Annotated in this window: 54 protein-coding genes and 2 pseudogenes (2 of these 56 cut by a window edge); 35 read left to right on the plus strand and 21 right to left on the minus strand. The window is 69.9% G+C overall.

Annotation, left to right across the window (positions count from 1 at the left end; all coding sequences use genetic code 11):
- Window positions 1-1,228, plus strand: partial view of a SpoIIE family protein phosphatase gene (locus tag TR46_RS10430; RefSeq protein WP_161790110.1) — the 3' portion only. 1,337 nt of this gene lie to the left of the window's left edge; the window shows 1,228 of its 2,565 coding nt (coding positions 1,338-2,565); its start codon lies beyond the left edge, outside the window; the stop codon is at window positions 1,226-1,228.
- Window positions 1,229-1,615: 387 nt separating this feature from the next.
- Here the strand turns inward: TR46_RS10430 and TR46_RS10435 are convergent, their stop codons facing one another.
- A complete protein-coding gene (locus tag TR46_RS10435) occupies window positions 1,616-2,020 on the minus strand; it encodes a winged helix-turn-helix transcriptional regulator (protein WP_042397345.1) in 405 nt (134 codons plus the stop codon).
- A 92-nt stretch (window positions 2,021-2,112) separates the two neighbouring features.
- On the opposite strand from TR46_RS10435, the gene TR46_RS10440 reads away from it, so the two are divergent.
- The gene (locus TR46_RS10440) at window positions 2,113-2,967 is read left to right on the plus strand and encodes an SDR family oxidoreductase (RefSeq protein WP_042397348.1); all 855 of its coding nucleotides are present in this window, start codon (window positions 2,113-2,115) and stop codon (window positions 2,965-2,967) included.
- Between the two features lie 191 nt (window positions 2,968-3,158).
- Here TR46_RS10440 and TR46_RS10445 read toward each other — a convergent pair whose 3' ends face one another.
- From TR46_RS10445 to TR46_RS10460, 4 genes and pseudogenes are all read right to left on the minus strand, one after another.
- Window positions 3,159-4,316: an epoxide hydrolase family protein gene (locus tag TR46_RS10445; protein WP_042397352.1), complete on the minus strand. Its 1,158-nt coding sequence runs from the start codon at window positions 4,314-4,316 to the stop codon at window positions 3,159-3,161.
- A 46-nt stretch (window positions 4,317-4,362) separates the two neighbouring features.
- Window positions 4,363-4,680, minus strand: coding sequence for a hypothetical protein (locus TR46_RS40895; RefSeq protein ID WP_152626399.1), 318 nt, complete (start codon window positions 4,678-4,680; stop codon window positions 4,363-4,365).
- Between the two features lie 150 nt (window positions 4,681-4,830).
- Window positions 4,831-5,628, minus strand: coding sequence for a hypothetical protein (locus TR46_RS10455; protein ID WP_152626400.1), 798 nt, complete (start codon window positions 5,626-5,628; stop codon window positions 4,831-4,833).
- Between the two features lie 321 nt (window positions 5,629-5,949).
- Window positions 5,950-6,123: pseudogene (locus TR46_RS10460) on the minus strand (dienelactone hydrolase family protein); the annotation flags it as partial.
- A 267-nt stretch (window positions 6,124-6,390) separates the two neighbouring features.
- On the opposite strand from TR46_RS10460, the gene TR46_RS10465 reads away from it, so the two are divergent.
- Complete coding sequence (locus tag TR46_RS10465) at window positions 6,391-9,714, plus strand: lectin (RefSeq protein ID WP_052432695.1); 3,324 nt, start codon at window positions 6,391-6,393, stop codon at window positions 9,712-9,714.
- 186 nt (window positions 9,715-9,900) lie between these two features.
- Here the strand turns inward: TR46_RS10465 and TR46_RS10470 are convergent, their stop codons facing one another.
- Together TR46_RS10470 and TR46_RS10475 are read right to left on the minus strand one after the other, a co-directional pair.
- Window positions 9,901-10,815 carry a serine hydrolase domain-containing protein gene (locus tag TR46_RS10470; protein ID WP_042397365.1) on the minus strand — a complete coding sequence of 305 codons (915 nt, stop codon included), beginning with the start codon at window positions 10,813-10,815 and terminating at the stop codon, window positions 9,901-9,903.
- A gap of 105 nt (window positions 10,816-10,920) precedes the next feature.
- Window positions 10,921-11,814: a LysR family transcriptional regulator gene (locus TR46_RS10475; protein WP_042397368.1), complete on the minus strand. Its 894-nt coding sequence runs from the start codon at window positions 11,812-11,814 to the stop codon at window positions 10,921-10,923.
- A gap of 101 nt (window positions 11,815-11,915) precedes the next feature.
- On the opposite strand from TR46_RS10475, the gene TR46_RS10480 reads away from it, so the two are divergent.
- The gene (locus tag TR46_RS10480; protein WP_084718239.1) at window positions 11,916-13,007 is read left to right on the plus strand and encodes an alcohol dehydrogenase catalytic domain-containing protein; all 1,092 of its coding nucleotides are present in this window, start codon (window positions 11,916-11,918) and stop codon (window positions 13,005-13,007) included.
- A gap of 293 nt (window positions 13,008-13,300) precedes the next feature.
- On the opposite strand, the gene TR46_RS10485 is transcribed toward TR46_RS10480, so the two are convergent.
- The 4 genes from TR46_RS10485 to TR46_RS10500 form a co-directional block, all read right to left on the minus strand.
- Window positions 13,301-14,728 (minus strand): HAMP domain-containing sensor histidine kinase, encoded by a 1,428-nt coding sequence (locus TR46_RS10485; protein ID WP_042397371.1) that lies wholly within the window; start codon window positions 14,726-14,728, stop codon window positions 13,301-13,303.
- Window positions 14,725-15,453 (minus strand): response regulator transcription factor, encoded by a 729-nt coding sequence (locus TR46_RS10490; protein WP_042397373.1) that lies wholly within the window; start codon window positions 15,451-15,453, stop codon window positions 14,725-14,727. Before TR46_RS10490 ends, TR46_RS10485 begins: the two co-directional genes overlap by 4 nt.
- Window positions 15,450-17,666, minus strand: coding sequence for an MMPL family transporter (locus TR46_RS10495; RefSeq protein ID WP_042397377.1), 2,217 nt, complete (start codon window positions 17,664-17,666; stop codon window positions 15,450-15,452). The genes TR46_RS10490 and TR46_RS10495 overlap by 4 nt, the downstream gene beginning before the upstream one ends.
- A gap of 319 nt (window positions 17,667-17,985) precedes the next feature.
- Window positions 17,986-18,888: a LysR family transcriptional regulator gene (locus TR46_RS10500; RefSeq protein WP_042397380.1), complete on the minus strand. Its 903-nt coding sequence runs from the start codon at window positions 18,886-18,888 to the stop codon at window positions 17,986-17,988.
- 188 nt (window positions 18,889-19,076) lie between these two features.
- On the opposite strand from TR46_RS10500, the gene TR46_RS10505 reads away from it, so the two are divergent.
- From TR46_RS10505 to TR46_RS10530, 5 genes and pseudogenes are all read left to right on the plus strand, one after another.
- A complete protein-coding gene (locus TR46_RS10505) occupies window positions 19,077-19,370 on the plus strand; it encodes a DUF1330 domain-containing protein (RefSeq protein ID WP_042397383.1) in 294 nt (97 codons plus the stop codon).
- A gap of 656 nt (window positions 19,371-20,026) precedes the next feature.
- Window positions 20,027-20,620 carry a phosphoribosylglycinamide formyltransferase gene (gene purN, locus TR46_RS10515; protein ID WP_042397543.1) on the plus strand — a complete coding sequence of 198 codons (594 nt, stop codon included), beginning with the start codon at window positions 20,027-20,029 and terminating at the stop codon, window positions 20,618-20,620.
- A 553-nt stretch (window positions 20,621-21,173) separates the two neighbouring features.
- A pseudogene (locus TR46_RS44130) lies at window positions 21,174-21,857 on the plus strand (2,3-bisphosphoglycerate-dependent phosphoglycerate mutase).
- Window positions 21,858-22,060: 203 nt separating this feature from the next.
- Window positions 22,061-22,651, plus strand: coding sequence for a carboxymuconolactone decarboxylase family protein (locus tag TR46_RS10525; protein ID WP_042397386.1), 591 nt, complete (start codon window positions 22,061-22,063; stop codon window positions 22,649-22,651).
- A gap of 113 nt (window positions 22,652-22,764) precedes the next feature.
- Window positions 22,765-23,808, plus strand: a complete 1,044-nt coding sequence (locus TR46_RS10530) for a S66 family peptidase (protein ID WP_042397389.1) — start codon at window positions 22,765-22,767, stop codon at window positions 23,806-23,808.
- Between the two features lie 73 nt (window positions 23,809-23,881).
- On the opposite strand, the gene TR46_RS10535 is transcribed toward TR46_RS10530, so the two are convergent.
- Window positions 23,882-25,288: an MFS transporter gene (locus TR46_RS10535; RefSeq protein WP_042397546.1), complete on the minus strand. Its 1,407-nt coding sequence runs from the start codon at window positions 25,286-25,288 to the stop codon at window positions 23,882-23,884.
- A gap of 193 nt (window positions 25,289-25,481) precedes the next feature.
- Window positions 25,482-26,468: an alpha/beta fold hydrolase gene (locus tag TR46_RS10540; protein ID WP_042397392.1), complete on the minus strand. Its 987-nt coding sequence runs from the start codon at window positions 26,466-26,468 to the stop codon at window positions 25,482-25,484.
- Window positions 26,469-26,605: 137 nt separating this feature from the next.
- On the opposite strand from TR46_RS10540, the gene TR46_RS10545 reads away from it, so the two are divergent.
- The 10 genes from TR46_RS10545 to TR46_RS10585 all read left to right on the plus strand — a co-directional run bounded on the left by TR46_RS10545 (window position 26,606) and on the right by TR46_RS10585 (window position 33,192).
- Window positions 26,606-27,253 carry a helix-turn-helix domain-containing protein gene (locus tag TR46_RS10545; RefSeq protein WP_042397395.1) on the plus strand — a complete coding sequence of 216 codons (648 nt, stop codon included), beginning with the start codon at window positions 26,606-26,608 and terminating at the stop codon, window positions 27,251-27,253.
- Window positions 27,254-27,351: 98 nt separating this feature from the next.
- Window positions 27,352-27,513, plus strand: a complete 162-nt coding sequence (locus tag TR46_RS42200) for a hypothetical protein (protein WP_161790111.1) — start codon at window positions 27,352-27,354, stop codon at window positions 27,511-27,513.
- A 42-nt stretch (window positions 27,514-27,555) separates the two neighbouring features.
- Complete coding sequence (locus TR46_RS10550) at window positions 27,556-27,780, plus strand: DUF1918 domain-containing protein (RefSeq protein ID WP_042397397.1); 225 nt, start codon at window positions 27,556-27,558, stop codon at window positions 27,778-27,780.
- Window positions 27,781-28,268: 488 nt separating this feature from the next.
- Window positions 28,269-28,610: an ArsR/SmtB family transcription factor gene (locus TR46_RS10555; protein ID WP_042397400.1), complete on the plus strand. Its 342-nt coding sequence runs from the start codon at window positions 28,269-28,271 to the stop codon at window positions 28,608-28,610.
- Window positions 28,611-28,613: 3 nt separating this feature from the next.
- Window positions 28,614-29,138, plus strand: coding sequence for an SRPBCC family protein (locus tag TR46_RS10560; RefSeq protein ID WP_042397403.1), 525 nt, complete (start codon window positions 28,614-28,616; stop codon window positions 29,136-29,138).
- Entirely contained in the window at window positions 29,138-29,803 is a 666-nt protein-coding gene (locus tag TR46_RS10565) for a dihydrofolate reductase family protein (RefSeq protein ID WP_042397405.1), read from the plus strand. The genes TR46_RS10560 and TR46_RS10565 overlap by 1 nt, the downstream gene beginning before the upstream one ends.
- A 333-nt stretch (window positions 29,804-30,136) precedes the next feature.
- Window positions 30,137-30,532: a hypothetical protein gene (locus tag TR46_RS42205; RefSeq protein WP_161790112.1), complete on the plus strand. Its 396-nt coding sequence runs from the start codon at window positions 30,137-30,139 to the stop codon at window positions 30,530-30,532.
- Window positions 30,533-30,869: 337 nt separating this feature from the next.
- Window positions 30,870-31,880: an RNA polymerase subunit sigma-70 gene (locus tag TR46_RS10575; RefSeq protein WP_042397410.1), complete on the plus strand. Its 1,011-nt coding sequence runs from the start codon at window positions 30,870-30,872 to the stop codon at window positions 31,878-31,880.
- Window positions 31,877-32,329: a hypothetical protein gene (locus TR46_RS10580; RefSeq protein ID WP_042397413.1), complete on the plus strand. Its 453-nt coding sequence runs from the start codon at window positions 31,877-31,879 to the stop codon at window positions 32,327-32,329. Before TR46_RS10575 ends, TR46_RS10580 begins: the two co-directional genes overlap by 4 nt.
- On the plus strand, window positions 32,326-33,192 hold the full coding sequence (locus TR46_RS10585; protein WP_042397415.1) for an N-acyl homoserine lactonase family protein: 867 nt from the start codon (window positions 32,326-32,328) through the stop codon (window positions 33,190-33,192). Before TR46_RS10580 ends, TR46_RS10585 begins: the two co-directional genes overlap by 4 nt.
- A 198-nt stretch (window positions 33,193-33,390) precedes the next feature.
- On the opposite strand, the gene TR46_RS10590 is transcribed toward TR46_RS10585, so the two are convergent.
- Window positions 33,391-34,296, minus strand: a complete 906-nt coding sequence (locus TR46_RS10590) for a LysR family transcriptional regulator (protein WP_042397417.1) — start codon at window positions 34,294-34,296, stop codon at window positions 33,391-33,393.
- Between the two features lie 153 nt (window positions 34,297-34,449).
- On the opposite strand from TR46_RS10590, the gene TR46_RS10595 reads away from it, so the two are divergent.
- From TR46_RS10595 to TR46_RS10650, 13 genes are all read left to right on the plus strand, one after another.
- Entirely contained in the window at window positions 34,450-35,484 is a 1,035-nt protein-coding gene (locus tag TR46_RS10595) for an alcohol dehydrogenase catalytic domain-containing protein (RefSeq protein ID WP_042397419.1), read from the plus strand.
- A 159-nt stretch (window positions 35,485-35,643) separates the two neighbouring features.
- Complete coding sequence (locus tag TR46_RS10600; protein ID WP_042397420.1) at window positions 35,644-36,732, plus strand: flavin monoamine oxidase family protein; 1,089 nt, start codon at window positions 35,644-35,646, stop codon at window positions 36,730-36,732.
- Between the two features lie 163 nt (window positions 36,733-36,895).
- Window positions 36,896-37,108, plus strand: a complete 213-nt coding sequence (locus TR46_RS40900; protein ID WP_152626402.1) for a hypothetical protein — start codon at window positions 36,896-36,898, stop codon at window positions 37,106-37,108.
- Window positions 37,109-37,541: 433 nt separating this feature from the next.
- Window positions 37,542-39,068: an ATP-binding protein gene (locus TR46_RS10605; protein ID WP_042397422.1), complete on the plus strand. Its 1,527-nt coding sequence runs from the start codon at window positions 37,542-37,544 to the stop codon at window positions 39,066-39,068.
- Complete coding sequence (locus tag TR46_RS10610) at window positions 39,068-39,472, plus strand: roadblock/LC7 domain-containing protein (protein ID WP_174505109.1); 405 nt, start codon at window positions 39,068-39,070, stop codon at window positions 39,470-39,472. The genes TR46_RS10605 and TR46_RS10610 overlap by 1 nt, the downstream gene beginning before the upstream one ends.
- Complete coding sequence (locus TR46_RS10615; RefSeq protein WP_042397429.1) at window positions 39,469-39,855, plus strand: DUF742 domain-containing protein; 387 nt, start codon at window positions 39,469-39,471, stop codon at window positions 39,853-39,855. The genes TR46_RS10610 and TR46_RS10615 overlap by 4 nt, the downstream gene beginning before the upstream one ends.
- Window positions 39,836-40,450, plus strand: coding sequence for a GTP-binding protein (locus tag TR46_RS10620; RefSeq protein ID WP_042397433.1), 615 nt, complete (start codon window positions 39,836-39,838; stop codon window positions 40,448-40,450). Before TR46_RS10615 ends, TR46_RS10620 begins: the two co-directional genes overlap by 20 nt.
- 2 nt (window positions 40,451-40,452) lie before the next feature.
- On the plus strand, window positions 40,453-41,862 hold the full coding sequence (locus TR46_RS10625) for a cytochrome P450 (protein ID WP_042397435.1): 1,410 nt from the start codon (window positions 40,453-40,455) through the stop codon (window positions 41,860-41,862).
- A 195-nt stretch (window positions 41,863-42,057) separates the two neighbouring features.
- Entirely contained in the window at window positions 42,058-43,146 is a 1,089-nt protein-coding gene (locus tag TR46_RS10630; RefSeq protein ID WP_042397553.1) for a selina-4(15),7(11)-diene synthase, read from the plus strand.
- Window positions 43,139-44,485 carry a cytochrome P450 gene (locus tag TR46_RS10635; RefSeq protein WP_084718243.1) on the plus strand — a complete coding sequence of 449 codons (1,347 nt, stop codon included), beginning with the start codon at window positions 43,139-43,141 and terminating at the stop codon, window positions 44,483-44,485. The genes TR46_RS10630 and TR46_RS10635 overlap by 8 nt, the downstream gene beginning before the upstream one ends.
- An 82-nt stretch (window positions 44,486-44,567) precedes the next feature.
- Window positions 44,568-45,221: a response regulator transcription factor gene (locus TR46_RS10640; protein ID WP_042397440.1), complete on the plus strand. Its 654-nt coding sequence runs from the start codon at window positions 44,568-44,570 to the stop codon at window positions 45,219-45,221.
- A 32-nt stretch (window positions 45,222-45,253) separates the two neighbouring features.
- A complete protein-coding gene (locus TR46_RS10645; RefSeq protein WP_236655290.1) occupies window positions 45,254-46,480 on the plus strand; it encodes a sensor histidine kinase in 1,227 nt (408 codons plus the stop codon).
- 38 nt (window positions 46,481-46,518) lie between these two features.
- Window positions 46,519-47,793, plus strand: coding sequence for a COG4705 family protein (locus tag TR46_RS10650; protein WP_042397445.1), 1,275 nt, complete (start codon window positions 46,519-46,521; stop codon window positions 47,791-47,793).
- 45 nt (window positions 47,794-47,838) lie between these two features.
- Here the strand turns inward: TR46_RS10650 and TR46_RS10655 are convergent, their stop codons facing one another.
- The 5 genes from TR46_RS10655 to TR46_RS10670 form a co-directional block, all read right to left on the minus strand.
- Window positions 47,839-49,185: a HAMP domain-containing sensor histidine kinase gene (locus tag TR46_RS10655; RefSeq protein WP_042397449.1), complete on the minus strand. Its 1,347-nt coding sequence runs from the start codon at window positions 49,183-49,185 to the stop codon at window positions 47,839-47,841.
- A complete protein-coding gene (locus tag TR46_RS10660; RefSeq protein ID WP_042397452.1) occupies window positions 49,182-49,853 on the minus strand; it encodes a response regulator transcription factor in 672 nt (223 codons plus the stop codon). Before TR46_RS10660 ends, TR46_RS10655 begins: the two co-directional genes overlap by 4 nt.
- 49 nt (window positions 49,854-49,902) lie before the next feature.
- Complete coding sequence (locus TR46_RS10665; protein WP_042397455.1) at window positions 49,903-50,532, minus strand: hypothetical protein; 630 nt, start codon at window positions 50,530-50,532, stop codon at window positions 49,903-49,905.
- 102 nt (window positions 50,533-50,634) lie between these two features.
- Window positions 50,635-50,868 carry a DUF1918 domain-containing protein gene (locus TR46_RS39295; protein WP_084718245.1) on the minus strand — a complete coding sequence of 78 codons (234 nt, stop codon included), beginning with the start codon at window positions 50,866-50,868 and terminating at the stop codon, window positions 50,635-50,637.
- Window positions 50,869-50,894: 26 nt separating this feature from the next.
- A complete protein-coding gene (locus TR46_RS10670) occupies window positions 50,895-51,152 on the minus strand; it encodes a DUF1876 domain-containing protein (RefSeq protein WP_042397459.1) in 258 nt (85 codons plus the stop codon).
- A 292-nt stretch (window positions 51,153-51,444) separates the two neighbouring features.
- Here TR46_RS10670 and TR46_RS10675 point away from each other — a divergent pair, with 292 nt between their 5' ends.
- Both TR46_RS10675 and TR46_RS10680 read left to right on the plus strand, forming a co-directional pair.
- A complete protein-coding gene (locus tag TR46_RS10675; RefSeq protein ID WP_152626403.1) occupies window positions 51,445-51,984 on the plus strand; it encodes a hypothetical protein in 540 nt (179 codons plus the stop codon).
- A 519-nt stretch (window positions 51,985-52,503) separates the two neighbouring features.
- The gene (locus tag TR46_RS10680) at window positions 52,504-53,853 is read left to right on the plus strand and encodes an LPXTG cell wall anchor domain-containing protein (RefSeq protein ID WP_042397464.1); all 1,350 of its coding nucleotides are present in this window, start codon (window positions 52,504-52,506) and stop codon (window positions 53,851-53,853) included.
- 234 nt (window positions 53,854-54,087) lie between these two features.
- Here the strand turns inward: TR46_RS10680 and TR46_RS10685 are convergent, their stop codons facing one another.
- Together TR46_RS10685 and TR46_RS10690 are read right to left on the minus strand one after the other, a co-directional pair.
- Window positions 54,088-54,627 (minus strand): hypothetical protein, encoded by a 540-nt coding sequence (locus TR46_RS10685; protein WP_042397468.1) that lies wholly within the window; start codon window positions 54,625-54,627, stop codon window positions 54,088-54,090.
- Between the two features lie 103 nt (window positions 54,628-54,730).
- Window positions 54,731-55,366: an MBL fold metallo-hydrolase gene (locus TR46_RS10690; protein WP_042397471.1), complete on the minus strand. Its 636-nt coding sequence runs from the start codon at window positions 55,364-55,366 to the stop codon at window positions 54,731-54,733.
- Between the two features lie 88 nt (window positions 55,367-55,454).
- Between TR46_RS10690 and TR46_RS10695 the strand changes: the two genes are divergently transcribed.
- On the plus strand, window positions 55,455-55,676 hold the 5' portion of the coding sequence (locus TR46_RS10695) for a MarR family winged helix-turn-helix transcriptional regulator (RefSeq protein WP_042397560.1). 204 nt of this gene lie beyond the right edge of the window; the window shows 222 of its 426 coding nt (coding positions 1-222); its start codon is at window positions 55,455-55,457; its stop codon lies beyond the right edge, outside the window.

Raw genomic sequence — 55,676 nt, forward strand, 5'->3', positions numbered from 1 at the left:
CGAGAAGGAGGACGTTGCCGACGCCGAGGAGCTGGCTTCGAAGGCCGCCGTCGCCATCGACAACGCCCGCCGCTACACCCGTGAGCGCGAGACCGCGCTGACCCTGCAACGCAGCCTGCTGCCACAGCAGTTGCCCGAACAGCCTGCGGTGCAGATCGCCTACCGCTACCTGCCCACGGGCACGCGGGCGGGGGTGGGAGGCGACTGGCTCGACGTGATCCCGCTGTCCGGGACGCGGGTCGCCCTGGTGGTCGGGGACGTCGTGGGTCATGGGATCCATGCGGCCGCCACCATGGGACGGCTGCGCACCGCGGTGCGCACGCTGGCCGACGTCGATCTACAACCCGACGAGCTCCTCACCCAGCTCGACGACCTGGTCATCCATCTGCCCAGGGCCTACGAATCGACGACGGGGGAGCTGGGCGCGACCTGCCTCTACGCGATCTACGACCCGATCTCCCGCCGCTGCTCTCTCGCCAGCGCGGGCCATCCGCAGCCCTTCGTGATCACTCCGGACGGTGCGGTGACGGCGGTCAGCGGACATGCCGGCCCCCCGCTCGGCGTGGGCGGCCTGCCCTTCGAGACCACGGAGGTCGAACTGGCCGAAGGCAGCGTCCTGGCGCTGTACAGCGACGGCCTGGTCCACTCCCGGGAGCTCGACCTCGGTCAGGGCCTCGACCGGCTTCGTCAGGCCCTGGCGTCGTCCGCGGAGTCGCTGGACCCGGCCGGCTCGGTGGGCTCGCTGGACGCCGTCTGCGGCACCGTCATGGACGCCCTGCTCGCAGGTCCCCCGGCCGACGACGTCGCCCTGCTGCTCGCCCGCACGCGTGCGCTCTCGTCCGACCAGGTCGTCACCTGGGACATCCCCGCCGACCCTACGTTCGTCGCACGGGCGCGAGCACTGGCTACCGAGCAGCTCGAGATGTGGCGGCTGGAGGAGCCGTCCTTCGTCACCGAACTGGTCGTGAGCGAGCTCGTCACCAACGCCATCCGCTACGGCAGCTCACCGATCCAGCTGCGGCTCATCCGTGACACGGCACTGATCTGTGAGGTCTCCGACGGAAGCAACACCGCCCCCCACCTGCGGCGGGCCCGCATCTTCGACGAGGGCGGCCGCGGCCTGCTCCTGGTCGCTCAGCTCACCCAGCGATGGGGCACCCGCCACAGCACGACCGGCAAGACCATCTGGTGCGAGCAGGCGCTCCACACGCCCGGACAAGAGCAGTGAGGCGGCGGTCACTCGTTGCGGCTCATCCCCGGTGGCGGAGCTCATCAGCGTCGCTCGCGTTCCGGAGCGCGGCCGGACCGCCGTCCGCTGGTCCCACCTCGCGAACGCGACCGGTGGGCTGCTGGGACCACCCCCCGGGTGGGTGGGAACCGCCGTTCGGGCTCCCATGCCCCGGCGGCTACCGGCGCTGTCCGGACAAGCTCCGTCGCGACGGCTGCTCGGGGAAAGGCGACCTCGAAGTGAAACCGTCGTAGCCGAGCGCACCGCAGCCTCCGCAGCACCGCCTCAGGATCGTCGTAGGGGCCGTTGACGAAGAAGGGCACACCGTCCCGGTCGAAGCTGTGAAACGGCGAAAGTCGAACACTGTGGTCCGCAGCCGAAAATCCGTCACACTCCCCCACCAGCCGCCGCTCGCGCGGCCAGCACCTCGGGCACCCGCCGCTGGGCCCAAACGGCCAACTGCACCACCAACTCGGCCGCCTCCGCGCCGAGCGCCGTCAGGCTGTACTCGACGTGCGGCGGGATCACCGGGAACGCGCGCCGCAGCACGAACCCGTCCCGCTCCAGCATCTGCAGAGTCTGCGCCAGCATCTTCTCGCTGACGCCGTCCACCTTGCGCCGCAGCTCGCTGAACCGGTAGGTGCGCTCGCTGAGCGCCGCCAGCACCAGCACGCCCCAGCGGCTGGTGACATGCTCCAGCACCTCGCGGGACGGGCACATCCGGCTGTAGACGTCGGCGCCCCGCTCGCCGAAGAGGGCCGAGAACGTGGATCCACTGCTACTTACTTGCATGTCAGTACCTTACCTGAAAGTGGGTACTTTCGAATGGTTAGCTTCAAGCCTAGTGTCGGTGACACAGAGATCACCTCACTTTGGGAGCCGTCATGATCGTCGTAACCGGAGCCACCGGGCAGCTCGGCCGCCTTGTCGTCGAAGGGCTGCTGGAGCGGGTCCCGGCCGACCAGGTCGCGGTCGTGGTCCGCTCCGCGGAGAAGGCGGCCGACCTGGCCGCCCGCGGGCTCCAGGTGCGGACCGCCGACTACTCCCGCCCCGAGACGCTGGACGGCGTCTTCGCCGCCGGGGACCGGGTGCTGCTGATCTCCGGCAGCGAGATCGGCCAACGGGTCACGCAGCACCAGGCCGTCATCGACGCCGCCACCAAGGCGGGCGTCGCCCTGCTCGGCTACACCAGCGTGCTCGGCGGCGACCTGGCCACCTTCGGTCTGGCCGACGAGCACCACGCCACCGAGGCCGCGATCCGCGCCTCGGGCCTGCCCTTCGTCCTGCTGCGCAACGGCTGGTACACCGAGAACTACACCGGCACCCTGGGCCAGACGCTGGAGCACGGCGCCGTGTTCGCCAGCGCCGGCGAGGGCCGGGTCGCCTCCGCCACCCGCGCGGACTACGCCGCGGCCGCGGTCGCCGTCCTCACCACCGACGGCCACCAGAACCGGGCCTACGAGCTGAGCGGCGACACCGCCTGGAGCCTGGCCGAGTACGCCGCCGAGGTGGCCGCGCAGTCCGGCCGGCCGGTGGTCTACCGGGAGCTGACGCCGGAGCAGCACGTGGAACTGCTGCTCGGCGCCGGCCTGCCGCAGCCGTTCGCGGAGACCCTGGTCGACGTGGACGCCGGCATCGCCCGCGGCGAGCTGGCGGTGGCCACCGGTGACCTCTCCCGCCTGATCGGCCGCCCGACCACCGCGCTGGCCGACACCGTCAGGGCTGCGCTGCAACAGTGACCCACGCGGTACCGACGGAGTCGCCGGGGGCACCGTGTCAGTACGGGCGGGCTACCCAGCGGCTCCCAGGGGGTCGCAGGGGGTCGCAACTGGCGTTCAAGGGTCGCACGATTGAGGGCTCTGGGCGTGCAGCAGCGTCATGCCGTCCCTCTTGGGAGTTGGGCCTCGGGACCCGCACGGCAGCCGAACGCTCAGCGCAGTGCGCCGAAGAACTTCCGCACGTCGGCGACGAGGAGATCCGGCGCTTCCATTGCCGCGAAGTGGCCACCGCAGTCGAAGTCCGACCAGTGGGTGATGTTGTTGCTGTACTCGGCGTAGCGACGGATCGCGACGTCCTCGGCGAACACGGCGACGCCGGTGGGCGTGGTGGCGGGCTCCGAGTGCCAGGTACCGGAGTGCATGTTCTCGTAGTACATCTGCGCAGCCGAGCCTGCCGTTCCTGTGAGCCAGTACAGCATCACGTTGGTGAGCAGCAGATCGCGGTCGACGGCGGTCTCGGGCAACTCAGCGGCGGGGAAGGTCCACTCCTTGAACTTCTCTACGATCCATGCGAGTTGGCCTACCGGTGAGTCGTTCAGCGCGTAGCTGATGGTCTGTGGGCGGGTGGCCTGGACCTCAAAGTAGCCGCGCCCGTCGTCCTGGAAGTTCTTGCGCCGGTCCAGTCTCGCCCGCTCCGCGTCGGTGAAGGTGGCCCGCTCCTCATCCGTCACGTCCCCGAAAGGTATGAACCCGAAGGTGGCAGCGTTGACGTGCACCCCCACCACCCGGTCGGCGGCGGCCCGGCCCAGCTCCGGGGCAACGAACGCACCCAGGTCACCACCCTGAGCGCCGTACCGCCGATACCCGAGCCGGCTCATCAACTCCGCCCAGGCCGCCGCAACCCGGCCGGTGTTCCAGCCGGTCTCGCGGGTCGGCCCGGAGAAGCCGAAACCGGGTAGCGAAGGGATGACCAGGTGGAAGGCATCCGCGGCGTCACCGCCGTGCGCGGCGGGGTCGGTGAGCGGGCCGATGACTTTGGAGAATTCCACGACCGACCCCGGCCAGCCGTGGGTGAGGATCAGGGGCATGGCGTCCGGCTCGGCCGAACGCACGTGCAGGAAGTGCACGTTCTGCCCGTCGATCTCCGTGGTGAACTGCGGTATCGCGTTCAGCTCGGCCTCATGCGCGCGCCAGTCGTACGACGTGCGCCAGTACTCGGTCAGGTCCTTGAGATAGGCCACTGGCACGCCGCGGCTCCACCCGACGCCGGGCAGTTCGGCCGGCCAGCGGGTGGCCGACAGCCGGGCACGAAGCTCGTCGAGATCGGCCTTGGGGATGTCGATCCGGAAGGGAGTAATCGTCTCGCTCATAAGCAACAAGGTACCGGCGCTACTGAACTTGAATGCGTGATATCGGTCAGCCGTCCATGATCAGGCCGGTGCCGGCCACGCAGCTTCGGCGCCGCCCGATGCAGTTCATGAGCGTCTGCCGCGCAGGACCGATCCGGCTGCCAAGCCGGTGCTCAAGCCGATCAGGATACCCACCGGCGTGGGCCACGCGCGCGATCTCGCCGTAGCGGCCCCGCCAGGCGGGCCGGATGTCACGGTTGAGCGAGTCGGTGGCCCGGCGGCGGCAGCCGCCACCAAGAAGAGCCAGTGTCGCCCGCACCTCGTGGACGGCTGCCCCGCCGGCACCGACCTGATCACCAACGGCTGACCGGCACCACTCGATCAAGTTCAGTAGCGGACACCTTCTGTCCGGTGCTGCTGGAGCAGGCGCTGGTCGCGGTTGACCGCCGGCTGACGCCGGGCGGGCGAACCGATCGCGGCATTGAAGCGGCTCGGGCACGAGCATCGCGCGGGCAGGGTCTGCTCGTCCGGGGTGTCAGGACTCGTCGAGGTCCAGCCAGGAGCGGTGCCACAGCAGGCCGCACTGGCGGTCGCAGCCGCTACCCGCCAGGGGTTGGCCCGAGCAGCGCAGTCGGTCCAGGATGTACCAGTCGCCGGTCGGATGCTGCCACCGTGGCAGGGCACGGTGTTGGACGTGGGTGAGGACCGGATGCCGCGTGCCGGTGTGGGCAGCCATGCCGGGCTGGAAGGGGACGCCGTCCAGGGTGCCGTGGGCGTCCAGGGTGGCCTGGATCTCGGCGAGCGGTCGGACCGTGGCGTAGGCCGCCGACGGGCGCGGCTCCGCAAGTTCTGCGGTGGCGGGTTCGAGCCAGTCGTCGCGGAACAGCAGGGCGCAGGCCAGGCCGCATCCTTGGTCGCCGTGCGGGCCCAGGCAGGTCGCGCCGGCCAGGGTGACGGTGCGTGAGATGCGGCGCATCCGGTAGTGGTCGTCCACCATGCGTCGCACCGAATGCTCGACCTGGTAGGTGCGCCCGCAGAAGGCCCACTGGCCGTCGGTGAACCACAGGCCGTGCAGGCGGTTGCGGTCGTCCAGCGTGGCCTTGACGGCGTCGGTGTCCTTGACCCGCACCCAATCGCCCACCTCGTAGGCGGAGCGCCCACCGGGTTGCGGCAGACTGCGGAACCGCTCGCGCAAGCGCTCCCGCAGCAGCCGTGAGCGCCGCACAGCCCCCAGCGGGGGTGTGGGGCGTAGCGGCAGCCCCTCGAACTGGCAGCGCGGCCTCGCGCTGAGAATCTCGGCGCCGCCGCGCAGACCTGCCTTCGTCCCGGCCACGTTCACCACTCCTGCCCTTCGGTGCCCCTCGGTCCCCTGGAGGTCGAGCCTCGCGCCCGCGCAGGTATCCCGGGGTGTGAATGCCCGATTGCCATCCGAAAGGGATCCGTCTGGGAGCATGCTCCCGGAGATCGAAAGGCCGTCCAGGTGGCCCGGACCGTCGGCGAACGGGGCTATCGGACAGGCAGTGCGGAGGGGCATGGCGGTCAAGCCGATCGGCCGAAGTGGATCACTGGTAAGCCGCGGCCTTCCCCGCCCGCCGTGACCGTGGAGCCCCGGCATCGCGGCGGTCAGCGGGCGCCCGAGCTTGGACTGACCAGATCACTCCGTCACGGGCAGGCACTCGGCGAGCAGGTCGACGACATCGCGCCAGGCTCGCTGTGCGTGCCGCGGGTGGTAGCCGACGCCGGGGACCACGGGATGGCCGACCGGCGGGTGGTGGAAGGCGTGCAAGGCGCCGCCATAGACCACGAGGCGCCAGTCGACGCCCGCGGCGATTGAAATGCGGCGGCGGCTCACAAGAGCCGTCACAACCCCCGTTCCCACGGGAGCACCTGCCCCTGCACCACGCGCGACACAGGTTCCGGAGTCAACCCCTGAAGGATTTGCAGGGCCGACCATTAAGCGCCGCGTCGGCTGTGCAACGCAGCGCCAACACCGACGGCAGCCGGTGTGAACTGTCTTGACAGTAAACGGCATTGGGTTCAACTTATTGTCATGCTCAGAACGTTGACAACGTTGTCAGAGAGGAATGACCCAACCATGCCACGACTACGTGGAAAGAACCGGGCCTTACCCGCCCTCCTCGCCGCAGGAGCTCTGCTCGCCTACGGCGCCGGCTCGCCTACGGCCTTCGCGGCGGCCCCGGCCGCTAAGGCCGCCCTGGTCACCGCACCCGCCTCGCTGGTGAACCCGTTCATCGGCACCTCCAACACGGCGGACGACTTCCCCGGCGCGGACGTGCCGTTCGGCATGGTGCAGTGGAGCCCTGACACCCCCTCCCGTCCGGACGGCGGCGGCTATGAGTACAAGGACTCGTCGATCACCGGCTTCAGCCTCACTCATATCGCCGGCCCTGGCTGCGGGGCCGGCGGCGACATACCGGTGCTGCCGACCGTCGGTGCGGTCAGCACCAGCGCGACGGACGCGTTCTCGCACGCCAACGAGTCGGCAACGCCGGGCTCGTACACCGTCTCACTGAACAACGGGGTGAAGACCGAGCTGACCACCACCACCCGCAGCGGGATGGCTCGGTTCACCTTCCCGTCCACCACCCAGGCCAACCTGGTCTTCAAACTGACGGGCAGCCAGAACGGCGACTCCAACACCCAGTTCAACGTGGTCAGCGACACCGAGGTCAGCGGCCAGGTCACCAGCGGGAAATTCTGCGGTGCGGGCAACGCGTACACCGTGTACTTCGACATGGTCTTCGACCAGCCATTCGCCACCAACGGGACGGCGGCGGTCAAGGACGCCGTCCCGAGCGCCACGGCGAAGACCGGGGTCGCGCCCAGCGCCCCCGAGCCGAAGAACAAGCCCACACTGCACGGGAAGGCCCCGGCCTCCAAGGTCGCACCCAAGACGGTGACTCCGCAGGCCGCAGCGAGCGACGGCTACGTCACCTTCAACACCACCGGCAACCCGGTGGTGCAGGCCAAGGTCGGCATCTCCTACGTCTCCACCGCGAACGCGGTCGCCAACCGCACCGCCGAGAACCCGAACTGGACCTTCAGCTCCACCCAGAGCGCAGCGCTGGGCGACTGGAACTCGGTACTCGGACGGGTCTCCACCGCCGGCGGCACCGCCGCCCAACAGGCAGTCTTCTACACCGCGCTCTACCACTCCCTGCTGCACCCCAACGTGATCAGCGACAGCAACGGCCAGTACTACGGCTTCGACGGCAAGACCCACACCGTCGACTCCGGCCACCAAGCCGCCTACGCCAACTACTCGGGCTGGGACATCTACCGCTCACAAGCCCAACTCGAAGCGCTGGTCGACCCGCAGGCCGCCTCGGACACCGCGCAGTCCATGGTCGACGACTACGCGCAAACCGGCCTGTTCCCCAAGTGGTCCGAGGACAACGGCGAGAGCTACGTCATGGTCGGCGACCCGGCCGACGAGATCCTGGCCGACTACCACGCCTTCGGCGCCACCGGCTTCGACAGCGCCACCGCGCTGAACGACATGGTCGCCGAGGCCACCGGCACCAACAACAACCGCCCCGGACTGACCTACCTGGAGCAGTTGGGCTACCTGCCGAGCGACGGAAGCTACGGCTGCTGCAACTTCTACGGCCCGGCCTCCACCACCCTGGAATACGACTCGGCCGACTTCGCCGTGTCAGCCCTGGCCGGGGCACTCGGCGACAGCGCACACCAGACCGCCTTCGCGAACCGGGCCCAGGACTGGCACAACCTCTTCGACTACAGCAGCGGCTTCATCCAGCCACGCGATGCCCACGGCACGTGGACCGCCGGCTTCTCACCCACCTCGGGGACCGACTTCGTCGAGGGCGACTCCTGGCAGTACACCCCGATGGTGCCGTTCGACGTGCACGGCCTGGCCACCGCCATGGGCGGCGACAGCAAGCTGGCGTCCTTCCTGGACACCGACCTCTCCTCGCTGACCGGCGGCAACGGGTACACCGACCTGGGCAACGAACCCAGCCTCAACATCCCCTGGGAGTACGACTACGTCGGCCGGCCGTACAGGACCCAGCAGGTGGTCCGACAGGTCCAGGACCAGATCTGGACCGACGCACCCGGCGGCCTGGCCGGCAACGACGACCTCGGCGAGATGAGCTCCTGGTACGTGTGGTCCGCGCTGGGCCTGTACCCGGAGACCCCCGGCACCGCCGACCTGGCCCTCGGCTCGCCGATGTTCACCCAGGCCCTGATCACCCTGCCGTCCGGCAACACGCTGACGGTCAACGGCAGCGGCGCGGCCGACAACGCCCCCTACGTCCAGTCCGCCACCTGGAACGGGTCGAGCTGGAACAACGCCTACGCGCCGGCCGGCGCGATCAGCGGTGGCGGGACTCTGGGCTTCACCCTCGGCACCACCGCCAACACCTCCTGGGCCTCGGCCGCCTCGGCCGCGCCGCCCTCCTACGCCGGGAACCCCGGCTACAGCAACATCGGCGTCTCCGCCGACTCCGCCTCCTCCTCGGCCGACTTCGACGGCGGCGGCTGGAGCTACTCCGCCACAGCCCTGGCCACGGCCGGGGTCGACCCGGGCGGCACGGTCAGCGCCGGCGCGGTGACCTACACCTGGCCCGATGTCGCCGCGGGCCAGCCGGACAACTACCTGGCGAACGGTCAGACAATCCCGGCGTCGGGCTCGGGGGCGATCTCCTTCCTCGGCTCGGCGAGCAACGGGCCCTCCTCGGGAACGGCGACCGTCAGCTTCACCGACGGCAGCACCCAGTCCGTCCCCCTGGCCTTCTCCGACTGGACCCTCAACGGCGGCTCGGCGACAGCGCTGTCCGGCAGCACTGTCGCGGCCACGGCCGCCTACCGCAACCAGGCGGGCACCACCTCCGACACGGTCAAGACCTACCTGTTCAGCAGTGCGCCGGTCACGCTGACAGCCGGGAAGACGGTGACGAGCGTTCGGCTGCCGTCGGCCGTGAGCGCGGGGGCACTGCACGTCTTCGCCGTCGGTTTCAGTACCGCAGGCGGAGGAGGCGGCACCCCGGCGACCGGTCCGATCACCTCCGGTGTAAGCAGCGGCCTGTGCGTCGACGACCTGCACAGCGTCACTACCAACGGGAACCCGATCGACCTCTACACCTGCAACGGCACCACCGCCCAGAGCTGGACGGTCGGCAGCGACGGCACCCTCCAAGTGCTCGGCGGCTGCCTGGACGTCAGCAACAGCGGCACCGCTGACGGCACCAAGGTGCAGTGGTACACCTGCAACGGAACCGGAGCGCAGCAGTGGCAGCCGGGCAGTTCCGGCTCCCTGGTCAACCCCAACTCCGGGAAGTGCCTCGACGACCCGGGATCCACAACCGTCACCGGCACCCAGTTGCAGATCTACACCTGCAACGGCACCAACGCCCAGAAGTGGAACCTGCCCTGACCCAGTGACGGCTCGGCTCTGCCGGTCCCGGCGCACCCGCACCGGGACCGGCAGTGTCTTCGTCTCTCGGCACTTCCCCGCTCGCGCGACCAACGCCGCCGCCCGCAGCGCCGGTGGTACCCGTCTCCCCCTGCCGCTCCACGGGCTGCGAGCCGCCACTCTCTTTCATCCGAGGAACACTTGCCTTTACAGGCGGGCTACGATCTCTTCGTCTATGAGGGCTGTTATGGAGGTTCCCTCGGAGCCCCCTTCCACGTGCGCGGTTACGGTTACCACCGCTTCCTTGTCCGGGGAGACTATGCAGAGCTGGCCGTATCTTCCTGCCATTTTGTACGTCTTTTCCCCGGGGGTGCACCAGATGCCCAGGCCGTAACTGTCCGAGAGGCGGAAGCCTTCGTCTGTCGGGTCCTGCATGGTCGGGACGGTCTCGGTCGCGATTCGCGCGCAGTATTCGGCGGGGACCAGCTGGCGGCCTTCGTGGCGGCCCTCGTCGAGCAGGAGGCGGCCGAAGCGGGCCAGTTCGGAGGTCCTCAGGTAGAGGCCACTCTCCGCTATCGGGTGGCCGAGGGGGCAGGTGTGCCACTGGGGGTTGTGGATGGCAAGCGGGGTGAAAAGGCGGGGCAGCAGGTAGTCGCGGATGTTGGCGCCGGTCGCGGCGCGCAGGGCGCGGGCCGCTACGTACGGGCCGATGCCGGCGTACCTGAAATACGTGCCGGGCTTGTGCGCCAGCGGGGTCGCGAAGAAGTCAGCGGCCGGGTCCGGAACCCCGACAGGGTCGTCGGCCAGCTCGAGGACCGGGCTGCCGGACGTCATCATGAGCAAGTGCCGGAGTGTGACCTGGTCCAGGCCGGGCGCGGCAGAGCCGGCCAGCTCGGGGTAGTACGTGAGGGCGGGGTCGTCCAGGGCGAGGCGGCCTTCGGCTTCGGCGATGCCGAGCGCTACGGACGTAAAGGTCTTCGAGACCGACCGCACGTCGATTCGGTCGTCCGAGCGGAGCCTGCGTTCGACCGGCTCGGCACCACGGCGGTAGATGTGCACTCCGTAGAGTTCCATGTCCTCTCGTTCGGCGGACCGGACCAGGGCATCGATGAGTTCTCGCATGGCTGGGAGCCTAGTAGCGGGGTCTGACATTCGCGGCTGTCTGCGCCGCGTCACCGCGGCCCCGCCCGGATGGACCGGTGGGCAGTTGGTGCCCGGCAGGACGTGTCAGGCGGTCAAGGTGATCGCTCTGGTGACCGCCGTGATCGCAGGGGTGGGCCGGCCGGGGAGGCGTGCCACCAGCACTCGGCGGATTTCGGGGGGTGCTCCCTCGACGTTCAGCAGGTTGACCCCAACCGGCAGGGCGGGCGAGAGCCGGGACGGAACCGTCGTCACGCCGAAGCCGCCGGCGACCAGTTGGAGCTTGGTCAGCCAGTCGCGAGCGGAGTGGAGGATCCGCGGCCGTCCGGGCAGGCCGGGCCAGACACCCAGCAGCGATTCGGAGTTCGAGGCGGGGCTGGAGATCCACGGAACGTCGATCAGTTCGTCGACGTGCACGGTGGTCCGGCCGGCGAACTGTCCGGTCGACTGCACCGCGATGGCCAGTTCGGTGTCGGCGACGGTCTGGACGTGGAGCCGGGGCGACTCCCCGTCCGACGGCCGGTGGGGCGGACGGGACGTCAGCAGGGCGAGGTCGATCGAGCCGGCACGCAGCGCCCGGCTGAGGGTGGGCGTGGTGCCCTCGATCGTGGTGACCGTGATGTGGGGGTCGGCCGCCGCGAGCCGTGCCAGTGCGGCGGGCAGCATCGCCGCGCCGGCGCTCAGGAACACCCCGAGCCGCACGAGTTCGGTCTGCGGGACGGCGCCCGTGAGGTCGCGCTCGGCCGCCGCGACGGACTCAAGGATCGTGCGGGCGTGCCGCAGCAGGGTCAGCCCTGCGGCGGTGAGCCGCACTCCGTCGGCGCGGCGTTCGAACAGGGTCGTGCCTGCGCTCCGTTCGAGGGAGGCGGCTTGGCGCGAGACCGCCGACTGTGTGTAGCCGAGCCGGGCGGCTGCGGCGGTGAAGCTGCCGGACTCCGCTATCTGTCGCAGAACCCGCAGGGCGGAAGTGGAGATGTCCATGCGTCCTAGGCATACCACGGATGCCAGATCATCGCTTCCCGCATGTCTGTCCGGCTCCTAGGGTCGGTCCTGCGAACTCGGACGAACATGGAGGCCAGCAAATGCGAGCAGCGATACTGACAGGGTTCGGCGCCCCGCTCACGGTGCGACAGGTGCCCGACCCCGAGGCGGGCGGTGGCGAGGTGGTGGTCGAGGTGCTCGCCGCTTGCGTGCCGCCTTACGCGGCCGAGGTCTTCAGCGGCGAACGGAACTACCCTCTGGTCCCTCCCGTCGTGCCAGGCATCGGCGGAGTGGGACGGGTCGTCCGTGTCGGCCCGGACGCCACCCGACTGCGAGCCGGCGACCTGGTGTGGTGCGATTGCACGGTGCGCTCGCGGGACGACGCCCTGACCCCCGACATCACGCTCCAGGGCTGGAGCTCCCGGGGCGAGGGCGGCGCGCGGCTCGCCCGGTACCTGCACGACGGGTCGTTCGCCGAACTCATGAGGGTTCCGACGGAGAACGTCTTCCCGCTGCCCGCCACCGCGGGGCAGGACCCGGCCCGCTGGGCCGCGCTCAGCGTGCACGCCATCCCCTACGGCGGGCTGCTGGCCGGCCGGCTCGCAGCCGGGGAGACGCTGCTCGTCAGCGGGGCCACCGGCAACCTCGGTAGCAGTGCGGTCGCAGTCGCGCTCGCGATGGGGGCGGGCCGCGTGGTCGCCCCAGGCCGCAACCGGGCCGCGCTCGACCTCCTCCGCGACCGGTTCGGTCCGCGCGTCCGCCCGGTCCCGCTGACCGGGGACGAGGCCGTCGACCGCGCGGCCATGTCCGCGGCGGGCGACGGCCCGATCGACATGGTGATCGACCTGCTCCCGCCGAGCGCACCCAGCTCGGCGACGCGTACAGCGGCGATGACCGTGCGCGAGTACGGCCGCGTCGTCCTCATGGGCGGTGTCGGCATGCTCGGTGGCGAGGACCTTGCGCTCCCGTACCCGTGGATCATGCGCAACTCCGTTACCGTGAGCGGGCAGTGGATGTACCCGCGCACGGCGAACGCGGGCATCGTCCGGCTCCTCGCCTCGGGCGCGCTGGACCTCGGCCCCGAGCGGGTACGGTCGTTCGACCTCGACGCCGTCAACGACGCCATCGCGTACGCCGCCGCGCACGGCGGCCCGTTCGACCGCACCACCCTCACCCCACAACCCATCGGCTGAACAGGACTGCCGGTCCTGCTCCACCAGGCCCTGGCCGAACTGCGCGGGACCCTCGGAGCAAAATCCCAGGGGGGCCGCGGTCAGCTCGTCCAGGTCTTGAGGTGGGCGGCGACCTCGCGAGTACGGGCAGGCCGTCGCGGGCGGCGCGTGCCAGCGGTAGGACGGTGTCCGGGCCAGGGCTGACGGGAAGGTCGCACGCGGCCAGGTAGGCGGCGGTGACGGACGTGCCGATCGAAGCTCACGTGGAACGGCGAGAGCTTGGGCGAGTTGGGCGAACCCGTCGTGCGAGGAGTTCAGTGCGTGCCTTTGAGTCGCACGGTGACGGTGGTGCCGACGCCGACGGTGGATCGCACCGAGACCTGGCCCTGGTGGGCGTGGATGATCGCTTCCACGATGGCGAGGCCCAGGCCGGATCCGCCGTAGGCGCGGCTGCGGCTGGCCTCGGCACGCCAGAATCGTTCGAAGACCCGCGGCAGGTCCTGCGGTGGAATACCGGGGCCGTTGTCGGCCACCTCTATCTGGGCGTATCCGGGTGTGGTGGCGACTGTGACGTGCACGTCGGTCTCGGGCGGCGTGTGCTGGACGGCGTTGCCGACAAGGTTGCGCAGCACTTGCTGCAGGCGGGCGGCGTCGCCGGTCACCGGTGCGGGTCCGGTGGCGGTCAGGGTGATGCCGCGGGCCGGGTTGATCACTTGCGCGTCGTCCACGACGCCGGCGGCCAGCGCGGTGAGGTCGAGCGGAGCCTGTTCGACGGGTCGGCCCGCGTCGAGGCGGGCCAGCAGCGAAAGATCCTCGACCAGCAGCCGCATGCGGCCGACCTCGTTCTCGATGTGGACGAGCGCGGCCTCGAGGCGGGGCCCGGTGAGGCCGCCCTGACGGTGCAGGTCGAGCCAGCCGGAAATGGTCGACAGCGGGGTGCGTAGTTCGTGCGAGGTATCGGCGGCCAGCGAGCGGACCGCGGCTTCGGCACGGGCCTGCGCGTCGAATGCGCGATTGACCGCTTCGGCCAACTGATCCGTTTCGCTGCGGTCTCCGCGGGTGGGAAGGCGTTCGGTCAGGTGGCCTTCGGCGATGGTGTCTGCGCTGTCGGCCATCGTGGCCAGCGGCCGCAGGCCCACGCGCAGGACGAGGACGGCAAGGGCGAGCAGCAGGACCAGGGCGGCGGCGGCGATCGCCAACTGGCGGGCGAAGAGGGTGTCGGTGGTGGAGTTGTCGACGGAGGTGTCGATGACCAGGATGAGGGCGGCAGGCCGCACGGGGGAATGCCCGGTCCGCTGAAGAACCAGGCCGGGGCTGGGAATGCGGATGGCGCTGAGGTCGTCGTGGCCGCCTGCGTTGTCGTAGTCGACGACACGGCCTGTGGGGACGGCGGCCGTCGCGCGGACCAGCGGCCCGGGCGCGAGGTCGGCCGATCCGCTGGAGGACAGTATCCGGTCCTGCCCGTCGAGGGCGATGCTGCCGTACGGCGGGCTCAGCAGGGCGGAGAGCAGATCGCTGTCGGCGATTCGCGGGGCCTGGGCGGTGACGGCCCGCAATCGGGCGGCGTTGTCCTGCAAGGTGCGGGTGTAGCGATTGTGGAGGTAGTCACTCAGTAGCAGCGTGCCGATCGCCGAATTGGCTGTCAGCCCGGTCACCAGCAGAAGTGCGAGTCCGGCGAGGATGCGCAGGCGGACGCTGGCTCGGGACGGACGCAGCCGGCCGTGGATGGCTGCCAGGTTCATCGGACGGCCTTCTGCCGGAGGGTGTAGCCGACGCCGCGGACGGTGTGCAGCAACGGGGCGCGCCCGTGGTCGATCTTGCGGCGGAGATTGGAGATGAAGCGTTCAACGACGACCGAGTCGCCGCCGAAGTCGTACTGCCAGACGGCTTCGAGGATCTGCGACCGGGACAGCACGTGGCCCTGGTGGGCCATCAGGTGGTGCAGGAGCCGGTATTCGGTGGGCGACAGGTCGACCGTTTCGCCGCCGCGGCGCACTTCGTGGCGCAGGTCGTCGAGTTCCAGATCGCCGCAGCGCAGCGTGGATTCATGGTCGGCGGGTTGGCCGCCGCGGGCGCGGCGTAGCAGTGCCTGCAGGCGGGCTCCGACCTCGACGACGCTGAACGGCTTGGTGACGTAGTCGTCGCCGCCCAGACGCAGGCCTCGGACCCGGTCCTCCACTGCGTCCCTGGCGGTGAGGAAGAGCACGGGGACCGTGATTCCCCGGTCGCGCAGGAGCTGCAGGATCTCGAAGCCGTCCACCCGGGGAAGCATGACGTCCAGGACGATGACATCGGGTGGGCGGCGGGCGACCTGGGCAAGCGCCTCGGCCAGGTCACCCGCCGCGTCCACATCGAACCCGGCGAAAGCGAGTGCGGAGATCAGCAACTGCCGGATACCCGGATCGTCGTCGATGACCAGGACACGATCGACACCGGCGTCGGCCGAGGTACCGGCAGGATCGATCATCGCGCCACTGTCTCCGTTTCCAGGTCGTCGCCGATCGCGGCACTGTCCGCGCTACCGGCCCCAGCGGTGATGCTCTCACCCTCGGCGGCGAGGTGTGGCAGGAAGCGGTCGAGTCGGCGTGGGATCTGCCAGGAGCGGTCGCCGAGGAGGGCGAGGACCGCGGGCACCAGGGTCATCCGGACCGCGAAGGCGTCGACGAGGACGCCGAAGGCGAGTCCGAAGGCGATCGGCATGACGTCGGGGTCCTTGCCGAACAGGAAGGCGACGAAGACGGCGACCATGATCAGGGCGGCGGCGGTCACCACCCGGGAGGCGTTGCGGGCCCCGACGAGGATCGCGCGGCGGGCGTCCCCGCGGCGCGCGTAGTCTTCGCGCATGGCGGAGACCAGGAACACCTCGTAGTCCATCGCGAGTCCGAACAGCACGGCCATGACGATGATGGGGGCGAAGCTGGCGACCGGGCCGAGGCTGGGCACCCCGAGCAGGCCCGCGAGCCAGCCCCATTGGAAGACGGCGACTGTCGCGCCGAAGGCGGCGCCGAGAGAGAGCAGGAATCCGACAGTGGCCTTGACGGGGATGGCGATGGATCGGAACGCGATCATCAGCAGCAGCAGCGACAGGCCCACGACGACGAGAGCGAACGGGATCAGCGCGCCGCTGAGTTTGGTGGCGACATCGATGCCGACGGCGGTCTGGCCGGTTACGGCGACGTAGCTGCCGTTCTGGCGGGCTACTGGTGCGACGGCCACGTTCAAACGGGAGACGAGATCGCGGGTCTGCTGACTGCGCGGGCCGGTGGTCGGGGTGACCTGGATCCGGGCGGCCGTGCGGTCGTCGGCCGTGTCGATGCCGCTGATCTCCGCGATGCCGTTGACGCCATGGAGTCTCGCTTCCACCGCAGCGGCGGTCTGCGACGTGGCCGTCGCGTTCGTGCTCTCGACGAGAACCACCAGAGGCCCGTTGGCGCCGGGCCCGAAGGCATGGCCGATCATGTCGTACGCCTGGCGGGTGACCGTCGACTTGGCGTTCGAGCCGTCGTCGGTCAGGGCCATCTGCAACCGCAGAACGGGGGCGGCGATCACCAGGAGCCCGAGCGTCACGAGGATGAGATTGCGTATCGGGTGGCGTAGGACACCGCCGACCCACCTCGTGCCCATCGTGGTCCTGTCCGGGTCGGACAGATGGGCCGCCCTGGAGCCGGACTTGGGAACGAGCCTGCGACCGAAGGCGGACAGCAGGGCGGGTAGCAGTGTCAATGCCATGAGCACGGCCATCGCGACGGCACCCGCCGAGGCCAGGCCCATGGAGGTGAGCATCGGTACGCCGGCCACCGACAGCCCGGCCAGGGCGATGAGCACGGTCGCTCCGGCGAAGACCACGGCGCTGCCCGCGGTCGCGGTGGCCTTCGCCACCGACTCCAGGACCGGCAGCCCTGCGGCCAGTTGCGCGCGGTGCCGCGAGACGATGAGCAGCGCGTAATCGATGCCGACCGCGAGACCGATCATGGTCGCCAGGGTGGGGGCGTTCTCGGAGATGCCCACCGCCGAGGCCACGGTCAGGATCGCCATCATGCTGCCGATCACTCCGAAGATGGCGGTGAGCAGCGGCAACCCGGCCGCCAGCATCGAACCGATCGTGATGAACAGGATCGCGAGGGCGACGAGTATGCCGATCAGCTCGGTCGGACCGATCGGGGAGTTCGTCGGAGCATACGCGTCACCGCCGTAGACGGCGGTGAGCCCAGCCCGCTCCGCGGTGGTCCCGGTGCCCTTGAGGGCATCCAGAGTCGCGGCGGGCACGTCAGCATCCTTCTTGGTGCTGAAGACCACGTCGGCCACCTCGGTCCGCCCGTCGGGCGACAGCGCACTGGAGCCGGGCGGGCTGACTCCCGTGACGCCGGCGACCTCCCTCGCGGCGGCCAGGCTGGCACGCAGCGGCCCGGCGAGTGCGGCTTCGGTGAGCTTGTGACCGGGCGGCGCCTGGAAGACGATCTGCGCGGACTGCTTGTCCTGGTCCGGCGCCGGCCACTCTCGGTCCATCCGCGTCAGCGCGGTCTGGGCCGGGGAGCCAGGGATGGACTTGGTGTTCTGCAGCGAGCCGCCGATCGAGATCCCCAGCGCGATGACAGCCGCCAGTACGATCAGCCATCCGACAATCATCGTGCGCCGGCGTCGTGCGCCGAAGGCGCCCAGCCGGTACAGGAGCATGCCCATGACCTATCCCTTGTCAGGTGGTGGAAGTGACTCCACCGATCCTGTTCGGCCCCCTTGATGGCCCGCCCCCGCTGCACTTGACGGTTTGCTGACGGCCGACTCCGGAACCGAGGTGACAGGGGTGACCATCGCCCTGGGGCTGTTCATCGCGAACCGCAGGACCAGGCGGGGCCGTTCGGTCGGACGGCTTTGTGTACAACGGGGACCGGGGCCCGGGGCGGTCATCGGATGCTGATCCGCCGTCGTCGTCATCACGGCGAGGTCCGCCGGGCGCAAGGGCCTCGGCCCCGCCACCGCAGGCGTCCGTCCCCCTCTTACGTCAGTCCGGCAGCCAGTGCAGCTCCTGCGCCAGGGCCTTGGCGACGGCACGGACGCGGTGGTGCAGTGGCGACTGCTCGCGTGGGAGGACCAGGTGGATCGTCAGGCTGGGCGCGCCCCGCAGCGGTCGCCAGGTGAGACCGGCCGGTTGCACCGTGACCGCGGCTTCTCCGGCCGGGGCGAGGGTGATCCCGTCGCGCAGGTCGCGCTGAGACATGTCGAAAGAGACCGCGGGCGTGTGGAATCGGGGGTGTGGTCGGGTGTCTCGGAACAGTGCGGACAACTGATCGTGGATCACGGGGTTGGTCGCACGGTCCGGGAGTCGCAGCGGATACGCGGCGGCGTCGGCGATCTCGATCACCGGGTGTTCGGCCAGCGGATGGTGCTGCGCCAGCTGGACCCCGACGCGCTGACGCCGCAGCAGGATCCGGCGCACGCCACGGCCCGGCTGTTCACCACGGGTGACCCCGGCATCGATGCGGCCGTCGGCGACCGCGGGGGAGATCTCCGGTGTCGCCATCGGGACCGCGCCGACCTCGATGCCGCTGTTGCCGCGAATCAGCCTGTCCACCAGGGCCGGTACCGTCTCGGCCCCGGTGCTGAGGCTGTATCCGATGCGCAGCGTGCCCAGCTCCCCGGCCGCCGCGCTCCGGGCGGTGTCCCATGCCCGGTCCAGCGCCGCCAGCGCGGGCGGCGCGGACTCCGCCAAAGCCGCACCGGCCGTGGTCAGTACGACGCTACGGGTGTTGCGGGCCAGCAGGGCGGTGCCGAGTTCCGCCTCCAATCGGCGCATCCGGGCGCTGAGTGCGGGCTGTGCGATCCCGATCCGTGCGGCCGCACGGGTGAAGTTCAACTCCTGCGCCAGCACCAGGAAGTACCGCAGGCTCACCGTATCCGGCGCCACGTGACCCCCTGCCGATTGATAACGATCCGTTCTGAGTCTATCCCGTACCGGTCTTTCCCTCGACCGCACATCAAGCCCTAACCTGCGCATATGACGATTCCACCGACCGCAGTACCCGTCGCCGGGATCGACCGATCTGGGTGTCAATTCGAAGTCGGCCGCCGTCCGGCCCAACACAGGAGGCTCCCATGGCCAAGGGCTACTGGGTCAGTGTCTACCCCGCCATCTCCGACCCTGAGAGTCTGACTGCCTACGACAAGCTGGCGCGTCCGGCTGTCCAGGCCGGGGGCGGACGCGTCCTGTCCCGTGGCGCCCGAGTCGTCGCCCACGAGGCCGGAATCACCCAACGCGTCGTTCTGATCGAGTTCGACAGCCTTGAACAGGCCGTCGCGGCATACGAGAGCGAGGCATACCAAAAGGCGCTGCCGGCCCTCCCCGACGGCGTCGAGCGCGACTTCCGCATCATCGAAGGCATCGACTGACCGGCGGCCCCAGCCATCGCTGAGCATCCGTCACCTGATACGCACACAGTGCTGAACGACGGCTCACGAGACGAGTTCGAAGCCATGTCCCGCGTCCCGGTTCGTCGTCGAAGTCCTTGAAGGTCTTCCGTCTGCCGGACCGTGGAGGACGACGCCCGCGCGATCCTCGACAGGCACTGAAACACCCGGGATGCGCGGCCAACCCGGGCACGCCGACCACAGCGGCAGCACCTGTCTGCGTATCGGCACGTCGAAAAGGGGCCGGCAGAAAGGCCCGCTTCGACCCACCGTGAGGAGCGCCGGGGAGTCGAAGCCCACCTTGCGCATTGGTGGCCCGGCCCAGTGCCTCAAGAAGCGGCCGAACTCACATCGCGCAGACAGCACGTGGCCCCGGCGCCCACTACTGGCGCCGGGGCCACGTGCCCTGACGACGGTCCTCACCAGTTGGTCTCGCCCGTGAAATACTCGGCCGCCCGGCGCAGGATCTCGCGATCCTGCTTCAGCTCGGCGACCTGCCGACGAAGCCCCCGATTGGACCCCACACGGATCCAGCTCCGTAGCGTCTCGGTGTTGACCCCAAACTTTCTCGCACTGACCCTCACCGACCACCAGGGCCGCGGACCTGATGGTCGGCGTGCCCTGCGATGATGCAGATCATGCCGTTCAAGGTCGCAGTCCTCGCCTCGCACGCCGGGTCCAACCTCCGCGCACTGATCACCGCCTCTCTGCAACCAGCAAGCGCGTTCGCGATCGCCGTGGTCATCAGCAACAACAGCGGTTCGGGCGCCCTGGCCCACGCACACGACCACGGCATCGCCACCGCGCACCTGTCCAGCCGCACCCATCCCGATCCCGACGCGCTCGACCGTGCCGTGCTCGCGCTCCTGCACCAGCACGGCATCGACCTGGTCGTCATGGCCGGCTACATGAAGAAGATCGGCGCGGCGGTGCTCGACGCCTACCGCGGTCGCGTCATCAACGTCCACCCCGCCCTGCTGCCCCGCCACGGCGGCCCCGGCATGCACGGACACCACGTCCACGAAGCGGTCCTGGCCAGCGGCGACACCCTATCGGGCGCCTCGGTCCACCACGTCACCGCGAACTACGACGAAGGCCCCGTCATCGCCAGGCGCCAAGTCCCGGTGCTGCCCGACGACACGCCCCAGACCCTCGCAGACCGAGTCCTCGACGCCGAGCACATCCTCCTGCCCGCCACCGTCCAAACCCTGGCCCTGGAACACGCACGCTGATCAACCCGGCACCGGCTCCACGCCAGCTCGTGATCGCCTTCTTCCGACACCCCGGACGCCCCCGTCATCGTCGCCAGGACCGGCTCACCCTCCACAGGATTCAACTCCGGATGCGGTCGCGCAACTGCGACATGAAGCGCTGGATGTCCCGGCGTTCGTAGATCCCGAGGCGGTGAACGAAGGCAGGCCCGTAGGGTTAGCTGCGGGTGCAGGCGCTGATCGAGGAGGGTGTGGGGTGGCGGTCAACTGGGACACCTTGGCGACAACTGGTCTGGGTGCGGCCACCACGGTGCTCGGCATCGTGATCGGCGGGTTTGTGGGGCGGCGGAGTCAGGACCGGCAGAGGGTGCTGGGCACACGGTCGGCGGCCTACGCCACGTTCCTGCGGCCCTCAGCCTCGTCGCCCCCCAGGAGGTCAGCGCGGCCGTCCGGCCGATCCTCGAAGCACTCGGAGAACTATGCGTCTTGATCGTCCGTGAGCCGAAGATCGCCCGTCCGGTGATCCAGAAGATTTGACAATTGCTCGGGGAAATGAAGTGGACAGGTGGACCGCATGACCTTTCTCGCCCTCGTCCGCCACGGCGAGACGGCGTGGAACCGCTCGGGCAGGTTCACCGGCTGGGCGGACCGACCACTGACTGCCAAGGGGCAGGAAGACGCCCGGTCCGCGGGGCGGGCACTCAAGGCGGTCACCCCGTCCTGGGACGTGGTGTACACGTCGAAGCTGCAGCGGGCCGCCGACACCGCGGCCTTCGCGCTGGAGGAGATCAGCGGCCCCGCACCCATCCTCATAGCCGACTGGCGACTGAACGAGCGCCACGTCGGCGCCCTGGAGGGCGCGCTCCACTCGGACATCGCCTCCATCCATGGCCGGCCGGCGGTGGAGCACTGGCGCTGGGGATGGAACCACCGGCCGCCAGCAGTCGCCGCGAGCGACCCGCGGTAGAACGCGCACCGCCAACTCTGCCCCGAGGCAGGGGCGGCGCTGCCCACCGGGGAATCACTCGAAGACGTGGTTGCCCGCGTACGCCCCTGGCTCGATGACGCCCGCGGACACCTCGTCACATCGCGCAACGTCGCCGTGTTCACCCACGGCACCACTCTGAGGGCACTGCGCATGACCTTGGAGGGGCACAGCCCCGAGGAGACGTACGACCTGCGCGCAGTCAACGGCGGCGTCGTGGTCTTCCGATACGACCGCTCCACCGCGCAATTCGTCAGCCTTCAGGCGATCTGACCGACTGCCGCACTTCGGATCAGTGGACAGTTCGAAGGAGTCCTGCAGTGTCCGGTGCAGCACAATGTAGATGACTGCGCGTCATATCAGGATCTATGACTGGAGTACTGGACAACGATGACATCCCATTGCCCGCGAGGACCAGTACCGCCTCCGTGTTCCCGACCGGATTCCCGAGGCCGGAGCGTAAAGGGGATGCCGGGATGAGCGAGTCCGGCCGTCGGCTCGGCGGACGGCTGCCGCTGGCCGACCCGTCGACGCTCACCCCCGCCCAGCGCGAACTCTACGACCAGCTGATCGGCTCGTGGGTGGCGTTCACCGACAAGCTCGGCATCCGGTCGACCACCGAGGACGGCCGGCTGATCGGCCCGTTCAACGCGCTCTTGCTGCACCCCGAGGTGACGGCGAAGCTGCTGGAGTTCCAAGTCGCCGAGTCGACGCACACCAGCCTCTCGCCGAGCGTGCGCGAAGCGGTGATCATCGTGCTCGGCGCCGTGTACGACGCGGACTACGAGCTGTACGCGCACAGGTCCGTGGCGCGGACCACCGGGCTGGCCGATGACCATGTCGTCGCCCTGTCGGGCGGAGGCATCCCGGAAGGCCTGGGTGAGCACGAGAAGCTCGCTGCACGGATCACCCATGCCATGGCGACGCGTCACCACATCGACGACGAGCTGTATCGGGAGGCCGAGTCGGCTTTCGGAGCGAAAGGCCTGTTCGACATCGCCGCCGTGCTCGGCCTCTACCACACGGTGTGCACCATGCTCACCCTGTTCGAGGTGCCGGCGCCGTAGTGCCCAGGGCCTCCGGCGTGCGGGCCACGCACGCCGGACGCCCCCTGTGGACCGAGCATCGGGGACCGGCGCATGAACATCACGAACTTCGACTGGAGCACCAGGATCCGCAGATGCATGAGCTTCGCTACCCCGCCAAGCCGGTTCCCGGAGACCGCGTGGCGGTCCTCTCTCCCTCGGCTGGACTGCCCGCCCTGTTCCCCCAGCCCTTTGAGCTGGGGTTGAGCAGACTCGTCGAAGAGTTCGGGCTCAGACCCGTCGAATACCCCACGACACGCAGAATGGACTCGACGTCGGCCGAGCGGGCAGCCGACATCCATGCCGCGTTCGCCGATCCCGAGATCAAAGCCGTCATCTCAAGCATCGGCGGCGACGACCAGATCACCGTCCTCCAGCACCTTGACCGCGCTCTCCTGCGTCGCAACCCCAAGCCGTTCTTCGGCTACAGCGACAACACCAATCTGCTGGTCTTCCTCTGGAACCAGGGCATCGTGGGCTACCACGGCGGCTCGGTCATGGTCCAATTCGGGCGCCCCGGAGCACTCCATCCCATGACCGCGGACTCCCTCCGGGCCGCGCTGTTCAGCAGCGGTACCTACGACCTCACGCCCCCGACGGCATTCGGGGACGTCGAGGGCGACTGGGCCGACCCTGAGACCTTCGCGGCTGAACCCGAGTCAGAGCCTGCACAGGGGTGGGTCTGGCACAACGCGGATCGCATCGTGGAGGGCACCAGTTGGGGCGGGAGCCTGGAGATCCTCTCCTGGCTCCTCATGGCCGACCGAGAGATCCAGCCCGCCCAGGCATATGAGGGCTGCGTGCTCCTGCTGGAGACCTCCGAGGAACTGCCTCGCGGCACGCAGGTCTACCGAGTTCTGCGCAACATGGGCGAACGTGGACTACTGCGGCGTTTCCCGGCCCTGCTGATGGGACGGGCCAAGAGCTGGTCCTTGGATCGCAGGAACAGTCCCCAGGAGCGGGTCGCGTACCGGGCGGAGCAGCGTGAGGCCGTCATGCGGGCTGTCAACGAGTACGCGCCCGGCACCCTGGCCGTGTTCGACGTCGATTTCGGCCACACCGATCCGCAGGTGGTGATCCCGTTCGGCGGCCGAGTGCGGGTCGACGGACCGGGCCGACGCCTCACCGTGACCTACTGACCCACTGCACAGATGCGACGGGTCGGACCTCAAGGCGCTTCATCCCGACTGTCCGGTGCTGCCTCGATCGGGTCTACGCAGCGCCGACGGCGGTTCTGCCCACACCTTTCGTAGCCTCATTGGCAGATGCTCCACTCGCCCGGCCCGCGAGGATCGCGACTGCGAGTGCCGGGATGAGGAGGATGCCCAGCGCCACCCGGAAGCCGCCCAGGGTGCCCGCCTGCACCGCGAACGCGGCGGAGGCCAGGGCCAGCACGACGGTCTGGCCGAGGTTCTGCGCGGTCTGCATCGCGCTGCCCGCGGCGCCTTGCCGGTCCGCCGGGCTGTGACACAGCGAAAGCACCGTCAACGAGGGCGCCAGCACGCCCATCCCCAAGGCGGCGACGACCATGGCGATCCCCGCCGTCCATGCCGGCACGGCTCGCACCGTTGCCACCTCACCCATGGCGACCGCCCCGACGAGCACGAGCGCCCCGAGCGCCACCAGCCGCTCGCGGCGCACCCGCTCCGGCAGCCGCCCCTGTACCCAGGAAGCGCCCGCCCAGGCCACGGCCGCGCCCGTGAAGGAGAGCCCGACCACCACGCCCGGCGTCCGGCGCGCAGTGTCCAGTAGCAGCGGGACGAAGGCCTCCAGCGTGAAGTACGTCCCCGACGCCAGACCGCGCAGCAGCACGCTCGCGGGCAGCCCTCGCACGGCCCGCACGGTCCCACCCGGCAGCAGTCGCGAGGCGAAGCCGAGAAGCAGCGCGCCGCCGACGAGCGTCCACGGCAGGTGCGTGGCATCCCACCCGGTGACTCCGTACTGCACGGCCGCAGCGCCGAGGCTCACGACGAGAGCCGAGGGCAGCGCAGGTCGGGTCCGCGGAGTCGGCGGGGACTGTACTGTCCGCTCTCTGCGCCGCAGGATCGCGACTACGACCACCGCGGGCACCGCACTGAGCACGGCCAGCCCGAGGAAGACCACCCGCCACGACCACCACCCGCTCACCAACCCGGCCAGCGGCGGCCCAACCAACGACGGCACGATCCAGCAACTGCTCATCAGCGCGAGTGCACGCGGCTGCAACCGCGCGGGAAACAGCTGTCCGACGGCGGCGTTGACGGCCACCGCGATCACGCCTCCGGCGACGCCGTCCAGGAACCGTCCGGCCGCGAGCTGCCAGATCGATCCACTTGTCCCGGAGACGACCAGGGTCAGCACCCCGAGCACCACCCCGAACCCGAGCGGCTGCCACGCACCCTTGCGGTCCGCCCAGTCCCCACCGAGCACCCCGCCGAGCAGACTCGCGGCAACGAAGCATCCCGCGACCAGCGGGTACAGCCCGACCCCGTGCAAATCCCGCGCAGCCAACGGCAGCATCGGCACGACCGCGAGCGCGGCGAACCCGGTCAGGAACATCACACCGCCGAGCGCGGCGGAAGCGGCGGCATAGGGAGACGTGAAGAGTGTTTCCCGTCCGGGCGTTGAGCTCTCGTCGATCACGAGCCGTCAGCCTATAAAGGTCTAGACCATGACCGCCACAGATTTATCGGGCTCGCGCAGCCGCCGCGGGGCCCGCGCTCATCGGCGGCAGTCCAGCGGACAGGATGGAACGACAGTGGCCGCTCGGGCAGCAGCGCGGCGAAATGGTCAGGGCACGACAGGTCCTGGTGCGGTCGGCGGCCCGCCTGGTTCAGCCCTGGAGGGTGGCGAGCCAGTCGGTCAGCAAGCGGTTGACCTCGTCGGGGCGCTCCTGCTGGATCCAGTGGCCGCAGCCGTCCAAGAGGCGTGAGACGGACAGGCCGGGAAGGGTGGCGGGGTAGGCGTCGATGGCGTCGGACATCCAGGTGGTGGAGGCGTCCAGGGAGCCGCCGACGAACAGGGACGGCTGCTTGATCGAGGCCCCGCGGTACGCGGCCAGGTCCTCCCAGTCACGGTCCATGTTGCGGTACCGGTTCAGAGCGCCGGTCAGGCCGGTGCGCTCGAACTCCCCGGCGTAGACCTCGAGGTCGTCCTCGCTCAGCCAGGCCGGGAGCCGGCCCGCCGGGAAGCGGTCGCGCAGTTGGCCGCCGAGGGCGACGAAGTGCGGGTCGAGCTCGCCATGGGCGGGCATGGTGTCGGCGGACAGCGCGCCATAGAAGCCGGCGATCCAGCCCCGGACGTCGGGCTCGATCTCCGCCTCGGCGCGGCCTGGCTCCTGGAAGTAGGAGACGTAGAACTCCTGCTCGGGACCGCCGATCTGGCCGAGGACGTCGGTCGGGCGCGGACCGCCGGGCGGCGCATAGGGGACGCTCAGCAGCCCGACGGCACGGAAGACCTCGGGGCGGAGCAGGGCCGAGGCGGAGGCGATGCCCGAGCCCCAGTCGTGGCCGACCACCACCGCGCTCTCCTCCCCGAGGGCACGCACGACGGCGACGTTGTCCTCCACCAGGTCGAGCATCCGGTAGGCGTCGGCGGCCTCCGGCTTGGAGGAACGGCCGTAGCCGCGCACGTCGATCGCCACCGCCCGGTAGCCGGCCGCGGCGAGGGCCGGGAGCTGGCGGCGCCAGGAGTACCAGGACTCGGGGAAGCCGTGGACGAGCAGGACCAGCGGGCCGGTGCCCTGCTCGACCAGGTGCAGGCGCCCGGCCGGGGCCTCGACGGTGCGGTGGCGGGGTTCGGCGGTGTGCACGGGCTGCATGGGCTTCTCCTTGATGGGCGGGCGTGGTTACCCGTCGATCATGCGGCGCGGCACCCGTCCGACGCGATCAGCGTTGCCATTCTGGCAAACTCGCAGGACAGGGTGGCGGAGCGGCGCGGCCGGGAGGAGCGGAAACGGTGGCACTCAACGATGTGGAGGCCACGCTGGCGGCGATAGGGCCCCGGCTGCGGGCCGCGCGCGAGCAGCGCGGCACAACGCTCGCGGACGTCGGCCGTGCGACCGGCATCTCGCCGAGCACGCTGTCGCGCATCGAGACCCGCCGACGCAACCCCACCCTGGAGGTGGTGCTACAGCTGGCGAAGGCGTACGGCGTCTCCCTGGACCAGCTGACCGGCACCGCACCCGCGGCCGGGCAGCGCACGACGGCACCGCGGAACTTCGGCGACGACAAGACGATGCTGCCGCTGACCCGCTACGTCGGTGGCCTGCACGCCCACAAACACGTCCTGCCCGCTGTCAGCGCTCCGCCTGAGCGTCCGCGGCAGGCCTCCCATGAGGGCTACGAGTGGCTGTGCGTCCTGTACGGGCGGCTGTGGCTCGCACTCGGCGACCAGGACCTCGTTCTGACCGCCGGAGACGTCGCCGAGTTCGACACCCGCACCCCCCACGGGCTGACGACCGCCGGCCCCGGCGGCCCCGCCGAGTACCTGATCATGTTCGGACCCCAGGGCGAACGCCCACGACTACGCAGCACCCCTGCAACCGCCCGCCGCGGGAGCCACCAGCCGCATCGGGCCGACAGCAGCCGCCAAGCGGAGCCGTAGACCACCACCCGGAGGCAGCCGTTCCCCGCCGTGAGGCTGCTGCCGCTCAGCGCGTGCGTCGACGTGCGCAGGGCAGTTCCCGGGGTCAGCCTGGATACATGAGCGAGCTTCCCGCGTCCACGTGGGCGCTCCCGATTGTTGTGGTGACGGGTACTGACCCCGCCCGCAGCGGCTGGGGCCGGCTGACGCCCGTCGCGGTCGGCACGTCCACCCCCTTCACCACCAGCGGCCTCATCACCGCTACGGCCGCCTCCCAGTAAGCCACCCCGCTGAGCCAAGCAGACCAGACAAGGAGGACCGTCATGAAAGCAACCGTGGGCGACCGGCTGCGGTTCCACGGCCGCCACGTGGGCACCGCCGACCGGCTAGGCCGCGTCACCGAAGTCCGCGGCAAAGACGGACAGCCGCCCTACCTCGTCGAATTCGACGACGGACACAAGAGCGAGGTCTACCCCGGCACCGACTGCCAGATCGAACCCGCCGCCACCGCGCAACACCCTCGCGTGACCGACCCAGGACAACCCTGACCCCCAGGTATGTCGATGGGAGGCGGTGGCCGGATCGTCACTCCCTGAACCGGAATCAGCGTGTCACGCGCCCCCTCCGCGCCGAAAACTGGCGCGGGGCGGGGCGTTTCCCCGATGAAGGCGGCCGGCCGGGCCGGTCGGGCTACGAACGCGCCGAACGCGGTGGAAGTGTCTGGGGCCGCGGCTGCCGGCCGTGGTGCGCCTACTTCCCTGTGCCCACAAGGTCGATCGCCCCTCGGGCTCCCTGGTGGCCCTTGTCCGCCCAGGTCCGGACGCCGACCCGGGTGAGGGCGTCGATGATGCCGTGGAGCTTCTGGCACAAGGGGCGACCTTGGTCGTGAACCCGTCCACCAGGAGCTTCACCACTTCGTACAACCTCTCGCCACCGGGGCTTTGGCGCTTCTTCGGGCGCATTCCATCGGTTCCGGCGGACCTGTTCTGAGTCAGCTCGGCATTGACGTATGCCGATATGGGCATATGATGTTGCCATGGCACGAGCAGCGACAACGTCGGACGCGTTCAACGCGATCGCCGAGCCGCAGCGCCGGGACATCCTGGCGCTGCTGCGGGCGGGTGAGCGGCCGGTGACCGATCTGGCCCAGGAGCTGGGCATGAGCCAGCCGCAGGCCTCCAAGCATCTGCGGGTGCTCCGGGAGGTGGGGCTGGTGCAGGTCCGCGGGGCGGGCAGGCAGCGCCTCTACGGTCTGGACGCCCGCAGGCTGCGACCGGTCCACGAGTGGGTCGGCGGATTCGAGCGGTTCTGGAACGAGAGCTTCGACCGGCTGGACAGCTACGTGCAGGACCTCAAGCAGGCACAGCAGGAGGAATGACTGATGCAAGGGGTAGGGCAGGAAACACAGGCGGAGCCGGAGACGGCCGACCGGGAGATCGTGATCTCCCGGGTCATCGACGCCCCGCGGGAGCTGGTGTTCGAAGCGTTCACCGAGGTCCGGCACCTGTCGCGGTGGTGGGGTCCGGACGGGTTCAGCACCACCACGCGGTCCTTGGAATTCCGTGAGGGCGGGACCTGGGACTTCGTGATGCACGCCCCGGACGGGACCGTCTACCAGGAGTGGATCACCTGGACCGAGATCGTCCCGCCGGAGCGGATCGCGCTGCTGCACGGCGAGTCCCGCGACGACCCGGACGCCTTCGAGTCGACGCTGGCCTTCGAGCCGCACGGCACCGCGACCCGAATCGTGATGCGCACGGTCTTCCCCACCCGGCAACTGCGCGACCAGGCCGCGGACCAGTACCACGCGATCGAACTCGGCGAGCAGACGCTGGGCAACCTGGCGGCCTACGTCGCCGGGATCGCCCAGGAGAACGGGATCGCCCGGAAGACGGAGGACAGCTGATGGCCGGGAAGGTGTTCTTCAGCATGTCGATGTCGCTGGACGGCTTCAGCGCACCCGAGTCGATGGAGGGCATCCTCGCCACGACCGAGCAGCGGGAGCAGGACCCGAGGCTGGATCGCTGGACGGCGCAGTGGATGGAACTGCAGGCGTGGATCTTCCGGCAGCGGTTCTTCCGGGAGAACCTTCACTTGGGCGAAGGCGGCGAGGAGGGGCGCGCCAACGACATCGTCCGGGAGACGTTCGAGCGCACCGGCGCAAGCGTCATGGGCAAGCGCATGTTCGAACTGGGCGAACAGTCCTGGCCGGAGGAGCCGCCGTTCCACACGCCAGTCTTCGTCGTGACGCACGAGAAGCGCTCCTCCTGGGAACGGCGGGGCGGGACCACCTTCCACTTCGTCAACGACGGCATCCACAGCGCACTGGGCCTGGCCCGCGACGCCGCCGGCGACCGGGACGTCCGCATCGCCGGCGGCAGCCAGACCACCCTGGAGTACCTGAACGCCGGCCTGGTCGACGAGTTCTCGATCGCGCTCTCCCCCGTGCTGCTCGGCGCGGGCACCCGCCTGTTCGAGGGCGTGGACGCCTCCAGAGTCGTGCTCGAGCCAGTCCGTTCGGAGCCGTCGTCACGGGTGACACACCTGACCTACGCCGTGCATCCGCGGTAGCCCGCCACCACCCGCCCCCGAGCGATCCGGCCCCGAGGGCGCCGCCACGCTTGCGCCTGGCGGACTGCCGCCGCAGCCTGGGATGCGTGCGATCACCGCCCGGCCTAGCCTGAGGGAGTGAAAGGTGTGTTGGTCGCTGCCGCGACAGCGGGTGCCTTGACCGCCGTCGCGGCCTGCTCGTCCGGTATCTCCGCGTCGGTCGATACTCCGACGCGCACGGTGACTGCGACCGTCACCCGCCAGGCGGTGCCCTCCCCGAGCATTACCGCCGCGAGCTCCTCACCCGGGCGGACCTCGGCCCCGCATCCAAGCGCGCACCCGGTGCAGCCCACGGTGACCGTCACCGCCGCCTCGTCGCCCGCCACATCGAGGTCGACGGGTGCCGCGTCCTCAGCGGCACCCCAGGTTGTGATCTACGCCTGCGACGGCCAGCCGGTCGGCCGGCCCGCCGGGTTCATTCTGGCCTGCGGCGACGGCGGCCTGGCCCTGCAGAGTCTGACCTGGTCCGGCTGGGGAGGACCCACCGCGACTGCCAACGGCGAGCTCCGACAGAACATATGCATTCCGAACTGCGCCACCGGTGGCTCCGTTTCGTACCCCGCCGCCGTGACGGTCAGCGGCCTCACGGGCGGCCGCTACACCAGCTTGCACACCACCGCGCCGACCGCCCCCGACCCCAGCTCGAACTTCAGGCTCGACCTGAATGGTCCCGTCTTCGTAAGTCGTTGACCGGCCCGGCGAGAGCCCCGGTACGCGAGTCGGCGGCGGGCGCCGACCCGTCATTGCTGTCTGGGGCAGCGGTCGCGTCCCACCCGCAGCGGCTTCGCGAGCCGGGAGGCTGCGAAGGCCTCCGCAACCCCCGCGGCCCAGGCCACGGCTCGCTCCGATGATCGCGACGGTTCGGTTGCTCAAGGGATCCCTTGCAGGGTTCCTCGCAGTTCAAGAAGGCGCAGGCGACCGCACGGACGAACAACCACTCGGTCGGCGTGAGTTGGCCCGCTGCGACAGGCGCGAGAAGCGGGCGGGAGGACCGACGATTCCCGGACCGAAATGACGTCACATAGACATGAGTGAGCTATTGGTCCAGCAGGCCCAGGCAGGGGACGAACGGGCATTCGAAGAGCTGGTGTCACCGCACCGGCACGAGCTACATGTGCACTGCTACCGCATGCTCGGTTCTGCCGAGGATGCTGAAGACGCTGTCCAGGAGTCGCTCCTGCGTGCCTGGACCCGGGTGGGGACCTTTGCGGGCACGAGCACCTTCCGTGCCTGGCTGTATGCGATCGCGACCAACGTGTGTCTTGATGTGTTGCGTCGCCGCAAGCGCAGACCGTGGCCCACCGATGTGATCGAGGCAGCCGAAGCAGGAAGCGTGCCCGGTGAGCCTGCTGACATCCCCTGGTTGCAGCCCTACCCGGACTCCTTGCTCGGAGAAGCCTCCTCGGCCGAGGACTCGGTCCTGGCCCGGGAGAGGATCCAGTTGGCGTTCCTCACCGCGATCCAACAACTTCCGCCGCGCCAGCGTGCCGTGCTCCTCTTGTGCGACGTCCTCTCCTGGCCGGCCAAGGAAGCAGCGACCGCCCTGGACATGACCCCGACCGCCGTGTATTCGGCTCTTCGTCGCGCCCAGGCCACCCTGGCGGCACGCGTACCCGACCGCGCTGACGCGCTCACCTCCTCGACGGGCACCGACCGGACGACGTTGGAGAAGTTCGTGCGGGCATGGGAGAGCGCCGACATGGACGGGCTGGTGAGCCTGCTCGCGCACGACGCCCGGCTGGTCATGCCGCCCTATCAGACGTGGTATCAAGGACCGGCCGCCATCGCCACGTTCTTGGCGAGCCCGATGCCGGACTCTTTGGCCCGAGCCAAGGTGGGAAACCACACGCGACTCCTGCCGACCGCGGCCAACTGCCAGCCTGCCTTCGGCTTGTACCTCCAGTCAGCTGACCGGACCGGCTACGAACGGTTCGGCATCGGTGTGCTCACCCTTGACGCAGAGGGCATCCATGAGATCGCGGTGTTCATGCTGAACCCGGCACTGTTCGACTTGTTCGACCTGCCCGCGGCGGCATGACCAGTGAGCCGGACGGCCTGGTCCTCCCCGTCCGCCCGTCCTCGAGGACCAACTGCGCGCACGTCAGCTTCCCGGCCGGAACGCTCATCGGCTACGACCCCGCTGCCTGGGATCACACCCTGGTCATGGTGCAGCAGGGCGTGCTACGGCTGACCTGCCGATCCGGTCGCGAAGCCGACTTCCCGGCCGGTGCGATCGTCCATCTCTCCGGACTCCCGCTGGCCGGCATCGGTGGTGCAGGCCACGACCCGGTGATCCTCCTGCTCCTGTTGCCCCGCTCCGCCACAGAGCGAACTCGCCTCGGTCCTGGCCAGCCGGTGGATCAAGGGCGCGGTCACGGCCTCACCGGGTGCTGCACTCCGGCCACCGTCTGCTCCATCGCGCCGGCGAGTCCCGGGCAACCAGAGCCTCTCGTCCTGAACACCGACAACCTCATGGAGAACCGTTGACTGCCAACCCGATCAAACGAGTGTCCGTACTCAGCACCGGAAGCGTTGTGATCCACCCCCAGCACATGCGCTCCGGGGGCACCCCCCAGATGTGGTGGCTCCTGACATCTCGCCGCTGGACCGATCCGCTGCCGATCAACGCCTACGTCATCGAACACGACAAGGGACTGGTCCTGTTCGATACCGGACAGGACCGTGCCGCTGTCACCGACCCCGACTACAACCCAGGCGGGTTCACCGGCTTCATCTACCGCCGAATCGGACGCTTCACCATCGAACCCCAGGACACCCTGTCAGCCCAGTTGGCGAACCTCGGGTACGACACTGCGCAGGTACGCACCGCGATCCTGTCCCACCTTCACCCCGACCACGCCGGCGGAGTCCGTCAGCTGCGACACGCCGACCTGGTGGTCAGCCAAGGCGAATGGGACGCGCTGGTAGGCCCGAAGGCGGAGATGATCGGGCTCATGCGCAACCACGTCGACCTTTCGGGCCTGCGGTGGGACCGGATCACCTTCGAACCCACCACGGACCCGTCCTTGGCGCCGTTCACCGAGGCGCACGACCTGTTCGGCGACGGAACCCTCACCCTGCTACCCACCGCGGGGCACACCCCGGGGTCGATGTCGCTACTCGTACGCCGGCCGGGCGCCGCGCCACTGCTCATGGTCGGAGACCTCACCTACGACGTCCACCTCCTCGACGAGAAGCACCTGCCGGGAATGGGGCACAAGCACCAGATGAAGCAGACAACCGACCGAATCCACCAGCTGCGGGAAACCCACCCCGGCCTGGTGATCCTGCCCGCCCACGACCCTGGGGCGGCAAACCGGCTGGCGTCCGCAACTGCGACACGCATCTGAAGACACGCACCGGCCCGACGTCGACGGCGTGGACGACGAGCCCACCGGGCGGGCTGAAATGCTGCCCGGAGGGATCCCAGGCGCCGCCCGCGTGAGTGGTCGGCTTGTTCGGACGGTGTCCGCAGACGCGTACCTCGGGTGCGGCCTTCAGGTACGGGACAGGCCGCCCAGGATCTGGACGTCCTGGTCACGCTTGAATCAGGCCGTAGGAACCGCGTATGACCGGCGGGCGGCTGCGAGGCCGTTGGCGAGGGCGACGAGGTCGGCGCCCAGCGGGGAATGAGCGCTCCACACCGCTTCGAAGGAGATCTGCACCTCGCGCCCCTGGTCCATGAGCGGCCGGTGGGGTGATTCCGGTGAGGTGAGCTTGGACCTGGGGATCATGGATGAGCCGAGGCCGAGCTTGGGCCATTCCTCCAGCACGCGGTAGCTGGCGGCCTCGCCGGGATAGGTGCGCAGAGGCAGGTCGCGCGCCTGGAACAGCTGGGTGGTGAAGGGGGTCAGGCCGCAGGCGTCGGGCACCAGAATGAACTGCTGCTGTCCGGCCTCTTCGAGTTCGAACGGGGCGCCCGCTCCGGATTCGGGGGTGACGACAACGATCGGCTCCACGTCGACGACGCGGTGCTCGAAGCGCGGCATGGCGGCCACGGCCGGGATCAGGATGATGTCGAGATCGCCGGCCCGCAGGGATTCGCGCAGGTCCTCCATGTTCGCCTCGCGCAGCACCAGGTCCCTTGGGACGGGCAGGTCGCGGACCGTGCCGAACGCGCGGGCGACCAGGTGGGGGCTGATCAGGGGCGAGAGGCCCATGCGGATCTTCTGCTCGCCGGGTTCGGTCAGTCGCCTGGCCTCCGCCGCGACGGCGTCGAGCGCCGCCAGGGCGCGTTCGACCAGGGGCAGGATCCGGGCGCCGAACTCGGTCTGGGTCACCCCGCGCGGGGAACGGTCGAAGAGCTTTCCGCCGAGGCGCTCCTCCAGCTTGGCGATCCCGTTCGACAGGGCCGGCTGGGTGACGCCGTAGGCGCGCGCGGCTGCGCTGAACGACTTGGTCTCAGCGACGGCCTGCGCGTAGCGCAGTCCTTCGAGGTTCAGGCGATCCATCATAGCCATGCCTTATCGCTGCATTCACTGATGTCCCCTACCGGGCTGTTTATCGGCTGCCTACGGTGGGACTCCTGCCGGTCCAGCATAACCAGCAGCTATACGGACCGCTTATACGGACTGTCGTGGGCCGTCGTGTTCGGAAGGAAAGAGCGCATGCCACACTCCGCTGTCACCACCATGGTCGTGTCCGAGCCCCGAGGACCTGTTCAGCCCTCCGTGGCCGAGACCGCATCGCCGACGGGCACGCTGGTGCGGGTGGCCGTCGCGGCGAGCGGCGTGTGCAATGCCGACATCGCGACGGCCGCGGCCACCGGCGCGGGGACCTCCTTTCCGGTCACTCCCGGGCACGAGGCCGCCGGCGTCATCGCGGAGGTGGGCGACCGGGTCGAGGGCTGGGCCGTCGGGGACCGGGTGGCCGTCGGCTGGTTCGGCGGCAGTTGCGGGCACTGCTCCTTGTGCCGGGCGGGCGACGTCGTCCACTGCCCCGACCGCAAGGTTCCCGGCCTGTCCTACCCGGGAGGTTGGGCCCAGAGCATCACCGTTCCCGCCGACACGCTCGCGCGTATCCCCGCCGGGCTCGATCTGTTCGACGCGGCCCCGTTCGGCTGCGCGGGCGTGACCACCTTCAACGCCGTCCGCAAGGCCGGAACCCGTGCGGGCGGGCGGGTCGCGGTGTTCGGGGTCGGCGGACTGGGACACCTCGCCGTCCAGTTCGCGGCGAAGCTCGGCTACGAGACCATCGCCATCGCCCGGGGCAGCGACCGGGAGAAGCTCGCCCGCGACCTGGGTGCTCACCACTACATCGACAGTGACACACAGTCACCCGGAGCCGCTCTGAGGCAACTGGGCGGCGCGGACCTGATCGTGCACACCGCTTCCTCCACCGCCCCTGTGAACGATCTCCTCACCGGGCTCAACATCCACGGCCGGCTCACCCTCGTCGGCGTCGACGCGGGATCGGTGACCGTCCCGGCGGCCCAACTCGTCATGAACGGCCACACGGTCACCGGGCACCTGACCGGCAGCCCGCGCGAAAGCGAAGAGGCCATGCGCTTCGCCGTCACCAACGGCATCCGCCCCATGGTCGAGCGCATGCCGCTGGCGCGAGCGGGTGAGGCACTGGCCCGACTGCGTTCCGGCGGCGCTCGCTTCCGCATCGTCCTGGACACCGCCGCCGGCGGGGCCTGACCCGATCCCTCCGGCCGCTCCGCGCTCCTGCCACGGCGCGGAGCGGCCCCTCCATGCCCTGGTGCCACCGGCCGGCCACGCCCGGCCGGGCCGCCACAAGCCGAACGTGCGAAACCGCCGACGACGGCCGGTTCGGCCCGATCAGGAAGGAAGACACAGATGCCCCACCGGGACAGCCACGACGTGATCGTGGTCGGCGCCGGCGCCTCCGGGCTGGCCACGGCCACCGCTCTGCACGCCGCCGGACTCGACACCCTCTGCCTGGAGGCTCGCGACCGAGTCGGCGGACGCCTGCTGTCGGTACCCACCAGCCGGCCGGGCCGGGCTCTCGACCTGGGAGCCACCTGGTTCTGGGACGGCGAGCAGCGCGTCCGCGACCTGGCGGAACGAAGCGGTACCGGGATCTTCGACCAGCATCTCGCCGGGGACACCGTCTTCCAGGACGCCGGCGGCATCCGTCGCCTGCCTGGCAACCTGATCGACGCCCCCGCCCGCCGCTTCGCAGACGGGGCCCAAAGCCTGAGCTTCGTTCTCGCGGCCTCGCTGCCCTCCGACGCCCTTCGGCTGAGCACACCCGTCACCGAAATTCGAGCAGCGGCCCGAGGCGGCCTGGCCGTGCGCACTCCCACCGGACCAGTGCGCGCCGAGCACGTCGTGCTGGCCCTGCCGCCCGCGCTGGCGGTGGCGCACATCGACTTCGGCGACGCGCTCCCTGACGACCTCGTGCGCCTCGCCCGGTCCACGCCGGTCTGGATGGGAGCGGTCGTCAAGGTCGTCGCCCGCTACCGCTCCGCGTTCTGGCGGCAGGCGGGGCTGGCCGGCGCCGGGATCAGCCGGGTCGGACCGCTCCAGGAACTGCACGACATGTCCGGCCCGGACGGCGACCCCGCCGCGCTCTTCGGCTTCGCCCCAGCCCAGGCCCTCCGCCCGAACCTCCCACGGGCCGTCACCGAGCAGTTGACCCTCCTGTTCGGACAGGCGGCAGCGAGCCCTGAAGCCCTGCACGTCCAGGACTGGAGCCAGGAGCGGTGGACATCACCGCCCCACCGGCACCGGTTGCAGGACTTCGGCCTCTTCGGGCACGCCCTGTACCAGCGCCCCGCCCTGGACGGCCGGTTGCACTGGGCCTCGACCGAGACCGCTGCCGAGCACGCCGGCCACATCGAAGGCGCGCTGGCCGCCGCCGAACGCGCCGCCACCGCCGTTCTGTCCGCTGCCGCGGCCCCCGCCATGAACCCGAACAGGTGATCCCATGCATGAGATCGACGCGCTGCTGCGCGAGTGGCGATACTCCTCCTCTCCGCGCTCGCCTCCGGGCTGAGCCGCGACTCGGTCGCCCTCACCATGACCGGGCTGCTCCCACTCGGACTCGGCTGGTCCTTCAGCCTGGTTGCGGCTTCCGCGATGCTCAGTGAGACCACCCGCACACCTGCGCCCCGCCGTACAGGGCACCGCGGACACCGCGATGAACGTCGTCGCCGCCATCGGGGCCGGTCTGGCGGGACCGCTCATGGGCACGATCGGCTTCGGCGGGCTCAACGCCTTCGCCGCGGTCCTCGTCCTCCCCGTCATCGTATCCGGGCTCCTGCTCCTCCGGCTCCACCGCAGGCCGACAACCGCCTGATGCCCGCGCGCTCCAGCGTCGCGCCGGGCCCGGAACCGGCTGCACGGTCATCAGGCAACTGGGTCAACCCCAGCTGCCTCGCCCAAGGGCACCGACGGGCTCGTGAATTGAGCGAACCGGAGTCGAAGTCCCGGAACGTCCTCGTACGCATGATCGACACCACGCGCAGGAGTGTCCACCCGGTGCCCGTGCGGCAGTCGGCGCGCGCCCGAGGCCCGCCCAAAGGGCCGGTGGGGCAAGGTGGTTGAAGTTGTCCTAAGGTGATCCAAACCAGCTAGGATACGGACGGGGTCTAGGTTATGTAGCGTTCATGACAGACTGGGTTCCGAGTTGGCTGACGCGTCGAAAGGTTGCATCACTCCTGTCGACGCGCAGGCACCGCTCCGACCGTGTTCGTCAATTCCCTGACCATTTCGAATTCTTGAGGACGCTGATGGTTCGTGCTGGCTCGTCGCCCGAACACCGACCCGCCTCCGGCCTTGTGTGGCTCCTGCCCGCGGCCCTGATAGCTGCAGCGGCCGCTGCTGCCGTGTCGGTCGTGCGCTCCGGCGCGCGCGTGGAAGTCGCCTGGTGCGGCGCGGTGGCCACGGTGCTGGTGGCCGTCGCCGCATTCGAGGCGGCCCGTCGCGGGCGCGCCCTGGCGGACCTGCGGGGCCGCTACGCGCGGGACGTGGCCGCCCTGCGCGAGCAGGTGGCCCAACAGGAGGCCCAGACGGTGCAGTTGGCCGAAGTCCTGCTTCCCCAGTCGGTGGCCCGGCTGCAGCAGGGCGAGTTCGTCGAGGAGGTGCTCAAGGACGCCGCATCCGACATGGCGCTGGTCACGCCGGAGTTCCACGCCGCGCGCCTGGCGGTGCTGCGCTGGGTGCTGCAGGCGGTCGAGGCCCAGGAGGGCCTTCGCGAGTCCGCCCAGCGGGCGTTCGTCAACATCGCCCGCCGGGTGCAGGCCATCGTCCACCAACAGGCTCATGAGCTGCGGGAGATGGAGACCAGGCACGGCGCCAACGACGACGTGATCGACGATCTCCTGCGGGTCGACCACCGAACCGCGCTGGTCGGCCGCCTGGCGGACAGCATCGCCGTGCTCGGCGGCGCCCGCCCGGGACGCCAGTGGAGCAACGCGGTGCCGCTGTACAGCGTGCTGCGCGGGGCCATGTCGCGCATCCTGGACTACCAGCGGGTGGAGCTGCGCCCGGTGCCCGAGGTCGCCGTCGTCGGTCCTGCTGTCGAGCCGCTGATCCACGCGCTGGCCGAACTGCTGGACAACGGCACCCGGTACTCACCGCCCCAGAGCCAGGTGCACCTGACCGCGGTCGAGGTGCAGGCGGGTATCGCGATCGAGATCGAGGACGGCGGCCTGAGCCTGAGCGAGGAGGGCCGCGAGCGGGCCGAGAAGATGCTGTCGGAGGCCCAGGCGGGGATCGACCTCAACGACCTCGGCGAGACTCCGCGCCTCGGCCTGGCCGTGGTGGGCCGGCTCGCACAGGCGAACGGCTTCCAGGTGTCGCTACGACCCTCCGCCTACCTGGGGGTTCGCGCTGTGCTCATCGTGCCGAAGGAACTGATCACCACGGCGCCGGCCACGGGCAGGGCACATGGCATCGGCGCCGCTTCGGGGCCGATTCCGGCCCCGGCGTCGGCTGCTCCCCCGGCGGCCGGACGGCCGGTCAACGGCGGTCCGCGGCCGGTTCCGACGGGGGACGACGAGGCGCCGGTGGTGACCGCGAGGACCGCGCTCGGTCTGCCGAAGCGGACCCGCCGTTCCCCGGATCCGGCCGCAGCGGCCGCCGAGGCCGCGCCCCGGGTCCAGGAACCGGCCCAGGAACGGGCCCAGGACCCGGCCCAGGAGCACGTGCAACCAGGTCAGTGGATCGCTGCCTTTACCGCGGCGGTGGGCGAGTCGCCCACGTCCCGCAGCCGCAACAACAGTGACGAGTCGTCAGGCGAGGTGGAACAGCTGTGATGCAGCAACAGGCCGGCATGGACTGGATGCTCAAGGACCTGGCGGACAGCGTCCCGCAGACCCGCCAAGTGCTGGTGCTGTCGTCCGACGGACTGCGGATCGCGTTCCACGGCAGCGGCGTCGACGCCGCCGACCGCCTCGCAGCGGCGTGTGCGGGCCTGCAGAGTCTGGCGGGGGCGGTCGCCCAGGAGTTGCCGCGCACCGACGGGCGCATGCGGATGGTCGTGATCGAGATGTCCGGCGGCTTCTTCTACCTGATGGCGGCCGGCGCCCGGGCCTATCTGGCAGTGCTCGCCGACGAGGGCGTCGACGCGGGGCTGATGGGTCAGCGTATGCGGGACCTGGTGGCCCGCATCGGCGAGCATCTGAGCACTCCGGCGCGCACCGCCGAGCAGGCCACATGAGCGGAACGGGCCGAGGTCGGGGCGGGGTGTGGGACGGGGAGTGGGACGAGAGCGATCAGCCCGAGCGGTTATACGTGATCACCCGGGGGCGCAGTGGCACGGGCGAGCGTGCCGCGCTCGACCTGGTCACCCTGATCGTCTCGCTGGCGGAGCCGGAACCGGCGATGCAGCCGGAGCACGCGGCCATCCTGCGGCTGTGCCGCTCTCCGCTGTCGCTGGCCGAACTGTCCGCGTACCTGAGTCTGCCGGTCAGCGTGGTCAACCTGCTGCTCGCGGACCTGCTGGCCGAAGGCCGGGTGCAGGCCCGCAAACCGGTTCCCAAAGCGATCGTTCCTGACCGTTCACTGATCGAGGCGGTGATGCATGGACTACAAAGGCTCTGAGACCGTCGTCGGGCCGCGCAGCGTGGAAGAGCTGCCGTCGACGGCGACCGCCGCGGTCAAGATCGTCATCGTGGGCGGGTTCGGTGTCGGCAAGACCACCATGGTCGGCTCCGTGAGCGAGATCCGACCGCTGACGACCGAGGAGACGATGACGCAGGCCGGCGTCGGGGTCGATGACACCGTGGGGGTCGAGCGCAAGACGGCGACCACCGTGGCCATGGACTTCGGCCGGATCAGCATCAACGAGGAACTGGTCCTGTATCTGTTCGGCACCCCGGGTCAGCACCGGTTCTGGTTCCTGTGGAACGGCCTGTTCGAAGGAGCGCTGGGCGCGGTGGTGCTCGTCGACACCCGCCGCCTGGAGGTCAGCTTCGACGTGATCGGGCGACTGGAGCAGCGCGGCGTGCCCTTCGTCGTGGCCGTCAACACGTTCCCGGAGGGCCCCTCGTATCCCATCGAGGAACTGCGCACCGCACTGGACCTGCCCGAGAACGTGCCGATAGTCGAATGCGACGCCCGCATACGCGAGTCCAGCCGAGACGTCCTGATGTGCCTGATGCATCACCTCTACTCCCTCACCGTGTCCCCGGAGTGAATGTGTCCACGCCCCCAGACCACCAGTCCTCCCTTTCCGCGTCCGCCCCGCCGCCCGGCTGCCCGGCCCACGGCCTGGGGGCCGACGGTGTCCAGCGGCTCTACGGCCCCGAGGCGACGTCCGACCCGACAGCCATGTACGAGAAACTGCGCGCCGAACACGGACCGGTCGCACCGGTCCTGCTGCACGGCGACCTTCCGGCCTGGCTGGTGCTGGGCCACGAAGAGAACCTGGCAGCCATGCGCAACTCCTCCACCTACTCCCGCGACTCGCGGCTGTGGACGGCGTTGCGCGAAGGCAGGGTCGCCGCGGACTCCCCGCTGCTGCCCATGATCGCCTGGCAGCCGCTGTGCATGTTCGCCGACGGCGAGGAGCACCGGCGGCTGCGCCGGGCCGTCATCGACGGACTGGGACGCTTCGACCGCCGCGGTGTGCGACGGTACGTGACCCGCTTCGCGAACAAGCTGATCGACTCCTTCGCGCAGGACGACCGGGCGGACCTGGTGGGCCAGTTCGCCGAGCACCTGCCCATGCTCGTCATGACGCAGTTGCTCGGGATGCCCGAGGAGTACGGCCAGCAGCTCGTCGAGGCCGCCCGCGACCTGATGAAGGGCAGCGAGACCGCTCTCGCCAGCAACGAGTTCGTCGTGGAGACCCTGCTCCAGCTGGTGCAGCGCAAGAAGACCGAGCCCGGCGACGACCTCGCGTCATGGCTCCTCCAGCACGATGCCGGCCTCACCGACGACGAGGTCATGCAGCACCTGCGACTGATCCTGATCGCTGCGAACGAGACCACGGTCAACCTCATCGCCAACACGCTCAAGATGGTCCTCACCGACCGCCGCTTCCGCGCGAACCTGTCCGGCGGTCACATGACCCTGCCCGATGCCGTGGAGCAGGTCCTGTGGGACCAGCCGCCCCTGGCGGTCATCCCGGGACGGTGGGCCGTCGGCGACACCGAGCTCGCCGGCCGGTCCATCCGGGAGGGCGACATGCTGCTGTTCGCCCTCGCCGCCGGCAACGTCGACCCACGGGTCCGTCCCGACCTGGCCACCCCCGTGCACGGCAACCGCTCCCACCTCTCGTTCAGCAGCGGCCCCCACGAGTGCCCCGGCCAGGACCTCGGCCGGGCGATCGCGGACACCGGCATCGACGTGCTGTTGACGCGGCTTCCCGACGTGCAGCTGGCGGTCGCCGAGGAGGACCTGAGCTGGACGTCCTCCTGGCTCTCCCAGCATCTCGCCGAGCTGCCGGTGACATTCCGGCCACAGCCGCAGAGCCCCGCCGCGCGAGTCGCGCCACAGGTGACCCCGCCCGCCCCGGTCCGGCCGGAACCCGCCCCGGCCGAGAGCGCCGAGGCCGCCGCCGTGCCGGTGCGCCGCTCCTGGTGGCAGCGACTGCTCCGCCGTTAGTCCAGCTGTGATGCCTACGGGACAACGATGGTCAAGAGGGGGCAATGCGCCATGGCGCATTGCCCCCTCTTGACGGCCCCGTCATATGCCGGAGGATTTGAGTGATCCACTTCGGCTGGTGTTGCGGGGCTGTCCCGGAACCGAGCGGAGAGTGGCAGGCCGCTGGTGTCTGACCGAGGTGACGACTTGCACGCCCTGACAGTTCCCGAGATCTTTTCCCCCTTCGCCCCCGCGATACACCCCCGACACGAGGCCCTCGACCGGCAGACCGCCGCCTGGGCGCACACATTCGGCATCGGATCGGCAGAGCTGCGCGGCCAGTTGGTGGCCCACAGCATCGGCTCGTTCGCCGCACGCGTCCTTCCCGACGGCCGCGAAGAGGTCGTCGGAATACTGGCCGACTTCGTGCTGTGGCTCTTCGGCGTCGACGACGGGCACTGCGAGGAAGGCGAGTTGGGCGAACAGCCCGGCCGGCTGACGGCGACCCTGAACCGGCTGCTGCGCGTCGCGCAGAATCCGGAAGTCCCCATGCTGCAGGACGACGCACTGGCCCTTGGCCTGCGGGACCTACGCCGTCGGATCTCCGAGCACGGAACCCCTGGCCAGGTCGCGCGCTGGGTGGACTCGCTCCGTGAGTACTTCTTCACGGTGGTGTGGGAGGCATACCACCGGACCGACGGGACCGTACCCGACCTGAACGACTACACCCTGATGCGCCTGTACGACGGCGCCACCTCGGTGGTGCTGCCCCTGCTGGAGATGGGACACGGGTACGAACTCCAGCCGCACGAGCGGGACGACGCACGGGTGCGCGCCGCCGCCGAGATGGCCTTCTTCATCATCACCTGGGACAACGACCTGTTCTCCTACCACAAGGAGAGCCGGACCGGACGCTACTACCTCAACGTCATCCGGGTCCTGGAGCACGAACTCGCCTGTACCCCCGACGAAGCCATGGCCATCGCCATCTCCCAGCGCGACCGGGTGATGAATCTCTTCCTGCGGCTGTGCGTCGACCTTCGCGCGCACGGCACCCCACAACTGCGCCAGTACCTCGACAGCCTGGCCTCCTTCATCCGCGGCGCCCAGGACTGGGGCATCAGCTCGATCCGCTACACCCTGCCGGACGACCCGGCCGGCCTCCCCGCCGCCTTCCGCGCGACCCCCACCGACGACAGTGCCGAGCCCTTGGACATCGCCGCCGTCTCCTGGTGGTGGAACCTTCTCCCGGGCCGGAGCGAGACACCCTCGCCCCACGCCGGAACGGAGTACTCGCATGGCTGACGAACTGCGCACGATTCCCCGCGCCCCAGGGGCACTTCCCGGTCTCGGACACATCTGGCAGCTGTGGCGCCGACGCCGCGAACTGCTGCGGTTCGTCGAAGCACTCGGGGACACCGGGCCCCTCGTCCGCGTCGACGTCGGAACCCTGCCCATCCTGTTCGTCACCCGACCCGAACTCGCGCACGAACTCATGGTCAAGAAGGCCGGCAGCTTCGAGAAGGGCAGGCTGTTCACCCGGATGCGCCCGATGGTGGGCGACGGACTGGCCACGGCGGCCACTGAAGTCAACCGCAGGCACCGCAGGCTGATGCAGCCCGCGTTCCACCGCGCCCGTATCGCCGGCTACGGCGAAGTCATGAGCAGCCGGGCCATCGCCCTGGCCGAGTCCTGGACTCCCGGTCAACTCCTGGCCGTGGACCAGGTCATGGGCGAACACGCGATCGAGACCCTGGCCCGGACCATGTTCTCCGCGGACATCGGCCAGGCGGCCGTCGAGGTGGTCCGCCGCGACGTGCCGACCATTCTCAAGAACATGCTGCTCCGGGCCGTGTTCCCGCCGTTCCTCGACCGCCTGCCGATCACCGCGAACCGCGAGTTCGACGCCGCCGCCGCACGGCTGCGCCAGGTCATCGACGAAGTGATCGCGGCCGCGCGCCGATCCGGCGACACCGACCACCCCGACCTCCTGTCCATGCTCCTCGCGGCCAGGGACGCCGACACCGGCGAGGCCCTGACCGACACCGAGGTACGCGACGAGCTCGTCACGATCCTCTTCGCCGGAACCGAGACCGCGGGATCCACGCTGGCCTGGGCCTTCCACGAGATAGCAGGCCACCCCGAGGTCGAGGAACGCCTCCTGCTCGAAATCGACGCCGTGGTGGCCACACGTCCGGTGGCCCTCGACGACGTGGCGAAACTGGAGTACACCGGCCGCGTGATCCAGGAAGTGCTGCGGCAGCACAGCGTGACCCTGCTCATGCGCCGCGCCGTGGAACCGGTGGAGCTGGGCGGCTACGCCATCCCCACCGGCACGGAGGTGGCGTTCAGCCTCTACGCCCTGCACCGGCGCCTGGACCCCGACGCCGGGCGCTTCGACCCCGACCGGTGGCTGCCCGAACGCCGCCAGGAGCTGTCCCGGGCCTCCTTCATGCCCTTCGGCGCGGGCGGGCGGCAGTGCATCGGCGATGCCTACGCGTCGGCCGAGATGGTCATCACGCTGGCCGCCGTCCTGGCCCGCTGGCGACTGCGGCCCGAGCCGGGTCACACCCCCCGCGAGGCTGTCGCCGCGATGCCCCACCCCGACCACCTCCCCATGCGGGTGGTCCCGCGATCCGGCTGAAACGGACAGCATGGCCGGGCGCGCAGCAGGCTGCCGGGCGGGGCGGATGGAGAACCGAGCCGAGAGTATCTAGGGTCAGCTCATGGCTTTCATCCTGGTATGCGAGGACGACGGGGCGGTCCGGCATGTGCTCAAGCGCGCCTTGGAGCACGACGGTCACTCAGTCGCGGCTGCTGCCACGGCAGATAGCCTGATGCGGCAACTCGACCCGGCACCCCAGCTGGTCGTGCTGGATCTCGGGCTTCCGGACGCCGACGGACGCGATGTCTGTGTGGCCCTTCGCGCGCGGGGCGTCGACGCGCCGGTCCTGATGCTGACCGCCCTGGACGGCCTGCATCACAAGGTCGGAGGGTTCGAGGCCGGTGCCGACGACTACCTGACGAAGCCCTTCGACCTGCCGGAACTTCTGGTCCGGGTTCGTGCACTGCTGCGCCGGACCACCGTGACGCCCGCCCCGGACCAGGTCGTCCTGGACCCGGCGAAGCATGTGGTGACCCACGGCTCGGCGAGCGAGAACCTGACTCCGACGGAGTTCCGGCTGCTGGGACGGCTGATCGCGTCGCAGGGAGACGCGGTCCGCCGCCACGCCCTTGTCGCCGCAGGGTGGCCGTACGGAGCGCAGGTCAGTGACAACACCCTCGACTCCTTCGTGCGCCGACTGAGGATCAAGCTCGCCCCGCTGGGCGTGTCCGATCGCCTGGGGACCGTCCGCGGCGTGGGATACCGATGGCACTGACGGGGTTCCGCGCGAGAGTCGTGGCACTGACGGTGCTGGTCGCCACCGCCGTGGTGGCGATACTGGTCGTGGTCTCGCACGTGCTGCTGAGCCGGGTGACGGACGCCGACGCGCACGACCTGGCGCGCACACGCGCAGAGGCCGTCACGGCCGGCGTCACTGTCGCGGGTGGTCGCGTCGTACTGACGGAGAACGGCAGTGAGGCCCTGGACGAAGTCGCCTGGGTGTACGCAGACGGCCGCCTGATCGACGGGAACGTGCCGGTCGCGGTGTCCCAGCAGGTCGAGGCGCTGGCCGATGCGGGCCGATCGCAGACCGCCGCCGCCGACAACTCCCTCTTGTACGCGCAGGGGATCCCCGTGGACGGCCACCGCGTCATGGTGATCGTCCGGGTGGACCTGACGCCCTATGAGACGTCCGAGCAGCACGACCTGGCCTTGTCGTTGATACTGGGCGGCCTTGCGATCCTCCTCGCGGGCGCGGTCGCCCACCTCGTGGTGCGCCGCGCACTGAGGGTGGTGCACGAGATGGCCGCCCAAGCCGATCACTGGGGCCATCACCAGCCCGGACGCCGATTCGACCTCGGTGTCCCCCGCGACGAATTCGGGGAACTGGGCCGAACCCTGGACCACCTGCTGGAGCGCGTGGACAACGCCTTGGCGGACGAGCGCCGGCTCACCGACGAGATCGCCCACGAGCTGCGAACACCGCTGACGGTACTGCGTGGCGAGGCGCAGCTCGCCCAGCTGTCCGACATCGCACTGGCGCCGGAGCCGGTCCTGACGGAAGTCGACCGCCTCGACGCGGCCGTCACGACGATCCTGGGCGCGGCCCGCGCACGGATAGACGCCGGTACCCGGTGTGATCTGCGGACGGCCGCACGCAAGGCGGTGGCCGGCCGCGCGGTCGAGGTCACCGTCCCCGCCCGAATCGACGTCGCCGTAGCGGCCGACGTCGCCGTGTCCTTGTTGTCACCCCTGCTGGACAACGGCTTGCGGCATGCGCGGTCGCGCGTCTGGATCACCGCACGCACCGAGGACGAGGCCGTCGTCGTCGATGTCCTGGACGACGGCCCGGGGTTCGATCCTGCGCTGGTCGACCGCGTATTCGAAACAGGGATGACCGGTGCCGGCGGGTACGGCCTGGGACTGCCGGTGGTCCGGCGCATCGCCGGCTCGGCCGGGGTGGAGGTCCGAGCGGTCGCCGACGGCCTCGGTCACATCGAGGTGACTCTTCCCGCCGCGCGAGCGGCCACGTAGTCAGGTTGTGTGCAGGTTCCCCGCGCGAACCTGCCTGCATGACAACGACAACCCAAGCACGCACGCACAGCGGGCGGCTGCTGCTCAACAAGGTCCCTGAGGTCACCGTCTGGTTCTGGGTGATCAAGGTCCTGTGCACCACGGTCGGCGAGAGCTTCGCCGACTGGATCAACACCCAGCTGGGCGTCGGCCTGGTGAACACAGCCTGGATCTTCACCGCAGTCCTCGTGGCCGTGCTGGCCTTCCAGCTCCGCACTCAGCGGTACGTACCGCTGCCCTACTGGCTCACCGTGGTCGTCGTCAGCGTCACCGGCACCCTCTACACCGACATCCTCACCGACCAGCTGAACGTGCCTCTGTGGATCAGCTCTACGGTGTTCTCGGTGCTGCTCGCTGCCGTGTTCGGAGTGTGGTGGGCGCGTGAGCGCACGCTGTCGATCCATTCGGTCACCACCCTCTCCCGGGAGTCGTTCTACTGGCTCACCGTCCTGATCACCTTCGCCCTCGGCACCGCGACCGGTGACTGGACGCTGGAGCTGACCGGCTGGAGCCCGGACGTCTCGGTGCTGCTGCCGCTCGGACTCATCGCGGCGATCACGCTGCTGTGGCGGTTCGGCGCGAACCCGGTGCTGTCCTTCTGGCTCGCCTACATCCTGACCCGCCCGCTCGGCGCGAACATCGGCGACTGGCTCGCCTCCCCCAAGGTCGCCCAGAGTCCGGGCGACCCGACCGGTCTCGCGCTGGGCACCTTCACCACCAGTCTGGTCTTCCTCGGACTGATCCTGGCCACCGTCGTCCATCTGACGGTGACACGCCCGGACGTGACCGAGACCCACGAGGCGACCCACACCGCACGGGTCAGCAGCAATCCGCGCAGGCAGCGCAACGCATCGGCAGGCTTCGTGCTCCTCGCCGCAGCCACCGCCACCCTGCTGCTCTGGGCACACGGCCAGCCGCACGTCGGACCGGCGCCGGAAGCCGACACGACCTCCACCGTCCAGCTTCCTGCCGGCCAGGCGGTGAAGAACTTCCCGTCAGCCAAGGTCGACGTCCTGCGAAACCTCGCGCAAACCTCACTCAAGGCCGCACAGTCGGGCAACGGCTCCGGGGCCCACGCAGCCGCCCAGTCGCTACGTGACCTGTGGGATGCCGACCAGACCACGCTGCAGCCCTTGAACGACACCGGCTGGACCTCCATCGACGCCCGGATGGACCAGGTACTGAAGACCTTCGGCATCGACCACCCGAATCCGCCGATGCCCGCTGCGCAGCAGGAGAGCGCACTCGGCACCCTCCTGACAGACCTGGGCTGACCAACCGCAGCACCTGCCCGGCCCACCCGGCCGACCGGCCGGAGGTCAACCGATCGTCGGCACCGTGAGGCGCAGCCTGGCGCCGTGGCTCTGCTTCGCCTCGGCGGCCACGCAGCCGCCGTGTGTCTCGGCGATCTGCCGGACGATCGCCAGCCCCAGCCCCGACCCGGGCAGCGAGCGGGCCTCGGGAGAACGGTAGAAGCGGTCGAAGATATGCGGAAGGTCCGCGGGTGCGATGCCGGGTCCGCTGTCGTCGACCGTGACCGTTCCGTCCGCGGTCGTGGTCACGGTGATGCGCCCACCGTCCGGGCTCCACTTGACCGCGTTGTCGACCAGGTTGCCGATCGCGCGCTCCAGGGCGTCCGGGTCGCCGTGGACCAGGCAGGGGGCCAGCTCGGTACGGAAGTCCAACCGCGTGGAGCGGGCGACGGTCCGCTCCACGACGTGTTGGGCGAGCAGGTCGAGCCGGGTGTCCTCGGTGTGGGTCCGGGCGCTTCCGTACCGGGCCAGGTCGACCAGGTCGTTGACGAGCAGAGTGAGTTCGGCGGCCTGCGCCCGTGCCTCGCTGACCAGCAGCGGTGCCTGGGGGTCAGTGACCCCGGCCCCCTCGGTCAGCAGTTCGAGATTGGTGGTGAGGCTGGTCAGTGGGGTGCGCAGCTCGTGCGAGGCGTCGGCGACCAGTCGGCGCTGGGCGCCCACCGAGTCGTCCAGAGCGGCCATCATCGCGGCGAAGGAACGGGTCAGCCGGGCGATCTCGTCGTTGCCGCGCGCGGGGAGCCGCACCGTCAGATCCTGAGTAGCCGTCACATGTTCGACCGTATCCATCAGCTGCGCGACAGGACGGAGCAAGCGGCCGGCTGTGAGCCGGGCCACAAGGACGGCCAGCAGTCCACCGCCGATCGTGATCAGGATGAGCAGCAGTTCCAGGCTGTCCAGGGTGGTCCCGACCACGGAGGTGGGTATGGCGGCGCGGACCAGGCTCCCGCTCTTGGCGTCCAGGGGGGCGGTGTAGACGCGGTAGGAGACCCCGTCGTACTTGGCGTCCTGGAAGTACGGCGGCTGGATGCCGGATGCCACCAGGAGGTCCCGACCGTTCACGGGGATGAAGCCGGCCCGGGGCCCTTCGACCACCGGACTCTGCAGGAACTGAACCAGCGTCGAGCCGACCGTCACCGTCTCCGTCGGGAACCGCACGCTGGTGCCCGACACCGCGGCCTTCTGCTTGAACGCCTTGAGCATGTCGGGAGCCTGGTCCGTCGCTGACACCAAGGTGGCGTCGTGTTGGGAGTTGAGCCTGGTGCTCAGCGAGGGATAGAGGATCAGCGCGGCTACGGCGAGGGCCGCGAGCACCACAGCGCCCCCGGCCAGCGCCAGCCGGTTGCGCAGACTCACGGCTCCTCCCGCAGCACATAGCCCAGGCCGCGCACGGTCTGGACGATCCGCGGCTCGCCGCCGGCCTCCAGTTTGGCGCGCAGGTAGCTGACGTACACCCACAAGGCGTTGGAGGACGGACCGAAGTCGTACCCCCAGACCGAGTCGAAGATCAGGCTACGGCTGAGCACCCGTTGCGGATTGCGCAGGAACAGCTCCAGCAGGGCGTACTCGGTCCTGGTCAGGTCCAGCGGCCGCTGTCCGCGGCGGGCGCGGCAGGCTGCGGTGTCCATTTCCAGGTCCGCGTAGCGAAGCAGTTCCTGGTCGGCGCCGCTGCGCCGGAGCAGCGCCCGGATGCGGGCCCGCAGTTCCTCCAGCGCGAACGGCTTCGCCAGGTAGTCGTCCGCACCGGCATCCAGGCCCGCGACCCGGTCGGCCACCAGGTCGCGGGCGGTGAGCATGAGGATCGGCGTCCGGTCCCCGCGCCCGCGGAGGGCGCGGCACACCTCCAGGCCGTTGGGCTCGGGCATCAGGATGTCCAGGACGACGGCGTCCTGCCGGACAGCGGCCAGTGACTCCAGCGCGGAGGCCCCGTCAGCGGCCACCGACACCTCGTACCCGTCCCGGGTCAGGGCGTGCGCCAGCGAACGGCGCACGGCGTCGTCATCATCGACCACCAGTACTCGCATCCCTACAGCCTGCCTCAGCCGCATTCTCCGTCGGACGTCGGTGCGCCGTTCAGCCGGTGGCGGCCTTCAGCCGGTCGATGGCGTCCGCCAGCTGCTGGGGTGTCACCCCCAGGTGCCCGGCGATGGCCTTGAAGGCTGCGCTCTGCGGATCGACGCCGTGGGAAGCCGCAGCGAGCCGCATCAGCGAGTCCAGTGCGGTCTGCGCCGAGGGCACGGGCACGCCGAGGAGAGCGGCCAGGCGCTGTGCTGTGAACACCGGGGCAGGATTTCCAGACCCGCCCGGCTTGTCGACCGGTCCGGGCTTGCCCGGCCCGGTCCCCGATCCGAAGACCGCCTGGAGAATCGGAGCGGCCTTCGCGGTGCTGATGCCGAGCCCCGCCGCGAAGGCCCGCAGCACGGCGGGGTCGGCCACCGTCCCGCCGTTCTGCCCGAGCAACGACTTGACCGCCCTGAGCGCCTGGTCGAGCCGCTGGACAGAGATGCCACGGTCCTTGGCGACCTGGTCCAGTCCCTTGCTCGTTCCCGCGTCCTTGGCCTCGGCCTGCGTCGAGCCCGAGGAGGGCGAGGTCTTGGCTGCGACCGGGCTGCTGGTCGCAGCCGAGGCGGCCACCACCCCGGACAGTGTGAGGCTCATCGCCAGCGCCGTTCCTGCGGCGACCAGTCGGGAGTTGCGGCGCATCTGCGCCCCTTTCCACAGGGACCGGCCGGTCGCCGGTCCGTCTACAGCCACCAGCAAACCCACCGCGCCTCACAGGAAGCGTCGCCCGACCTTAAAGAAACCTCAGGAACTGCACCGTCTGCGGCCCCGATGCCTGCCGTCAGGCCGCTTTGTGGACGACGCTGTCACCCGGCTGTCCGGGCCCGGGAAGACGAGCCTGGTACGCCCGGAGTCCGACCAGCGAACGTCGTACGGAAGGCTGCCGTCCGGGTTGTGCAGCGCCACGATCAGGCCGTCGCGGCCCACCGGGGCGGCCCCCGTCAGCACACGGGCAAACGCGACCGCGTCCTCAGGCATCAGGGCGGTTCGGTTCGGTGAACCGATCAGCGACCGGCAGGACCGGCCAGGTAGGCGAAATCGTGCGAGGCTGCCTCGTGCAACCGGGCGCCGAGGTCCTCCAGTGCGCGGCCTGCGGCCAGTTCGTCGCCGATCTCCGGAACGGACCGGTCCGCCGGATTGCGCCGGGCCACCCCCCTGCCGGTGAGGGTCGACGTGTCCCCCCTCGTGATGACGGCGCGCGCGTGAGTGTCGTCTTCCTCCTCGATGATGAAGATCTCCACCGTCCACTGCTTGGCTTCCATGACATGCTCCGTCCATGGAGTGGGTGCCCCGGCCCCGGACGCCGCCGCAGGCGGGGTTTTCAGCTGTCGAGGAAAGTCTGTCCGGTCAGTTTCCATTGAACATCGCCCACGCTCGACCGTGCGAACGAGGCTTGTGACGACCGGGCCCGCCGCGGTGGCCGAGAGGCTTCCGGCGGGCTTCACCACGCCGCGGGGACCGAGCGTCAGGCCCGGCCAGCATCGCTCACGGAACCGGACAGCGCCTGTCGTGAGTTCGGGCAGCGGCGGCGCCTGCCTCTATGGTGTGGGACCTATGAGGCTGGTGGAATTGGAGATTGCCCTGTGCAACTGGGCGGACATTCAGTGCGGATGTGGCCGCTCGGCAGAGCATCTGGCAACGGAACTGCTTCGAGCCGCCGAGGGCGAGCCTTACGGGTTGGTCAGCGCTCTGGACGGTCATGCGTGGAGTGCTCCCGTGCTCTTCCCCCCGGCTGTCGCCGTGGCCTCGGTGTGCCTGGCCGCCCTGTCTGGCGACATCCCGGCGCAGGCCCGAGTTGAGTTCCTGGACCTGCTCTTGTGGCTGGTCTCAGGAGATGGGACTGATTTCGGCTCCGCTGCCGAAGGGCTTGATCTGCCATTGCTGTGCCAGCAGAGAGCAAGGGAGGGGCTCTGGCTTCTGTATGACGAGGTGGCCTCAGGAAGATCCGTGGAAGCGGCCGGCAGCGCGTTCGAGATCCTCAGCGTCGTGGAATCGGACCGAGAACGGCTCCACAAGGTGCGCGACCACGCCGGCGACCTGCTGCCGTGGCACTGCCAGAACGGGCTCTGCGACGAAGAACCGGAACCGAGCTGAGCCGGTGCCGAGAATCCAGAAAGCCTGCGATCAGGCCGTGTCCTCCGCTCAGACCCGCTTGGGACGTCCTGGGCAGATCCGTGACATTGCCCACCCGATGAATCTTCAACAAATCCGACCAGGCGCAATGCCAGAACGCCCCCCCGGGGCTCTGCCCGGCGAGCGGGCCTGCCGCTCGAAGCGGTGACGTCCACACCGGTCAGGCCGTCTCCGCCGACAGCGAGCCGGGAATGTCCGGCGCCTCGGCCGATCCGACGGGCCCGCACCTGCACTCCGAGGTGGACGCGGCCGAGCAGTACAGGTCCGACATCAACCCGCTCCCCCGGCCGGCCTCCCACGGAGTCCATCTGGCCAGAGCCGGTCCTTGTCTCGGACCAGTTCTTACCTGTGACCTTCCTGGGTGTCCGTGCGTGTTCGCTTTTCGGCCACTCGCTCGCCATCGCGGGCTGGAAGAACTGGGGTGCCCCCAACCGCGCCAGGTCACTGGACGCGGTGGACCTCACTCCAAGGAATCCCCCGATGACTTCTCACTCGCGCTCCTCGCGCCGGCGTGCCGCGGCCGCCTCCACGGTGTCCCTTCTCGCCGCAACAGTGGTCGCCGGGACGGTCGGTCAGACGTCGGCCCTGGCCGCCACCCCGGTTCCGGCCGGGTTCACGGTGACCCAGCTGGCCACCGGACCGGCCGGGCTGAGCAGCCCTGACGACATCACCCGCCTTGGCGACCACCTGTTCGTCGCCTACCAGAACGGCGTGGGCTCCGACGGCAAGCCGTCCAGCAACGGCACCACCAAAAGCGTGATCGTCGAGTACACGTTGACGGGGAAGCAGCTGGCGTCCTGGTCGGTCGTGGGCAAGGTCGACGGCATGGGCGCCGACACCGCCCATGAACGCGTCCTCGCCTCGGTCAACGAGGACGGCAACTCCAGCCTCTACAGCGTGAGCCCCGGCAAGTCGTCGGCGAAGCAGGTCGAGCACTACGGCTACCAGGGCCTGACGCACGGCGGCGGCACCGACAGCGTGCTCGTGACGGGTGGGAAGATCTACATCACGGCCTCCGCCCCGGCGGCCGACGCTGACGGCAAGACCTACAGCAAGGCTGCTCTCTACACCGCGACCCTCACCCCGGGCATGTCCGGAAAGGACGGCGTCGTCGCGCTCACCGCGGTGCTCGCGGACAACGCGACCGCCGTCGACCTCGTCACCGGCAAGAGCACCAAGCTGAACCTGTCCGACCCCGACTCCAGCGAGAAGGTGCCCGCGGCCGTACCCGGGATCGGCGGTGACCTCCTGCTGGACAGCCAGGGCGACAAGCAGCTCGTCCTCCTGCACGGCGGCGACACCCCCAAGGTGCTGAACGTCAGCACCCAGGTCGACGACACCGCGTTCGCCACCAACACCACCGGCACGCTCTACGTGGTCGACTCCGGGAGCAACAGGCTGGAGGCGATCACCGGTCACTTCACCGCAGGCCAGGCGTTCACCTCCGTGCCCGGCGACTCCGACACCCTCAAGAGCACGCTCGGCACGATCGACCTCGCCAGCGGCAAGATCACCCCCTTCGCGTCGTTCGGTTCGCCCAAGGGCCTGCTGTTCGTCAACGAGACGCTGCCCGCCGGCAGCGGTCCCTCGACCGGCCCGTCCGCGAGCGCCTCCGTCAGTACCACTGCGAGCGGCACAGCCGGCCCCTCGGCCGCCGTCTCCGCCTCCGCCTCCGCCTCCCAGGGGGCGGCGGCATCCAGCACCGCACCGGCACTGGCCGAGACCGGTTCCTCCGGTTCCGGGACCATCGCAGCGGTGGGCGCCGTCGTCGTCCTCTTGGGCGGGGCGGCGCTGTTCGTCACGCGTCGTCGCGTGGGCCGCCGCGGCTGAGACCGCTCTCGCCCTCCCGCGAGTGCGGAGTTGATGCGTCTGTACTCCGACCGCCTGCACCGTGAGTACGGGCCCGAGCCACGCAGTCGCATACGAGGGTGACCGAGGTGGACTCCGGTCCCACGGTGCCGCACATATAGACAACAGGGCCTCCTGGACAGCTTGTTGGCGTACACGCCCTTCGAGCTACCGGGAGGCCCTGCTTTCTCTCAAGGCCGGACAGACACCAGCCACTCAGGGTCGGCCGGCGGCGTCAACGGCATGCTCCTTGAGGAATGCGCCCGCATGGGCTGCGGCTTCCTCCGCGGTCGCGTAGCACGCCCCGTCGCCGGTCGCACCGGATGCTCCGTCGGCACCCTCGCCCGTCCAGCTCCAGCCGCCGGATGGCGCCTGGACCAGTTCGGCAGTCCCACCGAAGATTTCAAGGTTGCTCGTGCGTGCTGTCGGGGGCGCCGGGCGGGTGACGGCGTCGGGCCACTTCTTGCGGGCGCCCTGGCGGGTGATGCCCCACACGGCCCCCAACTGCTCGTAACTTGCCCCGTAGGAGCCGGCGGTCGCTGCCGCGTTCGCGGTCAGTCGCTTGACCTCCGCGTCCACCGTCCTCCAAGCGGCAAGGACGGACAGAGCCACTTCGACGGGGTTCGCGTCCCACATGCGGTCCACGGAAAGCCCGGTCTCCCGGGAGCGAATGGCTGAGGCCAATGGGTTCAGGGCGTCATACAGAGCCCTGTCGAGTTCCACCTGTTCTTCGCGGGTGATCTCACGCAGCATCATGCGACAACTATAGTTTACGAATCGAGGATCGACAACTACAGTTACCGCCCTGCCGGTGGTCGCGCCTCACTCGACCTGGATCCCCAGGTGGCCACCAGTTCCTTCAGCCCAGGGGGGCCGTGGCGCCCGGGGCCAGGCGCTGGTAGCGGGCCGGGGTGAGGTCGGAGCCGAGGAAGTTGCCCAACATCGCCGTGCCGATGTCGTTGAGAGCGCCGTCGTGGATCGCGAAGGCGTCGCGGGGGGCGATCTCGCGAACGTAGTCGATGAGTTGGCCGGTCGTGGACCAGGGGCCGTGGACCGGCAGGAGCAGGGTGGCGACCTGGGTCCCGGGGACGGTGAGGGCATCCCCGGGGTGGAACAGGGCGCCGTCGATGAGGAAGCCGATGTTGGCGATGCGCGGGATCTCCGGGTGGATGACGGCGTGCCAGGCGCCATGGACGCTCACGTCGAAACCGGCGGCGGTGAAACGGTCGCCGTCGCCGACGGCGGTGACCCGCGCACCGAGGCCGTCCAGCTTGCGGGCGACGGCGGAGTTGGTCCAGATCCGCAGGGCGGGGTTGTCCTCGGCCGCGCGGCGCAGCACCTCCTCCGAGAAGTGGTCGAAGTGCTCGTGCGCGACCAGCACGGCGTCGGCGCCGTCCAGTGCCGAAGGCTCCGTCAGGCCGCCCGGGTCGACGACCAGGCGACGGCCGTCCTCCTCGATGCGGACGCAGGCGTGGCCGTACTTGGTGAGCTCCATGACGGTATGACCCTTTCCAGTCATTGTACAATCTATTTGTACAACTGGACTGTACACCTGGGTTGTGTGAATGGGTACCATGGACCGCATGGACGCGGATGGACTGGCCGAGGACCTGCGGCAGACGATCGGGGAACTGGTCCGGGCGGTGCGCAGGGTGGACACCATGCCGCCGGGCGAGGCCGCCATCCTCGGCTACCTGGACCGCAGCGGCCCGATGACCACGGCGGAGCTCGCCCAGCGGCGCGGCGTGACGCACCAGTCGGCGGCGAAGTCGGTGAAGGAACTGACCGGGGATGCCCTGGTGCGC

It is taken from the genome of Streptacidiphilus carbonis (assembly GCF_000787775.1).
In the GTDB taxonomy this organism is placed as follows: Bacteria; Actinomycetota; Actinomycetes; order Streptomycetales; family Streptomycetaceae; genus Streptacidiphilus; species Streptacidiphilus carbonis.

Excerpts from the sequence above, each read along its gene's own strand:
- TR46_RS10435 (WP_042397345.1), bottom strand. The coding sequence starts at position 2,020 with ATGCAAGTAAGTAGCAGTGGATCCACGTTCTCGGCCCTCTTCGGCGAG.
- TR46_RS10440 (WP_042397348.1), top strand. The coding sequence starts at position 2,113 with ATGATCGTCGTAACCGGAGCCACCGGGCAGCTCGGCCGCCTTGTCGTC.
- TR46_RS10445 (WP_042397352.1), bottom strand. The coding sequence starts at position 4,316 with ATGAGCGAGACGATTACTCCCTTCCGGATCGACATCCCCAAGGCCGAT.
- TR46_RS10465 (WP_052432695.1), top strand. The coding sequence starts at position 6,391 with ATGCCACGACTACGTGGAAAGAACCGGGCCTTACCCGCCCTCCTCGCC.
- TR46_RS10470 (WP_042397365.1), bottom strand. The coding sequence starts at position 10,815 with ATGCGAGAACTCATCGATGCCCTGGTCCGGTCCGCCGAACGAGAGGAC.
- TR46_RS10475 (WP_042397368.1), bottom strand. The coding sequence starts at position 11,814 with ATGGACATCTCCACTTCCGCCCTGCGGGTTCTGCGACAGATAGCGGAG.
- TR46_RS10480 (WP_084718239.1), top strand. The coding sequence starts at position 11,916 with ATGCGAGCAGCGATACTGACAGGGTTCGGCGCCCCGCTCACGGTGCGA.
- TR46_RS10485 (WP_042397371.1), bottom strand. The coding sequence starts at position 14,728 with ATGAACCTGGCAGCCATCCACGGCCGGCTGCGTCCGTCCCGAGCCAGC.
- TR46_RS10490 (WP_042397373.1), bottom strand. The coding sequence starts at position 15,453 with ATGATCGATCCTGCCGGTACCTCGGCCGACGCCGGTGTCGATCGTGTC.
- TR46_RS10495 (WP_042397377.1), bottom strand. The coding sequence starts at position 17,666 with ATGGGCATGCTCCTGTACCGGCTGGGCGCCTTCGGCGCACGACGCCGG.
- TR46_RS10505 (WP_042397383.1), top strand. The coding sequence starts at position 19,077 with ATGGCCAAGGGCTACTGGGTCAGTGTCTACCCCGCCATCTCCGACCCT.
- purN (WP_042397543.1), top strand. The coding sequence starts at position 20,027 with ATGCCGTTCAAGGTCGCAGTCCTCGCCTCGCACGCCGGGTCCAACCTC.
- TR46_RS10525 (WP_042397386.1), top strand. The coding sequence starts at position 22,061 with ATGAGCGAGTCCGGCCGTCGGCTCGGCGGACGGCTGCCGCTGGCCGAC.
- TR46_RS10530 (WP_042397389.1), top strand. The coding sequence starts at position 22,765 with ATGCATGAGCTTCGCTACCCCGCCAAGCCGGTTCCCGGAGACCGCGTG.
- TR46_RS10540 (WP_042397392.1), bottom strand. The coding sequence starts at position 26,468 with ATGCAGCCCGTGCACACCGCCGAACCCCGCCACCGCACCGTCGAGGCC.
- TR46_RS42200 (WP_161790111.1), top strand. The coding sequence starts at position 27,352 with ATGAGCGAGCTTCCCGCGTCCACGTGGGCGCTCCCGATTGTTGTGGTG.
- TR46_RS10550 (WP_042397397.1), top strand. The coding sequence starts at position 27,556 with ATGAAAGCAACCGTGGGCGACCGGCTGCGGTTCCACGGCCGCCACGTG.
- TR46_RS10555 (WP_042397400.1), top strand. The coding sequence starts at position 28,269 with ATGGCACGAGCAGCGACAACGTCGGACGCGTTCAACGCGATCGCCGAG.
- TR46_RS10560 (WP_042397403.1), top strand. The coding sequence starts at position 28,614 with ATGCAAGGGGTAGGGCAGGAAACACAGGCGGAGCCGGAGACGGCCGAC.
- TR46_RS10565 (WP_042397405.1), top strand. The coding sequence starts at position 29,138 with ATGGCCGGGAAGGTGTTCTTCAGCATGTCGATGTCGCTGGACGGCTTC.
- TR46_RS10575 (WP_042397410.1), top strand. The coding sequence starts at position 30,870 with ATGAGTGAGCTATTGGTCCAGCAGGCCCAGGCAGGGGACGAACGGGCA.
- TR46_RS10580 (WP_042397413.1), top strand. The coding sequence starts at position 31,877 with ATGACCAGTGAGCCGGACGGCCTGGTCCTCCCCGTCCGCCCGTCCTCG.
- TR46_RS10590 (WP_042397417.1), bottom strand. The coding sequence starts at position 34,296 with ATGATGGATCGCCTGAACCTCGAAGGACTGCGCTACGCGCAGGCCGTC.
- TR46_RS10595 (WP_042397419.1), top strand. The coding sequence starts at position 34,450 with ATGCCACACTCCGCTGTCACCACCATGGTCGTGTCCGAGCCCCGAGGA.
- TR46_RS10600 (WP_042397420.1), top strand. The coding sequence starts at position 35,644 with ATGCCCCACCGGGACAGCCACGACGTGATCGTGGTCGGCGCCGGCGCC.
- TR46_RS10605 (WP_042397422.1), top strand. The coding sequence starts at position 37,542 with ATGGTTCGTGCTGGCTCGTCGCCCGAACACCGACCCGCCTCCGGCCTT.
- TR46_RS10610 (WP_174505109.1), top strand. The coding sequence starts at position 39,068 with ATGCAGCAACAGGCCGGCATGGACTGGATGCTCAAGGACCTGGCGGAC.
- TR46_RS10615 (WP_042397429.1), top strand. The coding sequence starts at position 39,469 with ATGAGCGGAACGGGCCGAGGTCGGGGCGGGGTGTGGGACGGGGAGTGG.
- TR46_RS10620 (WP_042397433.1), top strand. The coding sequence starts at position 39,836 with ATGGACTACAAAGGCTCTGAGACCGTCGTCGGGCCGCGCAGCGTGGAA.
- TR46_RS10635 (WP_084718243.1), top strand. The coding sequence starts at position 43,139 with ATGGCTGACGAACTGCGCACGATTCCCCGCGCCCCAGGGGCACTTCCC.
- TR46_RS10640 (WP_042397440.1), top strand. The coding sequence starts at position 44,568 with ATGGCTTTCATCCTGGTATGCGAGGACGACGGGGCGGTCCGGCATGTG.
- TR46_RS10650 (WP_042397445.1), top strand. The coding sequence starts at position 46,519 with ATGACAACGACAACCCAAGCACGCACGCACAGCGGGCGGCTGCTGCTC.
- TR46_RS10660 (WP_042397452.1), bottom strand. The coding sequence starts at position 49,853 with ATGCGAGTACTGGTGGTCGATGATGACGACGCCGTGCGCCGTTCGCTG.
- TR46_RS10665 (WP_042397455.1), bottom strand. The coding sequence starts at position 50,532 with ATGCGCCGCAACTCCCGACTGGTCGCCGCAGGAACGGCGCTGGCGATG.
- TR46_RS39295 (WP_084718245.1), bottom strand. The coding sequence starts at position 50,868 with ATGCCTGAGGACGCGGTCGCGTTTGCCCGTGTGCTGACGGGGGCCGCC.
- TR46_RS10670 (WP_042397459.1), bottom strand. The coding sequence starts at position 51,152 with ATGGAAGCCAAGCAGTGGACGGTGGAGATCTTCATCATCGAGGAGGAA.
- TR46_RS10675 (WP_152626403.1), top strand. The coding sequence starts at position 51,445 with ATGAGGCTGGTGGAATTGGAGATTGCCCTGTGCAACTGGGCGGACATT.
- TR46_RS10680 (WP_042397464.1), top strand. The coding sequence starts at position 52,504 with ATGACTTCTCACTCGCGCTCCTCGCGCCGGCGTGCCGCGGCCGCCTCC.
- TR46_RS10685 (WP_042397468.1), bottom strand. The coding sequence starts at position 54,627 with ATGATGCTGCGTGAGATCACCCGCGAAGAACAGGTGGAACTCGACAGG.
- TR46_RS10690 (WP_042397471.1), bottom strand. The coding sequence starts at position 55,366 with ATGGAGCTCACCAAGTACGGCCACGCCTGCGTCCGCATCGAGGAGGAC.